The sequence below is a fragment of the Burkholderia sp. ABCPW 11 genome (assembly GCF_001523445.1).
Taxonomy (GTDB): domain Bacteria; phylum Pseudomonadota; class Gammaproteobacteria; order Burkholderiales; family Burkholderiaceae; genus Burkholderia.
Genome location: NZ_LOVM01000074.1, coordinates 56,959 through 113,125 on the forward strand (window position 1 = coordinate 56,959; position 56,167 = coordinate 113,125).

The 56,167-nt window shown below is 68.5% G+C and carries 50 protein-coding genes, 1 pseudogene and 1 riboswitch (2 of these 52 running past the window's edge); of the genes and pseudogenes, 19 read left to right on the forward strand and 32 right to left on the reverse strand.

Annotated elements, in window-relative coordinates; genetic code table 11:
• Positions 1–450, reverse strand: the 5' portion of a protein-coding gene (gene fdhD, locus WS61_RS24975) for a formate dehydrogenase accessory sulfurtransferase FdhD (protein WP_059504603.1). The gene continues 375 nt to the left of window position 1, outside the view; only the first 450 of its 825 coding nucleotides appear in the window; the start codon lies at positions 448–450; the stop codon falls past the left edge of the window.
• 120 nt (positions 451–570) lie between these two features.
• Between fdhD and WS61_RS24980 the strand changes: the two genes are divergently transcribed.
• Positions 571–1,053: a nitrate reductase associated protein gene (locus WS61_RS24980; protein WP_059504464.1), complete on the forward strand. Its 483-nt coding sequence runs from the start codon at positions 571–573 to the stop codon at positions 1,051–1,053.
• A 35-nt stretch (positions 1,054–1,088) separates the two neighbouring features.
• On the opposite strand, the pseudogene WS61_RS24985 reads toward WS61_RS24980, so the two are convergent.
• A pseudogene (locus WS61_RS24985) lies at positions 1,089–1,484 on the reverse strand (acyl-CoA thioesterase).
• A 174-nt stretch (positions 1,485–1,658) separates the two neighbouring features.
• Between WS61_RS24985 and WS61_RS24990 the strand changes: the two are divergent.
• Positions 1,659–3,530: an ABC transporter ATP-binding protein/permease gene (locus WS61_RS24990; protein WP_059504466.1), complete on the forward strand. Its 1,872-nt coding sequence runs from the start codon at positions 1,659–1,661 to the stop codon at positions 3,528–3,530.
• A 250-nt stretch (positions 3,531–3,780) separates the two neighbouring features.
• On the opposite strand, the gene murU is transcribed toward WS61_RS24990, so the two are convergent.
• Together murU and WS61_RS25000 are read right to left on the reverse strand one after the other, a co-directional pair.
• Positions 3,781–4,503, reverse strand: coding sequence for an N-acetylmuramate alpha-1-phosphate uridylyltransferase MurU (gene murU, locus WS61_RS24995; RefSeq protein ID WP_059504468.1), 723 nt, complete (start codon positions 4,501–4,503; stop codon positions 3,781–3,783).
• A gap of 22 nt (positions 4,504–4,525) precedes the next feature.
• Positions 4,526–5,575 (reverse strand): aminoglycoside phosphotransferase family protein, encoded by a 1,050-nt coding sequence (locus tag WS61_RS25000; protein WP_059504470.1) that lies wholly within the window; start codon positions 5,573–5,575, stop codon positions 4,526–4,528.
• Between the two features lie 221 nt (positions 5,576–5,796).
• On the opposite strand from WS61_RS25000, the gene WS61_RS25005 reads away from it, so the two are divergent.
• The 4 genes from WS61_RS25005 to rsmA are packed head-to-tail and all read left to right on the forward strand — an operon-like array spanning position 5,797 to position 11,443.
• Positions 5,797–8,157 carry an LPS-assembly protein LptD gene (locus tag WS61_RS25005; RefSeq protein WP_059504472.1) on the forward strand — a complete coding sequence of 787 codons (2,361 nt, stop codon included), beginning with the start codon at positions 5,797–5,799 and terminating at the stop codon, positions 8,155–8,157.
• 51 nt (positions 8,158–8,208) lie between these two features.
• Positions 8,209–9,567, forward strand: coding sequence for a peptidylprolyl isomerase (locus WS61_RS25010; protein WP_059504474.1), 1,359 nt, complete (start codon positions 8,209–8,211; stop codon positions 9,565–9,567).
• An 11-nt stretch (positions 9,568–9,578) separates the two neighbouring features.
• Positions 9,579–10,568, forward strand: a complete 990-nt coding sequence (pdxA, locus tag WS61_RS25015; protein ID WP_059504476.1) for a 4-hydroxythreonine-4-phosphate dehydrogenase PdxA — start codon at positions 9,579–9,581, stop codon at positions 10,566–10,568.
• A 47-nt stretch (positions 10,569–10,615) separates the two neighbouring features.
• Entirely contained in the window at positions 10,616–11,443 is an 828-nt protein-coding gene (gene rsmA / locus WS61_RS25020; RefSeq protein WP_059504478.1) for a 16S rRNA (adenine(1518)-N(6)/adenine(1519)-N(6))-dimethyltransferase RsmA, read from the forward strand.
• 85 nt (positions 11,444–11,528) lie between these two features.
• Here the strand turns inward: rsmA and WS61_RS25025 are convergent, their stop codons facing one another.
• Positions 11,529–12,464 (reverse strand): DMT family transporter, encoded by a 936-nt coding sequence (locus tag WS61_RS25025; protein WP_059504479.1) that lies wholly within the window; start codon positions 12,462–12,464, stop codon positions 11,529–11,531.
• A 403-nt stretch (positions 12,465–12,867) separates the two neighbouring features.
• Here WS61_RS25025 and gloA point away from each other — a divergent pair, with 403 nt between their 5' ends.
• Positions 12,868–13,251 carry a lactoylglutathione lyase gene (gene gloA / locus WS61_RS25030; protein WP_006477863.1) on the forward strand — a complete coding sequence of 128 codons (384 nt, stop codon included), beginning with the start codon at positions 12,868–12,870 and terminating at the stop codon, positions 13,249–13,251.
• Between the two features lie 108 nt (positions 13,252–13,359).
• Here the strand turns inward: gloA and WS61_RS25035 are convergent, their stop codons facing one another.
• From WS61_RS25035 to glyQ, 5 genes are read right to left on the reverse strand one after another with little or no spacing between them, the layout of a single operon-like run.
• Positions 13,360–14,247, reverse strand: a complete 888-nt coding sequence (locus WS61_RS25035; protein ID WP_059504481.1) for a M48 family metallopeptidase — start codon at positions 14,245–14,247, stop codon at positions 13,360–13,362.
• Between the two features lie 45 nt (positions 14,248–14,292).
• Positions 14,293–15,057 carry a 1-acyl-sn-glycerol-3-phosphate acyltransferase gene (locus WS61_RS25040; RefSeq protein WP_059504483.1) on the reverse strand — a complete coding sequence of 255 codons (765 nt, stop codon included), beginning with the start codon at positions 15,055–15,057 and terminating at the stop codon, positions 14,293–14,295.
• Between the two features lie 43 nt (positions 15,058–15,100).
• Positions 15,101–15,664 carry a D-glycero-beta-D-manno-heptose 1,7-bisphosphate 7-phosphatase gene (gene gmhB, locus WS61_RS25045; protein WP_059504485.1) on the reverse strand — a complete coding sequence of 188 codons (564 nt, stop codon included), beginning with the start codon at positions 15,662–15,664 and terminating at the stop codon, positions 15,101–15,103.
• A 10-nt stretch (positions 15,665–15,674) separates the two neighbouring features.
• The gene (glyS, locus tag WS61_RS25050) at positions 15,675–17,774 is read right to left on the reverse strand and encodes a glycine--tRNA ligase subunit beta (RefSeq protein ID WP_059504487.1); all 2,100 of its coding nucleotides are present in this window, start codon (positions 17,772–17,774) and stop codon (positions 15,675–15,677) included.
• A 22-nt stretch (positions 17,775–17,796) separates the two neighbouring features.
• On the reverse strand, positions 17,797–18,801 hold the full coding sequence (glyQ, locus tag WS61_RS25055; RefSeq protein WP_006477868.1) for a glycine--tRNA ligase subunit alpha: 1,005 nt from the start codon (positions 18,799–18,801) through the stop codon (positions 17,797–17,799).
• 284 nt (positions 18,802–19,085) lie between these two features.
• Here glyQ and WS61_RS25060 point away from each other — a divergent pair, with 284 nt between their 5' ends.
• A complete protein-coding gene (locus tag WS61_RS25060) occupies positions 19,086–20,741 on the forward strand; it encodes a tetratricopeptide repeat protein (protein WP_059504605.1) in 1,656 nt (551 codons plus the stop codon).
• 54 nt (positions 20,742–20,795) lie between these two features.
• On the opposite strand, the gene lnt is transcribed toward WS61_RS25060, so the two are convergent.
• The 8 genes from lnt to WS61_RS25095 all read right to left on the reverse strand — a co-directional run bounded on the left by lnt (position 20,796) and on the right by WS61_RS25095 (position 29,102).
• A complete protein-coding gene (gene lnt / locus WS61_RS25065; protein ID WP_059504488.1) occupies positions 20,796–22,496 on the reverse strand; it encodes an apolipoprotein N-acyltransferase in 1,701 nt (566 codons plus the stop codon).
• Between the two features lie 52 nt (positions 22,497–22,548).
• Complete coding sequence (locus WS61_RS25070; protein WP_059504489.1) at positions 22,549–23,436, reverse strand: HlyC/CorC family transporter; 888 nt, start codon at positions 23,434–23,436, stop codon at positions 22,549–22,551.
• A gap of 292 nt (positions 23,437–23,728) precedes the next feature.
• Positions 23,729–23,878: a hypothetical protein gene (locus tag WS61_RS35310; protein ID WP_164728356.1), complete on the reverse strand. Its 150-nt coding sequence runs from the start codon at positions 23,876–23,878 to the stop codon at positions 23,729–23,731.
• Between the two features lie 70 nt (positions 23,879–23,948).
• A complete protein-coding gene (locus WS61_RS25075) occupies positions 23,949–24,581 on the reverse strand; it encodes a gamma-glutamylcyclotransferase (protein WP_059504490.1) in 633 nt (210 codons plus the stop codon).
• Positions 24,582–24,593: 12 nt separating this feature from the next.
• Positions 24,594–25,361 carry an rRNA maturation RNase YbeY gene (gene ybeY, locus WS61_RS25080; RefSeq protein ID WP_059504491.1) on the reverse strand — a complete coding sequence of 256 codons (768 nt, stop codon included), beginning with the start codon at positions 25,359–25,361 and terminating at the stop codon, positions 24,594–24,596.
• 128 nt (positions 25,362–25,489) lie between these two features.
• Positions 25,490–26,536, reverse strand: coding sequence for a PhoH family protein (locus tag WS61_RS25085; protein ID WP_059504492.1), 1,047 nt, complete (start codon positions 26,534–26,536; stop codon positions 25,490–25,492).
• A 33-nt stretch (positions 26,537–26,569) separates the two neighbouring features.
• Positions 26,570–27,955 (reverse strand): tRNA (N6-isopentenyl adenosine(37)-C2)-methylthiotransferase MiaB, encoded by a 1,386-nt coding sequence (gene miaB / locus WS61_RS25090; RefSeq protein WP_059504494.1) that lies wholly within the window; start codon positions 27,953–27,955, stop codon positions 26,570–26,572.
• 214 nt (positions 27,956–28,169) lie between these two features.
• Complete coding sequence (locus WS61_RS25095) at positions 28,170–29,102, reverse strand: LysR family transcriptional regulator (RefSeq protein WP_059504496.1); 933 nt, start codon at positions 29,100–29,102, stop codon at positions 28,170–28,172.
• A 147-nt stretch (positions 29,103–29,249) separates the two neighbouring features.
• On the opposite strand from WS61_RS25095, the gene WS61_RS25100 reads away from it, so the two are divergent.
• The 3 genes from WS61_RS25100 (at position 29,250) to ribB (ending at position 32,481) form a co-directional block, all read left to right on the forward strand.
• On the forward strand, positions 29,250–30,425 hold the full coding sequence (locus WS61_RS25100) for an MFS transporter (protein WP_059504607.1): 1,176 nt from the start codon (positions 29,250–29,252) through the stop codon (positions 30,423–30,425).
• A gap of 204 nt (positions 30,426–30,629) precedes the next feature.
• Positions 30,630–31,316, forward strand: a complete 687-nt coding sequence (locus tag WS61_RS25105; protein ID WP_034208332.1) for a helix-turn-helix domain-containing protein — start codon at positions 30,630–30,632, stop codon at positions 31,314–31,316.
• A gap of 187 nt (positions 31,317–31,503) precedes the next feature.
• Positions 31,504–31,652: riboswitch (FMN riboswitch) on the forward strand.
• Positions 31,653–31,770: 118 nt separating this feature from the next.
• Positions 31,771–32,481 carry a 3,4-dihydroxy-2-butanone-4-phosphate synthase gene (gene ribB, locus WS61_RS25110; protein ID WP_059504498.1) on the forward strand — a complete coding sequence of 237 codons (711 nt, stop codon included), beginning with the start codon at positions 31,771–31,773 and terminating at the stop codon, positions 32,479–32,481.
• A gap of 71 nt (positions 32,482–32,552) precedes the next feature.
• Here ribB and WS61_RS25115 read toward each other — a convergent pair whose 3' ends face one another.
• The 5 genes from WS61_RS25115 to WS61_RS25135 form a co-directional block, all read right to left on the reverse strand.
• Complete coding sequence (locus WS61_RS25115; RefSeq protein WP_059504500.1) at positions 32,553–33,239, reverse strand: HAD-IA family hydrolase; 687 nt, start codon at positions 33,237–33,239, stop codon at positions 32,553–32,555.
• 180 nt (positions 33,240–33,419) lie between these two features.
• A complete protein-coding gene (gene iolG / locus WS61_RS25120; protein WP_059504502.1) occupies positions 33,420–34,406 on the reverse strand; it encodes an inositol 2-dehydrogenase in 987 nt (328 codons plus the stop codon).
• A 73-nt stretch (positions 34,407–34,479) separates the two neighbouring features.
• On the reverse strand, positions 34,480–35,307 hold the full coding sequence (locus tag WS61_RS25125; RefSeq protein WP_059504504.1) for a TIM barrel protein: 828 nt from the start codon (positions 35,305–35,307) through the stop codon (positions 34,480–34,482).
• Positions 35,304–36,359, reverse strand: coding sequence for a hypothetical protein (locus WS61_RS25130; protein WP_059504506.1), 1,056 nt, complete (start codon positions 36,357–36,359; stop codon positions 35,304–35,306). Before WS61_RS25130 ends, WS61_RS25125 begins: the two co-directional genes overlap by 4 nt.
• A 140-nt stretch (positions 36,360–36,499) precedes the next feature.
• Entirely contained in the window at positions 36,500–37,564 is a 1,065-nt protein-coding gene (locus tag WS61_RS25135; RefSeq protein WP_059504610.1) for a LacI family DNA-binding transcriptional regulator, read from the reverse strand.
• 165 nt (positions 37,565–37,729) lie between these two features.
• On the opposite strand from WS61_RS25135, the gene WS61_RS25140 reads away from it, so the two are divergent.
• The 3 genes from WS61_RS25140 to WS61_RS25150 are packed head-to-tail and all read left to right on the forward strand — an operon-like array spanning position 37,730 to position 40,415.
• The gene (locus tag WS61_RS25140) at positions 37,730–38,812 is read left to right on the forward strand and encodes a fatty acid desaturase family protein (RefSeq protein WP_059504508.1); all 1,083 of its coding nucleotides are present in this window, start codon (positions 37,730–37,732) and stop codon (positions 38,810–38,812) included.
• A gap of 36 nt (positions 38,813–38,848) precedes the next feature.
• Entirely contained in the window at positions 38,849–39,157 is a 309-nt protein-coding gene (locus WS61_RS25145; RefSeq protein WP_059504510.1) for a non-heme iron oxygenase ferredoxin subunit, read from the forward strand.
• Between the two features lie 4 nt (positions 39,158–39,161).
• The gene (locus WS61_RS25150; protein ID WP_059504512.1) at positions 39,162–40,415 is read left to right on the forward strand and encodes an NAD(P)/FAD-dependent oxidoreductase; all 1,254 of its coding nucleotides are present in this window, start codon (positions 39,162–39,164) and stop codon (positions 40,413–40,415) included.
• 209 nt (positions 40,416–40,624) lie between these two features.
• Here the strand turns inward: WS61_RS25150 and WS61_RS25155 are convergent, their stop codons facing one another.
• The 3 genes from WS61_RS25155 to glpD form a co-directional block, all read right to left on the reverse strand.
• Positions 40,625–41,341, reverse strand: a complete 717-nt coding sequence (locus tag WS61_RS25155; protein WP_027785355.1) for an MIP/aquaporin family protein — start codon at positions 41,339–41,341, stop codon at positions 40,625–40,627.
• Between the two features lie 80 nt (positions 41,342–41,421).
• Positions 41,422–42,924 (reverse strand): glycerol kinase GlpK, encoded by a 1,503-nt coding sequence (gene glpK / locus WS61_RS25160; protein WP_059504514.1) that lies wholly within the window; start codon positions 42,922–42,924, stop codon positions 41,422–41,424.
• 104 nt (positions 42,925–43,028) lie between these two features.
• Positions 43,029–44,552: a glycerol-3-phosphate dehydrogenase gene (gene glpD, locus WS61_RS25165; protein ID WP_059504515.1), complete on the reverse strand. Its 1,524-nt coding sequence runs from the start codon at positions 44,550–44,552 to the stop codon at positions 43,029–43,031.
• A 162-nt stretch (positions 44,553–44,714) separates the two neighbouring features.
• Here glpD and WS61_RS25170 point away from each other — a divergent pair, with 162 nt between their 5' ends.
• Positions 44,715–45,083: a hypothetical protein gene (locus WS61_RS25170; RefSeq protein WP_041489246.1), complete on the forward strand. Its 369-nt coding sequence runs from the start codon at positions 44,715–44,717 to the stop codon at positions 45,081–45,083.
• Between the two features lie 90 nt (positions 45,084–45,173).
• Here the strand turns inward: WS61_RS25170 and WS61_RS25175 are convergent, their stop codons facing one another.
• Entirely contained in the window at positions 45,174–45,371 is a 198-nt protein-coding gene (locus WS61_RS25175) for a hypothetical protein (RefSeq protein ID WP_006477892.1), read from the reverse strand.
• Between the two features lie 301 nt (positions 45,372–45,672).
• Positions 45,673–46,452, reverse strand: a complete 780-nt coding sequence (locus WS61_RS25180) for a DeoR/GlpR family DNA-binding transcription regulator (protein WP_034208319.1) — start codon at positions 46,450–46,452, stop codon at positions 45,673–45,675.
• Between the two features lie 211 nt (positions 46,453–46,663).
• Here WS61_RS25180 and WS61_RS25185 point away from each other — a divergent pair, with 211 nt between their 5' ends.
• From WS61_RS25185 to WS61_RS25195, 3 genes are all read left to right on the forward strand, one after another.
• Positions 46,664–48,304, forward strand: coding sequence for a gamma-glutamyltransferase family protein (locus tag WS61_RS25185; protein ID WP_059504517.1), 1,641 nt, complete (start codon positions 46,664–46,666; stop codon positions 48,302–48,304).
• 326 nt (positions 48,305–48,630) lie between these two features.
• The gene (locus WS61_RS25190; protein WP_034208317.1) at positions 48,631–49,458 is read left to right on the forward strand and encodes a ferritin-like domain-containing protein; all 828 of its coding nucleotides are present in this window, start codon (positions 48,631–48,633) and stop codon (positions 49,456–49,458) included.
• 69 nt (positions 49,459–49,527) lie between these two features.
• Positions 49,528–50,034: a hypothetical protein gene (locus tag WS61_RS25195; RefSeq protein WP_059504519.1), complete on the forward strand. Its 507-nt coding sequence runs from the start codon at positions 49,528–49,530 to the stop codon at positions 50,032–50,034.
• Here WS61_RS25195 and WS61_RS25200 read toward each other — a convergent pair.
• From WS61_RS25200 to WS61_RS25210, 3 genes are all read right to left on the reverse strand, one after another.
• Positions 50,028–51,479, reverse strand: a complete 1,452-nt coding sequence (locus WS61_RS25200; protein WP_059504521.1) for a DEAD/DEAH box helicase — start codon at positions 51,477–51,479, stop codon at positions 50,028–50,030. The genes WS61_RS25195 and WS61_RS25200 overlap by 7 nt on opposite strands.
• A gap of 137 nt (positions 51,480–51,616) precedes the next feature.
• Positions 51,617–52,915 (reverse strand): cytochrome c, encoded by a 1,299-nt coding sequence (locus WS61_RS25205; RefSeq protein ID WP_059504523.1) that lies wholly within the window; start codon positions 52,913–52,915, stop codon positions 51,617–51,619.
• Between the two features lie 19 nt (positions 52,916–52,934).
• Positions 52,935–53,699 (reverse strand): c-type cytochrome, encoded by a 765-nt coding sequence (locus WS61_RS25210; RefSeq protein WP_034208313.1) that lies wholly within the window; start codon positions 53,697–53,699, stop codon positions 52,935–52,937.
• 378 nt (positions 53,700–54,077) lie between these two features.
• Here WS61_RS25210 and WS61_RS25215 point away from each other — a divergent pair, with 378 nt between their 5' ends.
• A complete protein-coding gene (locus WS61_RS25215; protein ID WP_059504525.1) occupies positions 54,078–55,010 on the forward strand; it encodes a CopD family protein in 933 nt (310 codons plus the stop codon).
• Between the two features lie 151 nt (positions 55,011–55,161).
• On the opposite strand, the gene dgoD is transcribed toward WS61_RS25215, so the two are convergent.
• Positions 55,162–56,167: the 3' portion of a galactonate dehydratase gene (gene dgoD, locus WS61_RS25220; protein ID WP_059504527.1), read on the reverse strand. Its footprint extends 143 nt past the window's final position; the window shows 1,006 of its 1,149 coding nt (coding positions 144–1,149); its start codon lies beyond the right edge, outside the window; the stop codon is at positions 55,162–55,164.

Genomic DNA, 56,167 nt, shown 5'->3' on the forward strand with positions numbered 1-56,167 from the left:
GTCGGGCGCGAGACGCGCGAGAAAGCCGGTATCGGGCACGCGTTCGGGCGCAAGGTCGAGCAGGTCGATGCTTTCTATTCCGCAGACGCCGCAGCCCGTGCGCCCCGCGAGCGCGCGGCGCCGGTCCTTCAGCGCGGCGAACGCCTGCTGGACGACTTCCAGGTGGACTTCCGCATGCGGCAGCGGCGCGTCGGCGTGCAGGATCACCTCGATGTCCTTGATGTCGCTGCCGCGCGCAACGATCCCTTCCGAGATCGCGAAGCCGACCGCGAACGCTTCGAGATCGCATGGCGTACACATCATCACCGCGTGCGAGATGCCGTTGAAGACGAGGGCGACCGGCCATTCCTGGCCGACGAAGTCGTGCGCGGTCTCGACCGCGCCGCCGCGCGTGCGGCTCACGGGCAGCTCGATCGCGCCGCGCGGTTCGTCTGATTGGGTCGGATTCACGAGCACTCCCGTTGATTCGAAGCACGGCCGGCGACGATCATGCCGCCGCCCGCGCGCAGAGGTTCTAAAATACCCCAGGCAAGCCGGCCGCGCCGGCATCCGCCACGTCAGGTAACGACCATGGGACTCAGCGACGCTCCGTTGCTCTTCAACTTCGAACACGATTCGTCGGAAAACTTCACGTACATCCCGATGATCGTGCGTTTCAATCTCGACCGCTTCGGGCTGCGGATATCGCTCGAGCAGTGGCAACTGCTGCCGCTCGAGGACCGCAAGCTGCTCGCGCGCTTTCCGGCCGACGACGACACCGCGATCGAGCCCAACTTCGATCACGCGCTGTTCGAAATGCTGCGCACGCACGCCGATCTGGAGCCGTCATGGTTCCAGCCGGACGAGCAGCCGGCCTGGCGCGCCGTCGACGCGGTGCCGGAGTCGCTCGTGCAGCAAAGCGCGCTGGCCGGGCTGCCGGCGCCCGCGCTCGCGCAGTGGCAGCGGCTCGCGCCGTTCCAGCGCTACGTGCTCGTCAAGCTGTCGCGCAAGCCGGCGCTGAATCACGATTTCGTGCCCGCGATGCGCGAGTTCGGGCTGACGGCCGCGCACTGACGGCCGCCTGCCGCGCTGCGGTGCGCCGCCTGCCGTCAGAGCGGCGGCAGTTGCCGCGGCTTGCGGTCGGGGCCGGTCGCGACGTACGTGAGCGTCGCTTCGGTGACCTTCACGACTTCGCCCATCAGGCGCATGCGCTGCGCATACACCTCGACGTCGACCGTGATCGACGTGTTGCCGGTGCGCATGATGGTCGCGTAGAAGCTCAGCAGATCGCCGACGAACACCGGCTACTTGAACACGAACGAGTTGACCGCGACCGTCGCGACGCGGCCGTTCGCGCGCTGGCTCGCGGGGATCGAACCGGCGATGTCGACCTGCGACATGATCCAGCCGCCGAACACGTCGCCGTGAACGTTCGCGTCGTGCGGTTGCGGGACGACGCGCAGCGCGGGCTGCTTCTGCGGGAGTTCGAGGGTCGAATCGGTCATGGCGGGGCTTTCATCCTGTAATAAATGGGCCGCCGCGCGCAGCGTGGCCGGCGAGGGCGCCGGCAGCGGCGCGAAGCGGCTTCTGCGACAATACAACGTTCGCAAATTGTACGAGAAAGCGCGCGAGCCGGCCGCCGATACGCGCGTCCCGTACCGCCGCACAACCCTTCCCCCATGCGCCGATTTCCCGCTTCCGGCGAGCCCGCGCCGGCTTCGACCGGGCCTCGCAACGACTGGCAGACCATCCGGTCGCTGCTGCCGTACCTGGCCACCTACAAATGGCGCGTCGCGCTCGCGCTCGGCTGCCTGATCGGTGCGAAGGTCGCGAACCTCGGCGTGCCGGTCGTGATGAAGCGCATCGTCGATCATCTGTCCGCCGTGCAGCAGCTCACCGCGCTCGGGCGTGCCGAGCAGTCGGCCGGCATCGTGCTCGCGGGCGGCGTCGGGCTGCTGGTCGTCGCGTATGCGCTCGTGCGGCTGTCGACGTCGCTCTTTACCGAGCTGCGCGAAATCCTGTTCTCGAAGGTAACCGAGAGCGCGGTGCGTCAGCTCGCGCTGCAGGTGTTCCGGCATCTGCACGGGCTGTCGCTGCGGTTTCACCTCGAACGCCAGACGGGCGGCATGTCGCGTGACATCGAGCGCGGCACGCGCGGCATCCAGCAGCTGATTTCGTATTCGCTGTACAGCATCCTGCCGACGCTCGTCGAGGTCGGGCTCGTGCTCGGCTTCTTCGTGGTCAAGTACGAGGCCTACTACGCGTACGTGACGTTCGCGGCGCTCATCACGTACATCGTGTTCACCGTGAAGGTCACCAACTGGCGCACGCATTTCCGCCGCACGATGAACGAACTCGATTCGCGCGCGAACTCGCGGGCGATCGACTCGCTGATCAACTACGAGACGGTGAAGTACTTCGGCAACGAGGAGTGGGAGGCGCAACGCTACGACGAGAACCTGAAGCGCTACCGCAAGGCCGCGATCCGCTCGCAGAACTCGCTGTCGGTGCTGAACTTCGGCCAGCAGGCGATCATCGGCACCGGGCTCGTGTTCATCCTGTGGCGCGCGACCCAGGGCGTGCTCGCGGGCAAGCTGACGCTCGGCGATCTCGTGCTGATCAACACGTTCATGCTGCAGCTGTACATTCCGCTGAACTTCCTCGGCGTCGTCTATCGCGAGCTGAAGCAGAGCCTGACCGACATGGACCGGATGTTCGGGCTGCTGACGGCGCCGAAGGAAGTGGCCGACCGGCCCGATGCGCCGCCGCTCGCGGTGGCCGGCGCGCAGGTGCGCTTCGAGCACGTGAACTTCGCGTACGAGCCGTCGCGGCAGATCCTGCACGACGTGACGTTTACGATCGAGGCCGGCACGACGACCGCGGTGGTCGGCCACAGCGGTTCGGGGAAATCGACGTTGTCGCGGCTGCTGTTCCGCTTCTACGATCTCGACCGGCAGGCGGGCGGCGCGATCCGGATCGACGGCCAGGACATCCGCGACGTTACGCAGGAATCGCTGCGCGCATCGATCGGGATCGTGCCGCAGGACACCGTGCTGTTCAACGACTCGATCTACTACAACATCGCGTACGGCCGGCCGACCGCGAGCCGCGACGAAGTGATCGCGGCCGCGCGCGCCGCGCACATCCACGACTTCATCGAGAGCTTGCCGAAGGGCTATGACACGCCGGTCGGCGAGCGCGGGCTGAAGCTGTCGGGCGGCGAAAAGCAGCGCGTCGCGATCGCGCGGACGCTGCTGAAGGATCCGCCGGTGCTGCTGTTCGACGAAGCGACGTCGGCGCTCGATTCGCGCTCGGAACGCGCGATCCAGCACGAACTCGACCAGATCGCGCGGCATCGCACGACGCTCGTGATCGCGCACCGGCTGTCGACGGTCGTGCACGCGCAGCAGATTCTCGTGATGGACCACGGGCGGATCGTCGAGCGCGGCACGCACGACGAACTCGTGCGCGCCGACGGGCTGTATGCGCAGATGTGGGCGTTGCAGCAGCAACGCGCGGCGGCCGGCGGGGAAGAGGCCGAGGCCGCGTGAGCGCGGGTGTCGCGACGCGGCGTGCGGCGGGAGCGGGCGGTGTGCCGGCTGTCGGGCAGCGTGGGGTCGTCACCGCCGGGTGAGCCGGCGGGGCGTTCCCGACATTCGATCGCGGATCGGTTCGCGGCCGGTCGACCGGGCGCCACATCGGCCCGTCACTCCATCGGCCCGTCACCTCATCGAGCCGTCACCGTCACCCCATCGGCCGCCGCGCCGGCGAACCGGTAGTCGGCAGGCGGCCGCGAAACGATCAGCCCGCGGCGGTGCGCAGCCGCGCGTCGAGTTCGCCGAGCTGCGCGGGCGTGCCGACGTTCTCCCAGATCCCTTCGTACAGTTCGCCGCTCGCGCGGCCGGCTTCGATCGCCGCGCGATAGTACGGCGTCAGCGCGCGCCGCGTGCCGGGCGCGAGGTCGCGGAACATCCGCGTGTCGTACAGGCCGATGTTGCCGAACGTGAAGCGCGCGGCGCCGTCGAGCGCGAGACGGCCATCGTCGCCGAGCGCGAAGTCGCCGGCCGGATGGAACGGCGGGTTCGGCACCATCACGAGGTGCATCGCCGGCGTGTCGAGCGCGGCCATCCGGGCGGCGCGCGGCGCGAGCGTCCGGTAGTCGAACGCGCAGTACACGTCGCCGCTGACGGCCGCGAACACGGCCGGCTGCCCGTCGCGCTCGAGCAGCGGCAGCGCCTGCGCGATGCCGCCGGCGGTTTCCAGCGCGTCGCCCTCGGCCGAATACGCGAGCCGCACGCCCCAGCGCGAACCGTCGCCGAGCGCGGCCTCGATCTGCTCGCCGAGCCATGCGTGGTTGATCACGATGGTCTCGATGCCCGCACGCGCGAGCGCCTCGATCTGCCACACGATCAGCGGCTTGCCGCCGGCTTCGAGCAGCGGCTTCGGGCAGGTGTCGGTGAGCGGGCGCATCCGCTCGCCGCGTCCGGCGGCGAAGATCATCGCCGTGGTCAGGGTAGTGCTCATGTTCGACGGGGTGTGAGGACGGTCAGAACGTATAGCCGACGTCGGCCGGCGCGTTGCCCTCGAGCTCGTCGAGCAGCTTCGCGAACGGCACGAGCGGGCGGTAGCGCAGCGCGACCTTGCGCGCGTACGCGAGGAAGCGCGGCAGGTCGGCGAGGTAATGCGACTTGCCGTCGCGGTAGTTGATGCGCGCGAACAGGCCGAGGATCTTGATATGGCGCTGCAGCCCCATCCATTCGAGCTGGCGGTAGAACTCGCCGAAGTCGGGATCGACCGGCAGGCCGGCCTTTTTGGCCTTTTCCCAGTAGTACGCGAAGCAATCGAGCTCGAACTCCTCGTCCCAGCTGATGAATGCGTCGCGCAGCAGCGACACGACGTCGTACGTCAGCGGCCCGTACACGGCGTCCTGGAAGTCGAGCACGCCCGGGTTCGGTTCGCACACCATCAGGTTGCGCGGCATGAAGTCGCGCAGCATGAAGCCTTGCGGCTGCGCATGCGCGCTCGCGACCAGCAGCGCGAACGTGCGGTCGAGCGTGCCGCGCATCGCGTCGGTGACGGGTTTGCCGAGGTGGCGGCCGATGAACCATTCGGGCAGCAGCTCCATTTCGCGGCGCAGGAACGCTTCGTCGAACGGCGGCAGCACGTCGGGCTTCGACGTGAGCTGGAAGCGGATCAGCGCATCGAGCGCGGCGCGCATCAGTGTTCGCGCGGCGGCCGGATCGGCCGGATCGAGCACCGAGATGTACGACGTGCGGCCGAGGTCGGTCACGAGCATGAAGCCCGCGTCGAAATCGTGGGCCAGCACGTCCGGCACGTGGTCGCCGGCCGCGGCGAGCAACTGCGCGACCTGGACGAACTCGCGGCACTTCTCGGGCGGCGGCGCATCGACCGCGATCAGCGTGCCGCCGGCGCTGGTGGCCGATGCGACGCGGAAATAGCGGCGGAAACTGGCGTCCGACGACGCGGGCGCGAGGGTCGACAGATCGAGCGCGTAGCGCTCGGCGAGCGGGCGCAGCCATGCGGTGAGCGCTTCGAGGCGGGCGTCGGGCTGGGATGCGGCGGATGGGGGCGTCATGAAACTCGGCGGAGGGGGGAACGTCTTGCCATATAATACCCCACGACTTTTTTGACGCGCCCCGCGTCAGCTTCCGCCGTGCAGGCTCGCCGCCTGTCGCGCCGTCCGCCCGATCGCCTCCCCGGTTTGCGAAGAGCCGCAGTCGCGGCTCGACGGCGCGGGCCGCCGCGCGACGGTGCCGTGCAGGCGCGGTTGACAAGGGGCGATTCGCCAAACGATAGATGCCGCCCAAACCGCTATTCCCGAATGTTTTCCCCGGTGACGGGGCGCCGCGCAAACGGCGGCTCGCGCTCGCGCTCCTGGCCGTGCCCGGCCTCGTGCCGGCCGTGTCGTACGCGCAGCTGACGGGTGCGGCTGCGCAGCCGCAGCCGCTCGACTCGCCGTGGGATCTGCGTCTCGCGCCCCAGCTCGAGGATCATCCGCTGAAGGACGGCGCGAAGCCGGCCGCTTTCGTGATCGCCGACCATACGAGCGGCACCGCCGAGCAGGACCTCGCCGCGAAGGGCTCGGCCGAGCTGCGGCGCGGCGACGCCGTCGTGAAGGCCGATGCGATCCACTACGATCAGGATACCGACATGGCCGATGCGTACGGCCAGGTCAAGGTGATCAACGGCGGCACGTCGTTCGCGGGCCCCGAGGCGCACCTGAAGATCGAGGCGAACCAGGGCTTCATGACCGCGCCGAAGTATCACTTCAACGTGACGGGCGGGTCGGGCAGCGCGGAGCGCGTCGACATGGTCGACAACGAGCGCTCGGTGTTCGTCAACGGCACGTATACGGCGTGCCAGTGCTCGACGAACCCCGCGTGGTACATCAAGGGCAGCCGCTTCGATTTCGATACGGGCGCCGACGAGGGCACCGCGCGCAACGGCGTGCTGTTCTTCCAGGGCGTGCCGATCTTCGCGAGCCCGTGGATGACGTTCCCGCTGTCGGGCGAGCGGCGCAGCGGCCTGCTGCCGCCGACGTTCTCGATGAACTCGAGCAACGGCTTCGAGCTGACGCTGCCGTACTACTTCAACATCGCGCCGAACCGCGATCTCACGCTCACGCCGCGCATCATCTCGCGGCGCGGCGTGATGACCGAAGCGACGTTCCGCTACCTGTCGCCGTCGTATTCGGGCACGTTTACGGCCAATTACCTGCCGGACGACCGGCTCGCGCACCGCAACCGCTACGCGATCTACTGGCAGCACCAGCAGAACTTCGGCGGCGGCTTCGGCGGCTACGTCTACTTCAACAAGGTCTCGGACAACACGTATCCCGAAGACCTCGGGTCGTCGAACCAGTTCATCAACGGCACGCAGACGCTGTACCAGCAGGAAGCGGGCCTCACGTACAACAATGGCCCGTGGTCGGTGCTCGCGCGCTACCAGCACTGGCAGACGCTGCCGCCGTCGATCGCGCCGTACAGCCGCGAGCCGCAGTTGAACGTGAAGTACACGAAGTACAACGTCGGCGGCTTCGACTTCGGCGCGGAAGCCGACTATTCGCGGTTCCGCATCACGACCGCCGATGCGACCCAGGGCGACCGGATCGTCTTCAACCCGTACATCTCGTACGGCGTGTACGGCCCCGGCTACTTCGTCGTGCCGAAGGTCCAGTACCACTTCGCGTCGTACGACCTGAACTACCTGTCGTCGACCACGCCGAACAACCCGAAGCGCTTCACCGAGTCGATCCCGACCGTGAGCTTCGATTCGGGGCTGATCTTCGATCGTTCGGTGCACCTGTTCGGCCAGGACTTCATTCAAACCCTCGAGCCGCGCCTGTACTACGTGTACACGCCGTATCGCGATCAGTCGAACGCGCCGCTGTTCGACACCGCGGAATCGGACTTCGGCCTCGCGGAGATCTACCAGCCGAACACGTTCGTCGGCAACGACCGGATCGCCGATGCGAACCGGATCACGGCCGGCCTCACGTCGCGCTTCATCGATCCGCGCACCGGCGACGAGCGCGCGCGCTTCGTGATCGCGCAGCAGTACTACTTCGCCGATCAGCGCGTCACGCTGAACCCCGGGCAGAGCGCCGTGCTGGCGCGCCACTCGGACCTGATCGTCGGCGCCGCGCTGAAGCTCGGTTCGGGCTTCATGTCGGAAACGGCGTTCCAGTACAACCAGAACAACAATCAGCTCGTGAAGTCGAGCGTCGGTTTCGGCTACAGCCCGGGCGAGCGCCGCGTGATCAACGTCGGCTACCGCTATACGCGCGCGAACACCACGCTCGACAATCAGCCGATCAACCAGTTCCTGGTGTCCGCGCAATGGCCGCTCACGCGCCGCCTGTATGCGATCGGCCGTTTCAACTACGACCTCGCCGGAGATCGCGTGGTCGACGGTCTGGTCGGCTTACAATACGACGCGGATTGCTGGGCGCTCGGGGTCGGGGTGCAGCGGGCCGCGAACGGCATCAATTCGTCGGGACAGCAGAACTCGTCGACGCGATTCATGATGCAGCTGACGCTCAAGGGCTTGTCGACCATCGACAACGGCCTCGTGTCCGCATTCCGCGCCGGGGTGCCGGGCTACACGCCGTTGCCGCCGCCGCCGCCGCCGATGTCCCGCTTCAGCAACTACGAGTAACGCCGGCATGTCTGCACCGGTCAGCACGATTTCAATGGAGTTTCAGTGGCAATGAAGAAAACCCTTCGTTTCGCGGCAGTCGTGTCCAGCCTCGCCGCGTCCGCCGCGCTGCTCGCCGCCGCGCCGGCCGCGGCGCAGGCGCTCGGTTCGCAAGGTGCGCAGCTCGCCGACGAAGTCGTCGCCGTCGTCAACAACGACGTGATCACGGGCCGCGAACTCGACCAGCGCGTGGGCCTGATCGCCCGCCGGCTGCAGCAGCAGAACGCGCCGGTGCCGCCGGCCGACCAGTTGCGCGCGCAGGTGCTGAACCAGATGGTGCTCGAACGTATCCAGGTGCAGAAGGCCAAGGACGACGGAATCCGCATCGACGACGCGACCGTGCAGTCCACGCTGCAGCGGCTCGCGCAGGCGAACGGGATGACGCTCGACCAGTACCGCGCGCGTCTCGAGGCGCAGGGCGTGCCCTGGAGCATCTTCACGAACGACGCACGCACCGAGCTGATGCTGTCGAAGCTGCGCGAGCGCGAGGTCGACGGCAAGATCACGGTGTCGGACGCCGAGGTCGCGAACTACATCGCGAGCCAGCGCGGGCCGAACGCGTCGCAGCAGCAGGACCTGCGTTTCCAGCACATCTTCATCAAGGCGCCCACCAACGCGCCGCAGGCCGACATCGAAGCCGCGCAGAAGAAGGCCGAAGCGCTGCTGCAGCAGGCGAAGTCGGGCGCCGATTTCGAGCGGCTCGCGAAGAACAACTCCGAAGCGAACGACGCGAAGAAGGGCGGCGATCTCGGCTTCAAGTCGCCGAGCGCGCTGCCGGCCGACGTCGTCGACGCCGCGTCGAAGCTGCGCCCCGGCCAGGTCAATCCGACGCTGATCCGCGTGCCGGACGGCTTCGAGATCGTGCGCCTGGTCGATCGCCGCCAGAGCCAGGGCGCGAGCGCCGCCGCGCCGAAGATCGTGCAGACCCACGTGCGCCACATCCTGCTGCGTGTCGGCGAAGGCAAGTCGGAAGGCCAGGCGCGTCAGCAACTGATCGACATCCGCAACCAGGTCGAGGCCGGCGGCGATTTCGCGAAGTTCGCGCGCACCTACTCGCAGGACGGTTCCGCATCGCAGGGCGGCGATCTCGGCTGGATCAGCCCGGGCGAGACCGTGCCGGAATTCGAGCGCGCGATGAACAACCTGCAGGACGGCCAGATCAGCCAGCCGATTCGTACCGAGTACGGCTACCACCTGATCCAGGTGCTGAACCGCCGCGAGGCCGAAGGGTCGGTGCAGCAGCAGATGGACATCGCCCGTCAGGCGATCGGCCAGCGCAAGGCGGAACAGGCATATGCCGACTGGCTGCGCGAGCTGCGCGATTCGTCGTACGTGCAGTACAAGATCGGCGGCGTCGGCCCGGCGAACTGAGCGAGCATCGGATGACCACGCCCGCGCTGCAGATCGCGATCACGACCGGCGAACCCGCGGGGGTCGGCCCGGAACTGACCGTGCAGGCGTTGCGTGACGCCGCGCAGCGCTGGCCCGACGCGCATTTCACCGTGCTCGGCGATGCAGCGCTGCTCGACGCGCGGGCCGCGGCGGTCGGCGCCGACCGGGCCGCGTGGGCCGGCGGCACGCAGGTGTCGGTCGCGCATCATGCGCTGGCGGTGCCGGCGCAGGCGGGCAAGCTGGACGCGGCGAACGGCCGCTACGTGCTCGGGCTGCTCGACGCGGCGATCGACGGCGCGCTGGCGGGCCGGTACGACGCGATCGTCACCGCGCCGCTGCAGAAGAGCACGATTAACGACGCGGGCGTGCCGTTCACCGGCCATACCGAATACCTGGCCGAGCGCACGCATACGCCGCGCGTCGTGATGATGCTGGCGGGCACCGGCGACCGGCCGTTGCGCGTCGCGCTCGCGACCACGCACCTGCCGCTGAAGGACGTATCGGCCGCGCTGACGATCGACGGGCTCGTCGAGACGCTCGCGATCATCGATCGCGACCTGCGGCGCGACTTCGGTCTCGCCGCGCCGCGCATCCTCGTGACGGGCCTGAACCCGCATGCGGGCGAGAACGGTTATCTCGGCCGCGAGGAGATCGACGTGATCTCGCCGGCGCTGGCCCGCGCGAACGCGCAACGCATCGACGCGCGCGGCCCGTATCCGGCCGACACGCTGTTCCAGCCGCGCCATCTGGCCGATGCCGACTGCGTGCTCGCGATGTTCCATGACCAGGGCCTGCCCGTGCTGAAGTACGCGACGTTCGGCGAGGGTATCAACGTGACGCTCGGGCTGCCGATCATCCGCACGTCGGTCGATCACGGCACCGCGCTCGATCTGGCCGGCACGGGCCGTGCGGATCCGGGCAGCATGATCGCCGCGCTCGATACGGCCGTCACGATGGCGCGCCATCGTCGCGCAGCCTGACGCTGCCGGCTTACCCCATTCGTCGTATTTTTCGTTTTACTCAGTCGATGTCGAACAGCAGACAGCACCAAGGCCATTTCGCGCGCAAGCGCTTCGGGCAGAACTTCCTCGTCGATCACGGGGTGATCGACTCGATCGTCGCGACGATCGGCCCCGCGCGCGGCCAGCGGATGGTCGAGATCGGCCCCGGGCTCGGCGCGCTGACCGAGCCGCTGATCGCGCGCCTCGCGACGCCCGAGTCGCCGCTGCACGCGGTGGAGCTCGATCGCGACCTGATCGGGCGCCTGCAGCAGCGCTTCGGCGCGCTGCTGGAGCTGCACGCGGGCGACGCGCTCGCATTCGACTTCCGGTCGCTCGCCGCGCCCGGCGACAAGCCGTCGCTGCGGATCGTCGGCAACCTGCCGTACAACATCTCCAGCCCGCTGCTGTTTCACCTGATGACGTTCGCCGATGCGGTCATCGACCAGCATTTCATGCTGCAGAACGAAGTCGTCGAGCGGATGGTCGCGGAGCCGGGCACGAAGGCGTTCTCGCGGTTGTCGGTGATGCTGCAGTACCGCTACGTGATGGAAAAGATGCTCGACGTGCCGCCGGAATCGTTCCAGCCGCCGCCGAAGGTCGATTCGGCGATCGTCCGGATGATTCCGTACGAGCCGCACGAACTGCCGGACGTCGATCCGGTGCTGCTCGGCGAAATCGTCACGGCCGCGTTCTCGCAGCGCCGCAAGATGCTGCGCAATACGCTCGGCGATTACCGCGAGACCGTCGATTTCGATGCGCTCGGCTTCGATCTCGCGCGCCGTGCGGAGGACGTGAGCGTGGCCGAATACGTCGGCGTCGCACAGGCGCTCGCGGCGCGGCGCAAGGCCGGATGACGCGCGTGGCGCAAGCCCGTCGGCTGTATCGAAGAGGCTGCCTGACCGGCAGCTTTTTTATTGCCCGCGCGTCTTGCGCCGGTCGTCACGACCGCCGGCGCGGCGGCGCGTTGACGAGCGCGATGCCGGTCAGCACGAGCGCGGCCGCGGACATGAAGCGCCAGCCGACCGTTTCGCCGAGCAGCAGCACGCCGAACGCGACGCCGAACAGCGGCGACAGGAACGTGAAGACGGACAGCCGGGACGCGCTGTAGCGCGTCAGCAGCCAGAACCACGACAGGTAGCTGACGAACGCGACGATCACCGACTGGTACGCGAGGCTCGCGATCGCGAGCGGCGTGACCTGCGCGAGCGACATCTGCCCGAGCAGCGCGGCGAGCGCGACCAGGACGACCGCCGATACCGCAAGCTGGTAGAACAGCGTCTTGCTCGCGCTCACCCGCGCGAGCGTCGTCGAACGTACGACGACCGTCGTCGCGGCCCACATCGCGCCGCCGAGAATCCCGAGCGCGTCGCCGGCGAGCCCGGCCAGCACGGACGCGCCGGGCGCGCGCGGCTTCAGGAAGCCGTCGGCGAACGCGAGCGCGATGCCGGCGAATGCGAGGCAGACGCCGGCCCATTGCGTGCGCTGCAGCCGCTCGCCCGGTGCGAACAGGTGCAGGCCGAGCGCGGTGAAGCACGGTGCCGTGTACAGGAAGATCGCCATGTGCGACGCGCTCGTCAGCGTCAGCCCGAAGAACACGCAGACGAATTCGCCGGCGAACAGCGCGCCGGCCGCGAGCCCCGCGCCGAACGTGCCGTCCGCCTGAAACAGCGGCGTGCCGCGCGTGCGGGCCCAGCCCCATAGCAGCAGCGCGGCGATCACCGAACGCAGCCCGGCCTGGAACATCGGCGCGATCGCGGCGTTCGTGCTCTTGATCGCGACCTGCTGGAAGCCCCAGATCGCGCACAGCAGCAGCATCAGGCCGACGGCGCGCGTATCGAGTGCGCGGCGCACGGGGGCGGCGGCGAGCGCGGTCATCGGCGCACCTCGCGGATGCGGTACGGCAACGGCGCGCTCAGGTGGGCGGCGCGCCCGGCGCGCTCGAATCGATGGTTTCGCACGGCAGTGGGGCGTACGGAAGAGTGGGTGGTCGCGGTCGGGCGGCAGCATGCATGCCCGATTTTGGTGCGAAGTGGAAGGATGTTACCCGATCGGCGCGGTGGCCGGGGGAGGCGGATCGTGCCGTTTTCCGCCGCCGCGCTCGTGCTCGCGACAGGCAACCGATGCACCGCATCGGGCCGCGCCCCGACCCGGTGCATCTGGCCAGGCGCTCCCGGCTAGGTGCCCTCGGCCAGGCGCCCCCGACTAGGCGTCCCCGGCGAAATTCACCCGACTCCGGTAGAATTTCCGGCTCTGGAAAGTCCCCACAGGAGTACAACACATGCGTTTGCTGCATACGATGCTGCGAGTCGGCGATCTCGACCGCTCGATCAAGTTCTACACCGAATTGCTCGGCATGAAGCTGCTGCGTCGCGAGGATTATCCGGAAGGCAAGTTCACGCTCGCGTTCGTCGGCTACGAAGACGAGAGCACGGGCACCGTGATCGAGCTGACCCACAACTGGGAGACGCCGTCCTACGATCTGGGCAACGGCTTCGGCCATCTGGCGGTGGCGGTCGACGATGCGTACGCGGCCTGCGAGAAGATCAAGGCGCAAGGCGGCAAGGTCACGCGCGAGGCGGGCCCGATGAAGCACGGCACGACCGTGATCGCGTTCGTCGAGGACCCGGACGGCTACAAGATCGAGTTCATCCAGAAGAAGTAAGCGCGCGATGAACGGGGCTGCGGCATGCGATGCCCGCCGCAGCAACGAAACAGGGCGGTGCGGGGTAACCCGTACCGCCCTGTTTCGTTGGCGGCGAAGCCGTGCGCGTCAAAGCGACGGCAGCAGCTCGGGCGGGTGATGCTTGAGCGTGTGCCGCGCTTCGCGGAACTCGGGGAAGATCGATTCGACGGTCTGCCAGAAGGCCGGGCTGTGGTTCATCTCGCGCAGGTGCGACAGCTCGTGCGCGACGACGTAGTCGATGATCGACATCGGAAAATGGATCAGCCGCCAGTTCAGGCGGATCTTGCCGTCGCTCGAGCAACTGCCCCAACGCGTCGCGGCCGACGACAGCGCGTACATCGAATACGTGACGCCGAGCCTTTCCGCGTAGACCGCGAGGCGCTCACCGAAGATGCGTTTCGCTTCGCCTTGCAGCCAGCCCTGCACGCGATCCTTGATCTGCTGCATGTCGGCCTGCACGGGCAGCGGCAGCGACAGCCGCAGCGCATCGGCATCGAAGCCGACGGCGCCCGCGCCGAGCGCGATCGTCACCGTCTTGCCGAGATACGGCAGTTGCGCGCCGTCGCGCCAGTCGATCTGCGGCAGCGCGCGCTGCTCGGTGCGCGTCTTCCACTCCGCGAGCTTCGCGAAGATCCAGCGTTGCTTCTCGGCGATCGCCGCTTCGATGTCGGCGAGCGTGACCCAGCGCGGCGCGGTGATCGACAGCCCGCTGCCGTCGATCGTGAAGCCGATCGTGCGGCGCGCCGAGCGCTTCAGCCGGTATTCGAGCACACGGCTGTCGAGCGCCAACGTGCGCACGCGTGAACGATCGGGCGCCGGGCCCGGGTCGAGCGGCGCGGCCGGGGCGGCTTCGGGCGGTGCCGGCGGCGCGGCAGGCGCCGACGGGGCCGCGGCCGGCCCGTCGAAGAGCGGCAGATCCATCTGGCGATGATCGAGGGCCACGACGGCAGGCCGTGGCCGCGGACGCTGTTTCATCAGTTCGCTTCTTTTTGTCGTACGCAACGGCTGCAATCCGGGGCTTCAGGCGCGCGCGGCATCGCGGGTGCCGGCGTTGCCCGCCTGACGATACGCATCGGGATCGATGCGGCGCATTTCCGCTTCGATCCATGCTTCGACCTGCGAGTTCAATGCATCGGGCGTCAGCCCTTCGCTCGCGATCGGCTTGCCGATCGACACGGTAACGACGCCCGGGAATTTCGTGAACGAGTTGCGCGGCCACACATGACCTGCATTGTGCGCGATCGGCACGACCGGCGTGCCGGTTTCGATCGCGAAACGCGCGCCGCCCGTCTTGTACTTGCCCTGCTTGCCGACCGGCGTGCGCGTGCCTTCGGGGAACATGATCATCCATGCGCCTTCCGACAGGCGCTTCTTGCCCTGGCGGATCACCGACGCGAACGCGTTCTTGCCTTCCTTGCGGTTGATGTTGACCATGTGCAGCATCCCGAGCGCCCAGCCGAAGAACGGCACGTACAGCAGCTCGCGCTTGAACACGTAGCAGAGCGGCTTGGGCATCAGCGCCGGAAACGCGAGCGTTTCCCACGCGGACTGGTGCTTCGACAACAGCACGGCCGGGCCGTCGGGCAGGTTCTCCATCCCTTCGATCCGGTAGCGGATGCCGTTCAGCCAGCGCACGACCCACAGCGTCGACTTGCACCAGCCGGCCGCCATCCAGTAGCGCGCGTCGGGGCGCATGAACGGAAACGCGATGAAGCACGCGGTGGCGTACGGCACCGTGTACAGGATGAAGTAGATCAGCAGCAGCAGGGAGCGGACGAAGCGCATCGGTGTGAGTCTGGCGTTGGGGAGGATGCGCGCGGCAGCCGCATCACTCGTATTCGTGTGAAAGAAAATCGAGCGCGAAGGCGCGCAGGTCGTCGTGGACTTTCGTGCCGTCCGGCAGATTGCCGGCGGCGAGTGTCTTTTTGCCCTTGCCGGTCAGCACGAGGTGCGGCTGGAAGCCGACCGCGACGCCGGCCTGCAGGTCGCGCAGCGAATCGCCGACGACCGGCGTGTTGGCGGGATCGATCTCGAAGCGCTCGGCGATCATCTGCATCATGCCGGGTTTCGGCTTGCGGCAGTCGCAGCGATCCTCGGCCGTGTGCGGGCAGAAGAACACCGCGTCGATGCGCGCGCCAACCGCGGCCGCCGCGCGATGCATTTTCAGGTGCATCTCGTTGAGCGCGGCCATGTCGAACAGCCCTCGACCGATGCCGGACTGGTTGGTCGCGACGACCACGCGGTAGCCCGCGTGGTTGAGCCGCGCAATCGCCTCGAAGCTGCCGGGCAGCGCGATCCATTCGTCGGGCGTCTTGATGAACGCGTCCGAATCGACGTTGATCACGCCGTCCCGGTCGAGGACGACGAGCTTTCGGTTGGGGCTGATCGGCATCGTTCGGCCCTTATGCGGCGAGCTTCGAGATGTCGGCGACGCAGTTCATCTGCTGGTGCAGCGCGGACAGCAGCGCGAGACGGTTCGCGCGCAGTGCCGGATCTTCCGCGTTGACCATCACGTCGTTGAAGAACGTGTCGACCGGCGCACGCAGCGCGGCGAGCGCCGAGAGCGCGCCCGTGTACGCACGCGCCTCGAGCTGCGACTGCACGCGCGGCGTGACGGCCGCGAGCTGTTCGTGCAGCGCCTTCTCGGCGGCCTCGACGAGCAGCGTCGACTGCACCGCGCCGTTCGCGACGCCTTCCGACTTCTTCAGAATGTTCGAGATCCGCTTGTTCGCGGCCGCGAGCGCTTCGGCTTCCGCGAGGCGCGTGAATTCGCGCACCGCGTCGAGGCGCGCGACGAGATCGTCGATGCGCGTCGGGTTCAGGCTCAGCACCGCGTCGATTTCGCCAGCCGAATAGCCGCGCTCGCGCAGCAGGCCGCGCAGGCGATCCATGAAGAACGCGAAGATCGCGTCGGTCGATTCGGCGACGCCCGGCACGCCGTCAAAGCGTGCGTGGGCCGTGCGCAGCAGCGCCACGAGATCGAGCGGCAACTGCTTTTCGAGCAGCAGGCGCAGCACGCCGAGCGCGTGGCGGCGCAGCGCGAACGGATCCTTTTCGCCGGTCGGCGCGAGGCCGATGCCCCAGATGCCGACGATCGTCTCGAGCTTGTCGGCGAGCGCGACGGCGGTCGACACGGGTGTGGTCGGCAGCGCATCGCCGGAGAAGCGCGGCTGGTAGTGCTCGGCGCAGGCGAGCGCGACGTCGTCGGCTTCGCCGTCGTGGCGCGCGTAGTACGTGCCCATCGTGCCCTGCAGTTCCGGGAACTCGCCGACCATGTCGGTCAGCAGGTCGGCCTTCGCGAGACGTGCGGCGCGCTTCGCGTGCGCGGTGTCCGCGCCGATCGCCGGGGCGATCTCGCCGGCCAGCGCCTCGAGGCGCTCGACGCGTGCGAGCGCCGAACCGAGCTTGTTGTGATAGACGACGTTCGCGAGTTGCGGCACGCGTTCGGCGAGCGGCTTCTTCTTGTCCTGTTCGAAGAAGAACTTCGCATCGGCGAGGCGCGGGCGCACGACGCGCTCGTTGCCTTCGATGATCTCGCCCGGCGTCTTCGTCTCGATGTTCGACACGATCAGGAAGCGCGAGCGCAGCTTGCCGCCGACGTCGGTCAGCGCGAAATACTTCTGGTTCGTCTGCATCGTGAGGATCAGGCATTCCTGCGGCACCTGCAGGAATTCGTCCTCGAAACGGCACGGGTAGACCACCGGCCATTCGACCAGCGACGTCACTTCGTCGAGCAGCGATTCGGGCATCACGACCGTGTCGCCGTTCGCATGTTCGTTCAGCTGCGTGCGGATCGTTTCGCGGCGATCGGCGAAGTGCGCGATCACACGGCCCTTGTCGCGCAGCGTGTCGGCGTACGCGCGCGCATGCTGGATCGCGACGAGGCCGTCGGACAGGAAGCGGTGGCCGAGCGTGGTGTCGCCGGCATCGACGCCGAACGCGGTGACGGGCACGACGCGGTCGTCGTGCAGCACCGTCAGGCGATGCACCGGGCGCACGAACTTCACGTCCGAGCCGTCCGGGCGCTGGTACGTCATGAATTTCGGGATCGGCAGCTTCGCGAGCGCTTCGTCGAGCGCGGCCTGCAGGCCGTCGGCGAGCGTGACGCCGGCCGCCGAATAGTTGATGAAGAACGCTTCGGCCTTGCCGTCCTGCGCGCGCTCGAGATCGGCGATCGACAGGTTCGGGTGGCCGAGCGCCGCGAGCTTCTTCGCGAGCGGGGCCGTCGGCTTGCCTTCGGCGTCGAGCGCGACCGACACGGGCAGAACCTTTTCGCGGACCTGCCGGTCGGGCGCGACGGCGCGCACGTTCTGCACGACGACCGCGAGGCGGCGCGGCGTGGCGTAGCGTTCGAACACGAGTTCGCCTTCGACGAGGTCGCGCGCCGCGAGGCGTTGCGCGAGACCTTCGGCGAATGCGTCGCCGAGGCGCGCGAGGGCCTTCGGCGGCAGCTCTTCGGTCAGCAGTTCGACGAGCAGGGGGGCGGGATGATTATGCGTCATGGTTGGAATGAATCTCGTCTCGTCAGTCCTGATCGATCTTGCGTTCGACCTTGAGCGGCGGCGCCCATGCCGGCTGCGCGGCGTCCTGGGCGTCGGTGGTGAGGCCCGGCACGCCCGGCGGGTTGCCGAGCATCGGGAAGCCGAGCTTCTCGCGCGAGTCGTAGTAAGCCTGCGCGACGAGACGCGACAGCGCGCGGATGCGGCCGATGTACGCCGCCCGCTCGGTGACCGAGATCGCGCCGCGCGCGTCGAGCAGGTTGAACGTGTGGCCGGCCTTCAGCACGAGCTCGTACGCGGGCAGCGCGAGCTGCGCGTCGATCATCTTCTTCGCTTCGGCTTCGTAGCTGTTGAAGAACGTGAACAGCAGGTCGACGTTCGCGTGCTCGAAGTTGTAGGTCGACTGCTCGACCTCGTTCTGGTGGTACACGTCGCCGTACGACAGGCGGCGCAGCTCGGGGCCGTTCGGGCCTTGCTCCTCCCACTCGGTCCACACGAGGTCGTACACGTTCTCGACCTTCTGCAGGTACATCGCGAGGCGCTCGAGGCCGTACGTGATCTCGCCCAGCACCGGCTTGCATTCGAGGCCGCCGACTTCCTGGAAATACGTGAACTGCGTGACTTCCATCCCGTTCAGCCACACTTCCCAGCCGAGCCCCCACGCGCCGAGCGTCGGGTTCTCCCAGTCGTCCTCGACGAAGCGCACGTCGTTCTGCTTCAGGTCGAAGCCGAGCGCTTCGAGCGAGCCGAGGTACAGGTCGAGGATGTTTTCGGGCGCCGGCTTGAGCACGACCTGGTACTGGTAGTAGTGCTGCAGGCGGTTCGGGTTTTCGCCGTAGCGGCCGTCCTTCGGGCGGCGCGACGGCTGCACGTACGCGGCGCGCCACGGCTCGGGGCCGACCGCGCGCAGGAACGTGTGGACGTGCGACGTGCCCGCGCCGACTTCCATGTCGATGGGCTGGAGCAGGGCGCAACCCTGCTTGTCCCAGTAGGACTGCAGCGTCAGGATGATTTGCTGAAACGTAAGCATGAAGAGCCTTCGTGGCGCTGGCGCTCCGTTGCGGACGGCGCTCCGGGCGGGCCCGGAGGGTCGGCTCGCGCGGCGGCGCGGCTTGTTAGTGTGCTGAAACGCGTAATTTTACCGGATCGGCGACCGGATGCGGCCGGAAGGCGGATGCGGGCGTTGCCGCACCGGTCCGGCGGCCCGCGCACACGGGCGCCGGCGCCCATGCCGCGGCGCTTCGCGCGGGCGTTATGATGCGCGTATTGCGGTGCGCGCTGCGCGCCGCGTCACCGCTTGCCGATGCCGATTGCATGGACGAACCGACCGACATTCTGATTCCGCTGCTTCCGCCGTTCCTCGCCCTGCTCGGGCACGCCGCCGACGCTCAGGCGCGCGGCGAGCGCTCCGCGCACGATCTTTGGCTCGCCGCCGCCGCCCATCTGCACGCGGTCGATGCGGCGGCGATCGCGCAGCTCACGGCCACGCTCGTCGCGCGGCAGCGCACGGGCGATGCGGTTGCGCTCGCCGAATGCGCGGCGCGTGCGCAGCCGGGTGTTGACGCGTACTTCAATCACGGCTACGCGCTGCAGATGGCCGGCCGTCACGCGGATGCGGTCGCGCCGTACCGCGCGGCGCTGGCGCTCGATGCCGGTTGGCCGTCGCTGCGCAACAACCTCGCGATCGCGCTGCGCTTGTCGGGCGGCGACCGCGCGGAAGAGATCGCGCTGCTCGACGCGGCCGTGAAGCACGATCCGCACGACGTGCAGGCGTGGATCAATCTCGTCGTCGCGCGGATCGCGACGCACGATCTGGACGGTGCGCTCGCGTGCGCCGAGCGGCTCGCCGAGCTCGCGCCCGACAACGCGCTCGCGATGAACAACGTCGCGATGGCGATGAAGGAGGCGCAGCGCTGGGACGATGCCGAGCGCCATGCGGCGCGGGCGTGCGAACTGGCGCCCGACGATGCGTCGTTCCGCTTCAATCTCGCGATCATCCAGCTCGTGCGCGGCAACCACGCAGCCGGCTGGCGCGGCCACGAGGCACGCTGGGACGGCGCGGGCGAGTTGCGCGGCCGCCGGCCGGCGCTGCCGGGCCCGCGCTGGCAGGGCGAGCCGCTCGCCGGCAAGACGCTGCTGGTGTGGGGCGAGCAGGGGCTCGGCGACGTGCTGCAGTTCTGCCGCTTCGTCGCGCCGCTCGCCGAACGCGTGCATCGCGAGGGCGGCCGGCTCGCGTGGAATACGTTTCCGGCGCTCGGCACGCTGATGCAGCGCAGCCTCGGCGCGCACGCGGACACATTCGGCGCGGGCGGCGGCGTCGACGCGCTGCCGGCATTCGATTACGAAGTACCGCTGATCGGCCTGCCGCTGATGCTCGGCATGGAGGCATCGACGCTCGCCGCGTCGGTGCCGTACCTGCGGGCCGAGCCGGGCGCATGCGACGCATGGCGCGCGCGGCTCGCGGGCGACGGCCGGCCGAAGGTGGGGCTCGTGTGGACGGGCAGCGCGGGCCATCAGCGCAATCCGTTCCGGCGCGTCGGGCTCGAGCGCTATGCCGACGCGTTTCGCGGCATCGACGGCGTCGCGTTCTATTCGCTGCAGCCGGGCGCGGACGCGGATGTCGCCGCCGCGCGCGCGGCGGGTTTCGCGATCGAAGACTATACGGCCGAATTGAAGAGCTTCGACGATACGGCGGCGTTCATCGGCGCGCTGGATCTCGTGATCACCGTGTGCACGTCGGTCGCGCACCTGGCCGGCGCGCTCGGCGCGCGTACCTGGGTGCTGCTCGACGTGAATCCGCACTGGCCATGGCTGCTCGATCGCCGGGACAGCCCGTGGTATCCGACCGCGACGTTGTACCGGCAGCCGACGTTCGGCGCGTGGGCGCCGGTGATGGAGGAAGTGAGCCGCGACCTGCGGCGCGTCGCCGCGCAGTGGGAACCATCGGATCGATCGGCCCGGCAGGCCTGAACCGCCGGCCCGCTCGCGGTCACGGGCCGCCGCGCTCGACGGCGGCCCGTTGCGTCATTGCGCTTCGTCGTCGCCGTGGCGTCGGCCGTTGCGTCGGCGCAAGCCCGGCCCGAACGTGAAGCCGAACGCGAGCAGCACGAACGACACCGCGAGTACGATGTTGTTGCCGCTCGTCACGTACGGCGTGAAGCCGCTGGTGCCTTCGATCCGCACGTCGAGCGAGCCGATCGTGAACGGCTTCAATTGGCCGAGCACGCGGCCGTGCGCATCGATCGCGGCCGTCATCCCCGTGTTGGTCGAGCGCAGCATCGGCCGGCCCGTTTCGAGCGAGCGCATCCGCGCGATCTGCAGATGCTGGTCGAGCGCGATCGTGTCGCCGAACCACGCGAGATTCGTCACGTTGACGAGCACGCCGGGCGGCTGCGGATTGTCGCGGATCGTCGCGGCGATTTCCTCGCCGAACAAATCCTCGTAGCAGATGTCGGCCATCACCGGCTGGTTGTGCACGAGGAACGGCTTCTGCACGGGCGCGCCGCGCGCGAAGTCGCCGAGCGGCATCTTCATCAGGTTGACGAACCACCGGAAGCCCCACGGAATGAATTCGCCGAAGGGCACGAGGTGATGCTTGTCGTAGTGATAGATGTCGCGCGAGTTCGGCGTCACGCCATACAGGCTGTTCGTGTAATCGACGTACCGGCCGTCCTCGGTCACCGACGCGCCGACCGCGCCGAACAGCACGGCCGAACCGGTCGTGTCGCTGAACTTGCGGATCGCGACGGCGAACGGCTCCGGCAGCTCCTGGATCATCACCGCGATCGCGGTCTCGGGCGTGACGATCAGGTCGGCCGGCTTCTCGACGATCATCTGCTGGTACATCTTGATCGCCGCGTCGATGCCTTCCTGCTCGAACTTGATGTCCTGCTTCACGTTGCCCTGCAGCAGCCGCACGGTGAGCGGCGCGTTCGCGGGCACGGTCCACGTGACCTGCGACAGTGCGAGGCCGGCCGCGACGAGCGCGACGGCGATGCCGGCCGGCGCGGCGATGCGTACGCGCGCGTTGCCGCTCGATGCGCCGTCGCCGCCGACCCGCAGCGGCGACGGGCGCGCGGCGGCGAGCGCCTGCACGACCAGTGCGGCGAACAGCGCGAGCACCCACGCGATCCCGTACACGCCGACCACCGGCGCAAAGCCCGCGAACGGGCCGTCGACCTGCGGGTAGCCGCTGCCGAGCCAGGGAAAGCCGGTGAACACGGTGCCGCGCAGCCATTCGCCGAGCGCCCACGCGCTCGCGAACGCGAATGCGCCGTGCCAGGTCGGCGAGAACGGCCGCGGGTCGGGCTCGCGGCGATGCCACGCATGGCCCGCGCAGAACGACCACAGCCCGGCCGCGAACGCCGGGTACAGCGACAGATACAGCGAGAACAGCACGAGCGCGCCGCCCGCGAGCGGCGCGGCCATCTCGCCGTACACGTGCATGCTGATGTAGAGCCACCAGACGCCGCTGATGAAGTTGCCGAAGCCGAACGCGCCGCCGGTGAGCGCGGCGCCGCGCCAGCTCGACGTGCGCGTCAGCTGCGCGAAAAACCAGACGAATACGACGAGCTGCAGCCAGCCGCCATGCGGCGTGGGTGCGAAGGCGAGCGTATTGGCCGCGCCGGCGAGCAGCGCGGCCGGATAGTGCCAGCGCGGCAGCGCGCGGCCGGGCGCCGGCGCGAGAAGGCCGCCAGCCGGGCGGGACGGGATCGGATCGTCCATGTGAAGCGGAAGAGGGCGAGCGGTTGAAGGAAGCGCGGCCGGCGCGGGGCGGTCAGTCTTCGTGCGAGGTTTCGGCGCGACGGCTGGCGAGCGGGTTGCGGCGCACCAGCAGCACATGAACCTGGCGCGCATCGCCGCGCTGGATTTCGAACACGAGGTTGCCGAGCTGCAGCTTCTCGCCGCGGTGCGGCACGCGTCCGAAATGATGGGTGATCAGCCCGCCGATCGTGTCGACTTCGTCGTCGGGGAAATCGGTGCCGAACACCTCGTTGAACTGCTCGATCTCGGTGAGCGCGCGCACGCGGTAGCGGCCGTCCGGCCCCGAGATGATGTTGCCGGCTTCCTCGTCGAAGTCGTATTCGTCCTCGATGTCGCCGACGATCTGTTCGAGCACGTCCTCGATCGTGATCAGGCCAGCGACGCCGCCGTATTCGTCGACGACGATCGCCAGGTGGTTGCGGTTCACGCGGAAGTCGTGCAGCAGCACGTTCAGGCGCTTCGATTCCGGAATGAACACGGCCGGGCGCAGCATCCCGCGCACGTCGAACTCTTCCTCGGCGTAGAAGCGCAGCAGATCCTTCGCGAGCAGCACCCCGATCACGTTGTCGCGGTTCTCCTCGTACACGGGATAGCGCGAGTGCGCCTTTTCGAGGACGAACGGGATGAAATCCTCGGGCTTGTCGGCGATGTTGATCGCGTCCATTTGCGCGCGCGGCACCATGATGTCGCGCGCGCACAGATCGGATACCTGGAACACGCCTTCGATCATCGACAGCGAATCGGCGTCGATCAGGTTGCGTTCGTGAGCGTCCTGGAGGATTTCCAGCAACTCGCCGCGGGATTCGGGCTCGGGCGAGATGAAGTCGGTCAGGCGCTCGAGCAGCGAGCGCTTTTCTTGCGGTTTGTCGGTTGGCTTACGACTGGGATACGAATCGTTCATGGTGGTGCGCCCGGGTCATGCCGGGGCGCGCGGTCACGGAGTAGGCAAGGATACACCAAGGGCACGACGCGGCCGTGTCACCCGGCCGCACGGCCAGGGCGGGCGGCTCGCGCTGCCCCGCTCGCGGACGGCCGCGCCGGGCGCGGCGGCGTCCTCGGGCTCATCCTATCGCAGAAAGAGCCGGCGGGGCGCGGCGGCCAAAAATCGGCGGCGGGAAGGGCGACGCGGCCCGACGCGGGAAACGGCCGTGACGGCGGTATTCCGCCGCAGGCGGGCGCCGCCGGCGCGCGGTTCAGAACCGCATGCCGGCCGAGCAGCCGCCGGCTGCCGCGCCGTTGGTCGCGGCGCCGCCGCAACCGAGTATCCCGCAGCCGGACAGCGCGACGCTCGCGGCGACGAGCAGCGCGGCGATCCTGCAACGTGACCGGCGTGACGGTTTCATCGGCAGTGTCCTCGGGAAGGTGGGCGGCGCAGTGTCGCATGCATGGCGGCAGGCCGGGTGTCGTGTCGGATCATCGGCATCGTGCCAGCAACCCTTCCAGCGCGCGGTCGGGGATGCCGCTCGCGCGCAGCGCGTCGACCGTGCGGCTCACGTAGTCGAGCGTCGTGCCGTAGCGGCCGGCCGCGCAGCCGAACACTTCCTTCACGACGGGGTCGGTCAGCTTGCCCGTATAGGTCGGTGCGTCGCGACGCATCACGAACGCGAGCGCGGTCACGCGTTCGCCGGTCTCGAGCGAGCACGGCAGCCACGCGGGCCGGTACGAGCCCATCGGCATCTCGCGCTTCCACAATGTCTCGAGGTGCGGCTGCGCGGTCGGCCCGGAGAGCCGGAAGGCGATGCCCGTGCACGAGCCGCCGCGATCGAGCGCGAGCACGAGGCCCGGCCGTTCGGGGGTGCCGCGGTTCACGCGCGACCACAGGTAGAGCCCGCGGTGATAGCCGTGCACCTTGCCACGCACGGCAGCGACGGTCGGCAGCCCGGGGTTCCAGATCAGCGAGCCATAGCCGAACAGCCAGAGATCCTGCCGGCCGTCCCAGTCGCGCATCGTATGCGCGAGGGACGCGGCGAGTTCGTCTTCCGTCAGCAGACGGCCTTCGCCGATCGACGGCGGGTAGGCGGGCGGCAGCATCGCGGCGTGACGCATCGGACGGATGGCTTACTGGTACGGGTTCGGAAAACCCAGTTTCGCGAGGATGTCGACTTCGAGCGCTTCCATTTCGGCCGCGTCCTCGTCGCTCGTCTCGTGGTCGTAGCCCTGCGCGTGCAGCGCGCCGTGCACCAGCAGGTGCGCGTAATGGGCCATGAGCGGCTTGCCCTGGTCGTGCGCTTCCTTCTCGACCACCGGGCAGCACAGCACGAGGTCGCCGATCACGGTGCCGTCGGGCGCCGGGTCGTACGCGAAGGTCAGCACGTTGGTCGGATAGTCCTTGTGGCGGTAGCCGGCGTTCAGCGTACGGCCTTCGTTTTCGCCGACGAAGCGCACGGTGAACTGCGCGCTCGCGAACAGCGCCGGCTCGATCCATTCGGCGATCAGCTTGCGCTTGGGCAGCGTCTTGCGCAGCTCGCTCGTGATCTCGTCGCCGTACTGCACGGACAGGTCGAATTCCAGCGCGCGCGGCTCGTCTTCCGGGTCGTCCTCGCGCGGGGCGAATTCGGCGCCGACGTGCAGCGTCACGCTGTCGTAGTGCTCAGGCTGCAGCGCGAGCTTCGCGCGCATCGCCGGATCGTTGTGCTGCGCGACGATCGCGACAGCCGCGTCGCCCGAGCTGCCCGACAGGTCGAACATCAGGCTGCGGCCGTCCGGGAAGTCGATTCGCAGCCCTTGTGCGTTGACGGTCCGGGCCTTGCCCTTTGCGTCGAACAGCGAAAGGCGGGGGGAGTCGGACGCGGCGCGGCCGGATTTGCGGGAACGGGAGGATTTCATGACGCGTGCGGCGATTGGGACGCGTTGAGGATACACCAAACGGCCGATCGCGCCCGAATTCGCCCGGGCGAAAAAAAGCCCGGCGCGCCGTGTGGCGGGCCGGGCCGGCCGGGGCAGCGCGCCGCCGCTCAGCCGTCCTGGTGCTGCGCGTGGAATTCGTCGTACGCCTCGACGATGCGCGCGACGAGCGGATGGCGCACCACGTCCGCGCTCGTGAAGCGCGTGAGCGCGATGCCGCGCACGCCGCCGAGCACCTGCTGCGCCTCGACGAGGCCGCTCTTGTGGCCGCGCGGCAGGTCGACCTGGCTCGTGTCGCCGGTCACGACCGCCTTCGAGCCGAAGCCGATCCGCGTGAGGAACATCTTCATCTGCTCGGGCGTCGTGTTCTGCGCCTCGTCGAGGATGATGAACGCGTGGTTCAGCGTGCGGCCGCGCATGTACGCGAGCGGTGCGATCTCGATCATCTGGCGCTCGAACATCTTGGCCGTCTTGTCGAAGCCGAGCAGGTCGTACAGCGCGTCGTACAGCGGCCGCAGGTACGGGTCGACCTTCTGCGCGAGGTCGCCCGGCAGGAAGCCGAGCCGCTCGCCGGCCTCGACGGCCGGGCGCGTCAGCACGATCCGCTTGACCTGGTCGCGCTCGAGCGCGTCGACCGCGCACGCGACCGCGAGGTAGGTCTTGCCGGTGCCGGCCGGCCCGATGCCGAACGTCACGTCGTGCGACAGGATCTGCTTCAGGTATTCGCGCTGCGCGGGCGTGCGGCCGCGCAGGTCGGCGCGCCGCGTGTAGAGCTTCGGCGCCGGTTCTTCGTCCGGCTCGTCCGCGTCGAGCTGCACGACGGGTTCGTCGAACGGATGGTCGGGGTCGCCGCGAAAGCGCACGTCGAGCGGCTCCTGGCGGCCGTTGCCGGCCGTGTGGCGCACCTCGACCAGCGCGAGCTGGATGTCGTCGACCGACAGCGGATCGCGCGCGCGGTTGTAGAAGTTTTCGAGCGCGGCGAGGGCGAGCTTGGCGCCGCGCCCGCGGATCGTGATCCGGTGGCCGCGCCGCGCGAGTGTGACGTCGAGCGCCTGTTCGATCTGCCGCAGGTTTTCGTCGAGCGGGCCGCAGAGGTTGGCGAGGCGCGCGTTGTCGTCGCGTGGGGCGGTGAATTCCAGTGCTTGGACGGTCTTCAAAGTAGCGTCGGGCTCCTGTCGGGCGTCGGTCGGTCAGTGGGTGGCCGCGCTCGCGTCGTCGCTGACGAGCACGAGCTCGCCGCGCAGCGAGTGCGGGTACGCATGGTTGATCCTCACGTCGATCATCTGGCCGATCAGGCGCGGGTGCGACGCGAGCGGCGCCGGGAAATTCACGACCCGGTTGTTCTCGGTGCGGCCCGCGAGTTCGTTCGGGTCCTTGCGCGACGGGCCCTCGACGAGGATCCGCTCGACCTTCCCGACCATCGACTGGCTGATGCGCGCGACGTTCTCCTCGATCGTCGCCTGCAGATGTTGCAGGCGTTTGAGCTTCACTTCGCGCGGCGTGTCGTCGGCGAGGTTCGCGGCCGGCGTGCCCGGGCGCGGACTGTAGATGAACGAGAAGCTGGTGTCGTAGCTCATCTCGTGCACGAGCGCCATCATCTTGTCGAAATCCTCCTCGGTCTCGCCGGGGAAGCCGACGATCATGTCGGTCGACAGCGACAGATCGGGGCGGATCGCGCGCAGCTTGCGGATCACCGACTTGTATTCGAGCACCGTGTAGCCGCGCTTCATCGCCATCAGGATGCGGTCGGAGCCGTGCTGGACCGGCAGATGCAGGTGGCTCACGAGCTTCGGCACCTTCGCGTAGGTGTCGATCAGGCGCTGCGTGAATTCCTTCGGGTGCGACGTCGTGTAGCGGATCCGCTCGATGCCGGGGATGTCGGCGACGTATTCGATCAGCGTCGCGAAATCGGCGATGTCGGTCGAGCCGGCCGTCAGCGCGCCGCCGAATTTTCCACGATAAGCGTTCACGTTCTGGCCGAGCAGCGTGACTTCGCGCACGCCCTGATCGGCGAGGCCGGCGATTTCGGTCAGCACGTCGTCGAGCGGGCGCGACACTTCATCGCCGCGCGTGTACGGCACCACGCAGTAGCTGCAGTACTTCGAGCAGCCTTCCATGATCGACACGAACGCGCTCGGCCCCTCGACGCGCGCGGGCGGCAGGTGGTCGAACTTCTCGATTTCGGGGAACGTGATGTCGACCTGCGCGCGGCCGCTCGCGCGGCGCGCGTCGATCATCTGCGGCAGGCGGTGCAGGGTTTGCGGGCCGAACACGAGGTCGACGTACGGCGCGCGCGACACGATCGACGCGCCTTCCTGGCTCGCGACGCAGCCGCCGACGCCGATCAGGAGGCCCGGCTTCGCTTCCTTCAGCTCGCGCACGCGGCCGAGATCGGAGAACACCTTCTCCTGCGCCTTCTCGCGCACCGAGCACGTGTTGAACAGGATGATGTCCGCGTCTTCGGGCGTGTCGGTCTTTTCGAGGCCTTCGGCCGCATTGAGCACGTCCACCATCTTGTCCGAGTCGTACTCGTTCATCTGGCAGCCGAAGGTCTTTACGTAAACTTTCTTGGTCATGGGGATTCGCCGTTCGCAGTGGTTGACCTGGGGGCGTCGTCAAGGGTGAGTCGGGACGGCCGTGCGCGGCACGCGAATCGCGCGCAGCTGGCAGGAAAGGCCGTCGGGAAAGCCTTCCATTATAGCTTTTCGCGCCACGACGGACGGGCGGCCGGTTGCAGACGCGCGACGCAGGATCGCGGGTTCCGACCCCTCGATGAAGGCGGGCCGGCCGTCAGCGGCACGCGTTCAGCAAGTCGTCGAGCGCCGCTTCCTCGCGCGCGAAGCGTTCGGCGAGAAAATCGAGCAGCACGCGCACGCGCGGCGCCATGTAGCGCTTGCTGTGATAGATCGCGTGCAGCGGCGCATCCTGGTGCCGCCAGTCGGGCAGCAGCACGCGCAGCCGGCCCGCGCGGACGTCGTCGGCGATGTCCCACAGCGACTTCAGCGCGATGCCGTGGCCGCGCAGCGTCCATTCGCGCGTGAGGCCGCCGTCGTTGGTCTCGAACGCGGTCGACACGGGCACCGTGTGGATCTGCACTTCGTCGCCGCGCGTGAAGTGCCAAGTGTTCATCGGGCCGGACGCGATCGTGATCACGTTGCACGGAAAGCGGGCCAGATCGTGCGGATCGGCCGGCACGCCATGGCGTTCGACGAACGACGGCGCCGCGCACAGCACGCGCCGGTTGGTCGCGAGCCGGCGGGCGATCAGCGCGCCGTCGGGCGGGGCGGCGAAGCGGATCGCCAGATCGATCTCGTCCTGCCAAAGGTTCGACGACGAATCGGACGCCGTGAGCGAAAACGTGACGCCCGGATGCAGCGTCGTGAATTCGTGAAGCCAGTCGAGCAGCTGGTGGCGGCCGAAATCGGACGTCGACGACAGCCGCACCTTGCCGCTCACGACGTTGCGGCCTTCCTGCAGCATCGCATCCGCGTCGTCGAGCGCCTGCAGCGCCTGGCGGCAGCAGTTCAGGTACAGCTTGCCTTCGTCGGTGAGCCGCAATTGCCGCGTCGAGCGCTCGAACAGCCGTGTCGCGATCTTCGCCTCCAGCTTCGCGAGCCGCGCGCTCGCGGCGGCCGGCGTGAGGTTCAGCTTGCGTCCGGCGGCGGACAGGCTGCCCAGTTCCGCCGCCTCGACGAACAGCCGGATGTCGCCCAGTCGGTCCATGCGATTTTCCAGAGATATTTGAAAATGGTTCAAATGCCACGCCAATTATCAAATATAGGCGTCTTCGGGACAATGCGCGCACATCCCGCTTTCTTGTGCGGTGCGGCACCGACCCGGCGCCGCGGCCGCCGCCTTCCGGAGAACGTCATGCCCCTTCCGTTACTGGCGCTCGCGATCAGCGCCTTCGCCATCGGCACCACCGAATTCATCATCATGGGCCTCCTGCCCGAAGTCGCGCACGACCTGGCCGTGTCGCTGCCGTCGGCCGGCCTGCTCGTCACCGGCTACGCACTCGGCGTCGCGGTCGGCGCGCCGCTGCTCGCGGTGCTGACGAGCCGCATGCCGCGCAAGGCCGCGCTGCAGTTGCTGATGACGATCTTCGTCGTCGGCAACGTGCTGTGCGCGATCGCGTCCGGTTACGCGATGCTGATGGTCGCGCGCGTCGTCACGTCGTTCGCGCACGGCTCGTTCTTCGGCATCGGCGCGGTGGTCGCCGCGTCGCTCGTGCCGGCCGACAAGCGCGCGAGCGCGATCGCGCTGATGTTTACCGGGCTCACGCTGTCGAACGTGCTCGGCGTGCCGTTCGGCACGTTCGTCGGCCAGTTGCTCGGCTGGCGCGCGTCGTTCTGGATCGTCGCCGCGCTCGGCGTGCTCGCCTTTGGCGGCGTGGCCGCGCTCGTGCCGAACCGCCACGACAGCGGGCCGGTCGGCCTCGGCCACGAAGTGCGCGTGCTGAAGGAGCCGCAGGTATGGCTCGCGCTGCTGATGACCGTGCTCGGCTTCGGCGGCGTGTTCGTCGTGTTCACCTACATCGCGCCGATTCTCGAGACCGTATCGGGCTATTCGCCGCGCGCGGTCGCGCTGATCCTCGTGCTGTTCGGCGCGGGGCTGACGATCGGCAATACGATCGGCGGCAAGCTCGCCGACCGCGCGCTGATGCCGTCGCTGATCGCGATCCTCGTCGCGCTGATGGCCGTGATGGCCGCGTTCGCGAAGACGAGCCACCTGCCGGTCGCGGCTGCCGTCACCGTATTCGTCTGGGGGATCGCCGCGTTCGCGACGGTGCCGCCGCTGCAGGCGCGCGTGGTCGAGAAGGCCGCGAGCGCGCCGCATCTCGCGTCGACGCTGAACATCGGCGCGTTCAACGTCGGCAATGCGGGTGGTGCGTGGCTCGGCGGCCTCGCGCTCGAACACGGCTTCGCGCTCGATGCGCTGCCGTGGGTCGCGGTCGCGGTGACGTTCGCGGCGCTCGTCGTCACGTGGCTCGCGATGCGGCTCGATGCGCGCGGCCCGGCGCGCGGCGCGGCGCAGGCGGCGCAGTGAGCGGCGCCTTGCGCGGCGACGCCATGGCGGCAGGAAAAGGTTCGCGAGAAACGCATTCCTCCGCAATGCTGATAACGGTGTGAAGATAACTTCGTTTGCCCGTGCAAGGGCGGGTGATAGCGTCTCGATACGCGCCATGACCGGCGCAACCCGATTCCGGCTTACCCCCTACGCAGGGCCGCGCGGCGGCCCGGAGGCCATGCTATGTCTTCATCCCTGGCGCTCGTGCGCGACGTGTCTTCCTTCGAGTCCGGCAATGCCGCCGACCTGCGCGCGTCCGCGTCGCTCGACGCGCTCGAGCAGGTCGTCGGCGTGAACCTGGCGCGCTTGCGCGCCGAGCGGCAACTGTCGCTCGATGCGCTCGCGCGGCTGTCCGGCGTGTCGCGCGCGATGCTCGCGCAGATCGAATCGGCGCGCAGCGTGCCATCGATCAAGGTGCTCTGCAAGATCGCGGCGGCGCTGAAGGTATCGGTCGCCGCGTTCCTGCGGCGCCATGCGGTGAACGGTTTCGAGCATCTGGCGGCCGAGCGCGCGTCGCGCGTCGTCAGCTCGAACGGCCGCTTCTCGGCACGTGCGCTGTACCCGGAAGGCGAGCCGGCCGCGGCCGAATTCCACGAGCTGCGGATCGCGCCGCTGCATACGGAGCCCGGCACGCGCCGCGCACCCGGCACGACGGTCAACCTCGTCGTCAGCGAAGGCACGCTCGAAGTCAGCGTGCACGACCGCCGCCAGTTGCTCGCGACCGGCGATGCGATCGTGTTCGATGCCGACCAGCCGTACAGCCTGCGCAACCCGGGCGACAGCGAAGCGCGTGCGTTCCGCGTGACGGTGAGCCCCGAGGTGCCGCCGCGCTGGCTCGTGCCCGACGCGGCGCACGCCGCCGCCAACTGATCGTGCGCGCCGCGCGGCGCGACTGCGTTTCCCGGCCGTCGCGGCGTCGCGGGTCGGTCCGCCGGCCGTTCGGACGACGCCGTTAGACGGAGTCGTCAGTAAGGTTTTACCGGTAGTTCGCTGCGCGTCGCGCGCGGCTGTTGTATGCTTGGCCCGCCGATGACGGGGCGTTCCCGTCCGGCAATCAGTGCGTCTTCAGGGCGGGGCGAAATTCCCCACCGGCGGTAGGCCGGCGTAAGCCGGCGAGCCCGCGAGCGCCCGCGCATCCGCGCGGGGTCAGCAGATCTGGTCGAATGCCAGAGCCGACGGTCACAGTCCGGATGAGAGAAGATGTGCAGATAGTCATGTCCGTCAGGGCCGCTTCGCGCTGCATGCGAAGCGGGTTGTCGTTCTGTCTGTTTGCAATGCCCTGAAACGTTTTTCGCCCAAATCGTATTTGCGAGGAGCGTTTCACATGTCCTTGATGTCCGTTTCGTCGGCGCCTGCCGACGCCTTTGCCGATCTCCCGCTGCTGGATTCCGAACCGGTGCCGCCGCGCATCGCCGCTGCGCTCGACGCGATGCGCGCCGGCCGCGCGGTCGTGCTGCAGGACGACCACGACCGCGAGAACGAAGCCGACCTGATCGTCGCCGCCGAGCGCATCACGCCCGAGACGATGGCGCTGCTGATTCGCGAGTGCAGCGGCATCGTGTGCCTGTGTCTGACCGACGACACGGTGCGCGCGCTCGAACTGCCGCCGATGGTGCAGACCAACGAAAGCCGCAACGGCACCGCGTTCACCGTGTCGATCGAGGCGCGCGAAGGCGTGCATACCGGCGTGTCGGCGGCCGATCGCGTGACGACGATCCGCGCGGCGATCGCCGACGATGCGAAGCCGTACGACATCGTGCGCCCCGGCCACGTGTTTCCGTTGCGTGCGCAACCGGGCGGTGTGCTGGCGAGACGCGGCCACACCGAAGGCACCCTCGACCTGTCGATCCTCGCGGGCCTGAAGCCGGCCGGCGTGCTGTGCGAGCTGATGAATCCGGACGGCACGATGACGCGCGGCGACGACGTCGAGCGCTTCGCGCAACGGCACGGGCTGCCGATGCTGACGATCGCGGAACTCGTCGAGTTCCGCGAGGCGCTGGCGGCGGCGCGCGAACGCTGCTGCGAGCCGGCCTGAGCGAAGGCAAGGCGGGCACGTTCGCGCGCCCGTGGCGCGGCCGGATCGACCGGATCCGGCCCGAATGACGATCAGGACTGCACGTCGCCGAATTCGCCGCGCATGCCGGCTTCGACGAGCGCCGGCAGTTCGTCCATCCTGCGCATGATCCGCGTGATGCCCATCGCGCGCAGCGCGTCCGCGTAGTTGTCGGGGATGTGGCTCGCGCCGACGAACGCGATCGTCTTCATCCCGGCCGCCCGCGCGGCATTCAACCCCGAGATGCTGTCCTCGACGACGACGCAGCGCGCCGGCGCGACGCCGAGCGTGTGCGCCGCATGCAGGTAGACGTCGGGGTAGGGCTTCGGCCGCGCGACCTGTTCGGAGCTGAACACGCGCTCGCCGAAGATCTCGGTGAGCGATGCGCGCTTCAGCGAGTTGCGCACGCGCACGAGCCGGCTGTTCGACACGACGGCGGCCGGCAGCGTGACCTTCAGCAGCGCGTCGCGCACGCCGCCGATCGGCGCGAGCGATTGCGCGAGCGCGACTTCGATGTTGTGCTCGATGGTCTCGATGAAGTTGGCGGGCATCTCGACCCCGAAGCGGGATTCGATGCCGGCGAGGAAGCGCGACGTCTGCTGGCCGAATGCCGACTTCGCGGCGGCTTCGAAATCGAGGTTCGGGAACGTGGCGGACAGCGTGTCGAGCAGCACGCGGTCGGCGATGACTTCGCTGTCGACGAGCACGCCGTCGCAGTCGCAGATGAGGTGATCGAGCATGGTGATGAAAATGCGGGATATCGGCGACGCCGATCGATTCGCCATCATACGTGCTTTCGCGCGCAGGCCGCGCGACGTGGCGGCAAATTCGCCCGATGCGGCCGTGCCGGTGCGGCATGCCGTGCCGCCGATCGCGCGACGGCGGCCGGCTTGCCCGGATCGCCGCCGTCCTGTGCTGTGTCACAGCTCGATCGCGTGCCCCGTTTTCCACGACGTCGTCGCGGCTTCGGCCAGTTCGAGCGCGGCGAGCCCGTCGTCGATCGTCGTCCGGACCGGCGTGCCGTCGCGCAGCGCGTCGACGAAATGCGCGATCTCGGCCGCGTATGCGTGCCGGTAGCGTTCGAGAAAGAACGGCTCCGGCACGTCCGTCGCGATGCCGCCCGCGAGCCATGCGCTCACCTCGGTCGGCCGCACGTTGCCGGCCTGGAGCATCCCGTGGCTGCCGAGCAGCTCGAAGCGCTGGTCGTAGCCGTAGGCCGCGCGCCGCGACGTGTTGATCTGGCACAGCAAGCCGCGCCGCGTGCGGATCGTCACGGCGGTCGAATCGATGTCGCCGGCGTCGCGCACGGCCGGATCGGTCAGGCAACTGCCCGTCGCGTGCAGCGTCTGCGCTTCGTCGCCGAGGATCCAGCGGAACACGTCGAAGTCGTGGATCAGCATGTCCTTGAAAATGCCGCCCGAGCTGCGGATGTAGTCGGCCGGCGGCGCGCCCGGATCGCGGCTCGTGACGACCAGCATTTCCGGCGCGCCGATTTCGCCACGCTCGACGCGGGCCTTCAGCGCCGCGAAGGTCGGGTCGAAGCGGCGCTGGAAGCCGATCATGCACGTCACGCCGGTGCGCCGCACGACGTCCGCGCACGCACGCGCGCGTTCGACGGCGAGGTCGACCGGCTTCTCGCAGAACACCGCCTTGCCCGCGTTCGCGGCCGCGACGATCAGGTCCGCGTGCGTGTCGGTGCTCGACGCGATCACGACGGCCCGCACCGACGCATCGCCGAGCGCGCGCTCGATATCGGCGGCTTGCGCGCCATGCGTGCGGGCGAGGGCTTCCGCCGACGGCGTGTGCCGGTCGATCACGTACTTCAGTGTCGCGCCCGGATGGCGCGCGAGATTCGCCGCGTGGATCTTGCCGATTCTGCCCGCGCCGAACAAAGCGAATTCGATCATTTCGTGCTCCTTGGGATGATGTTTTTTCACGATGCGCGCCCGGCGTGGGCCGCGCACCGTCGCGACCGTCCGCTCAGCGATCCGTCAGCGCGTCGCGCACGTAGTCGATGCTCGCCCGCAGCCGGTCCTCGATGTCGCCGGCTTCGGCGATCTCGCTCGCGAACGGCTCGAACGACAACGCGCCGCGGTAGCCTCGCGCGAGCAGCGCGCGCAGTTGCCGGATGTTGCCGAGCCGGTCGGCGCCGCCGACCAGCACGCGGTGGCCGTCGCGCATGCGGTCGACCGGCAGGTCGATTTCCTCGACGCCCGAGAGGTGCACGAGGCCCGTCAGGTTCGGGAAGAAAATGTCTTCGCCGGCGAGGTGATGATGGAACGTGTCGTGCACGAGCCGGAACACCGGTTCGCCTGCCGCCGCGTAGATGCCCTTCACCGCGTCCGACTTGCGGCGCAGCGCGCATTCCTCGAAACCGAGCGGCTCGATGAAGCCGAGCAGGCCGCGGGCCGCGAGGATCGGCTTCAACGCCTGCAGCGCCGTCACGAGATCCGCATGGCGCGCGTCCGCGCCGCGCGTGTCGCTGCGGCTGTTGGTCGGGCACAGCACCAGCGCACGCGCGCCGCATTGCGCGGCGTAGTCGGCCAGCGCGGTCGCCTCGTCCGCGCGCTCGGCGTTCCATTGCTCGAAGCGCTGCAGCGCGTTGATCGTCAGGATCGTCACACCGCCGGCTTCGGCCGTCGCGCGTACGGCGGCCGCCGGCGTGCCGTCGGCGAGCTCGACGCCATCGAGATCGTTGCGGATCTCGATCGCGTCGACGCCGAGGCGCCGGCACAGCGCGACGTAGCGGTCGAACGGCAAGCGCGGCGCGCTCATCCGGTTCAGCGAAAAATGGAAGGCTTGCGTCATCGTTCTGTCCTCGGGGCTTGAGTGGGGCGGGGTCCGGATCGGGTGTCGGCGTGCGCGGCAAGCGCTTGCCAGGCGTCGCGCAGCCATTGCGCGCATGCGACGTTGTTGTCGAAGATCGAATAGCGGGCGCCGCCGCCGTAGTCGGGAAACGGAATGAACTCGCAACTGATCTGTTCGAGTCGTGCCGGCCGCGCGCCAGCGGGCGCCTGCGCTTGCGCGTGCAGCAACTGGCGCAGCGCGGTTTTCCACGGATCGAGCGACGCTGCATGCCATTCGCCGTGATAGGCGCCCGGCGCGGGTGCGACGAACGGATACTGGATGCCGCGGCCGGGCCTGCCGTCCGCGCGGCGCATCCAGCGATTGTCGGGGTTGTTCGGCGTCACGCTGCGCGCATGCGCATGCCGGACCCAGCCGCGCGCGATCCAGTCGGCGTAGATCGGGGCGGGCGATGCCGGGTCGAGCATCGCGCGGCCGCCGTCGGCCGACCCGCGCAGGCCCGCCGCGTCGAGTTCGGCGCGATTGCCGATCTTGAACAGCAGGTGCGAATGATCGAGCGTGATCCGGAACGGTGCGCCGGCTTGCTCGACGTGCCGTGCGACGCGCGCCACGCGCGCGAAATGCTCGCTCCACATGTCGACATGCACTTCGAGGCTCGGCAGGCAGCCGACCGGCTCGCCCCATGCGTAGGCGCGCAGGTAGAAATCGGCGACTTCGCGATCCGACAGCGGATGGCCGTCCGCGTGGTGCGCGAACAACTGGCAGTTGAGCACGGTGCTGCCGAAGCGGGCGCCCGCCGCGACGATCTCGGCGACATGCGCTTCGTCGGAGCCCGCACGCCAGATGCCGCCGATCACGCGAATCGGCAGCGCGTGGCGGTCGACCAGCGCGAAATACGGCGACAGGTCCTCGCCGCGCACCGGGTTCTTTTCGACGTAATCGAACACGCCGGCGGCGGCGACCATCCGGAAGCGCTCGGCGGGCGCGGGCGGCGGCAGCCCGTCGTGCTCGAGCACGCCGTCGAGGTTCACGCCGATGAGGATCGGTTCAGCCATCGTCTCCTGTCCGTCGTCTATCGATGGCTGACCACTGTACGGATGCGCGGCGCGGGCCGCATGACAAACGTTGACGAAAAATCGCCAATGCGACGATCGATTTTTTCGCCGCGAGGCTGCGGCAGGCCGTGCGGCGCGATTCACGCCTGCAGGTACGCGCTCGTTCTCACGTTCGCCGGACAGAACACGCGGAATTCGACCGGGTCGTCCGGCGGCGGCTGTTCGACGATGCCGCATGCATGCAGCACGTGCTGCAGCGCGGAAATCGCCTGCCCGTCGGGATCCTGATCGATCGCGAGATCCATCGCGCCGGCTTCGATGAAGGTGCGGTGCAGGTCGATCATCTCGTGGCCGATCCACACGACGCGCCCGATCGCACCGGCCTTGCGCAGCGCCGCTTCGATCCCGGCCGACCCGGCGCCGCTGTTGTAGATCGCGACCACGTCGTCGTGCGCCTGCAGGGCCTTCGACACCGCGCGGTAGCAACGGTCGTCCTGGTCGAGCGTCTCGACCGGCGCGTCGTCGCAGCGCAAGGCGGCGAACGCGGCGGCGAGCTGGTCGCGGCAGCCGGCCATCCGGTCGGCGTGCGCGCGGTAGCCCATCCGGCCGCCGAGCAGCAGCACGCGGCCGGGGCGCGCCGCGAGGCGGCCGATGTAGTAGCCGGCCGTGCGTCCGGCGCGGTAGTTGTCGATGCCGGCAAAGTGCACGCGGTCGATGCCGCCGATGTCGGTGACCATCGTGACGACGGTCTCGCCGCGCGCGATCGCGCCGGCGAGCGCGTCGCGCATGCGGGCCGTGTCGTGTGCGGTGACGATCAGCGCCGCGCGCCGGTACGCGGGCCGTTCGATCAGCGCGGCGGCGCGCTCGTCGTCGGCGGCGGGCAGGATCGTCCGGTGCACGACCACGCGCCGGTCGAGCATCTGCAGCGAGCGCTGCAGCGCCTGCTGCAACCGCCGGAAGAACGGCGCGTCGGTGTCCGGCAGCAGCACGTCGACGTGGATCAGCCCGTGCCGCGTGTCGGGCAGCTGCCGCGGCACGCCGAGCTGCCGAGCGGCTGCGACCACGCGTTCGCGCGCCTGCGCGGAGACGCTGCCGCGTTCGTTCAATACGCGGTCGACGGTCGTCGTGCTGACGCCGGCGAGCGCCGCGATCTCGTCGAAGCGCGCGGTGCGCTTGCGCCAGCGCGGCCCGGATTCACCTGCCATGGTCGTCTCCATCGTGAGGGTCGCCATCGATCGCGTGGCGTTGTCGGGAACGCTAAAGCGATGGCGAAATTTCGTCAACGTTTCGATTGAGGCGGGGCGGCCGGTCGCCTAATTTCGGTCTTGTTGCGAAGCGCTTGCCGCGCACAGAAACCCGAGGAGACAGAAGTGGCCCATACCGACGACCCGGCACGCGTGCGCACGGCGGCGCGCCGTCAGGAATACAGAATGATCGGCGGCGCCGGCGAGCGCGCGCACGCGGCCGGGCTCGTCAACGCCGCGTGGTACCGGTGCGCGGTGCCGCGGCCGTTGATGAAGCAGTTGATGCAGCGCGGCGATGCGCGTGCGATTCGCGACACGCTGATCTGGTACGCGGCGATCGCGATCAGCGGCGCGCTCGCGTGGCTGGCGTGGCGTGCGCATTCGGCGTGGGCGATCCCGGCGTTCTTCGTGTACGGCACGCTTTACTGCAGCCCCGCCGATTCGCGCTGGCACGAATGCGGGCACGGCACCGCGTTCCGCACGCGCTGGATGAACGACGTGCTGTACCAGGTCGCGTCGTTCCAGGTGTTCCGCCGCGCGACCGCATGGCGCTGGAGTCATGCGCGCCATCACACCGACACGCTGGTCGTCGGGCGCGATCCGGAAATCGCCGCGCCGAAGCCGACCGACTGGCTTGCGCTCGCGCTGAACGTCGTCGCGCTGAAGCACGTGGCCGGCGAGCTGCGCAAGATGATCGCGGTGTCGGTCACCGGCCGGCTCGACGACGAGGAGCGCACCTACGTGCCCGAATCGGAATGGCCGAAGGTCGTACGCGAGTCGCGCATGCATCTCGCGATCTACGTGCTCGTGACGGGCGCCGCCGTGTACTGGCGCACGATCCTGCCGCTGCTCTACATCGGGCTGCCGAGCCTCTACGGCGCGTGGCTGTATCTGTATTTCGGCCTCACGCAGCACGCGGGCATGCCGGAGAACGTGCTCGATCACCGGCGCAACTGCCGGACCGTGATGATGAATCCGGTGTTCCGCTTCCTGTACTGGAACATGAACTATCACGTCGAGCACCACATGTTCCCGATGGTGCCGTTCCATGCACTGCCGAAGCTGCACGAAGCCGTGAAGGCCGACATGCCGCCGCCGTACCGCAGCACGCTGGCGGCGTATGCGGAGATCGTGCCGGCGCTGGTCCGGCAGACGCGCGACCCGTCCGATTACGTCGTGCGGCCGGTGCCCGGTGCCGCGCGCGCCTAGCAGTTATCGACTATCCCGACGAAGGAGACACACACCATGACGCAATGGATCGACACCGGCGCGCTCGACGACATCGACGACGAAGACGTCGCGCGCTTCGATCATGCCGGCCGCACGTACGCGATCTACCGGATCGACGGCGAGGTTTATGCGAGCGACGGCCTGTGCACGCACGAGCACGTGCATCTCGCGGACGGGCTCGTGATCGATCACGTGATCGAATGCCCGAAGCACAACGGCCGCTTCGACGTGCGCGACGGCCGGCCGCTGTCGGCGCCCGCGTGCGAGAAGCTGCGCACCTACCGGGCGAAGGTCGAGGACGGCCGCATCCTGATCGAGGTATGACGCGATGACCGGCGACCGGGTGATGGCGATCGTCGGCGCGGGCCATGCGGGCGGCCGCGCGGCGCAGGTGCTGCGCGCGTCCGGCTGGCGCGGGCGCATCGTGCTGATCGGCGCGGAGCCGCATTTGCCGTACGAGCGGCCGCCGCTGTCGAAGGGCGTGCTGACCGGCGAGCGCAGCGCGGCGCAATGCCGATTGCGCGATGCCGACGCATGGGCGGCCGATCGTATCGAGCGGATCGTCGCGACCGTCGAGCGCATCGATCCGCCCGCACGCGAAGTGCGCATGTCGGGCGGGCACGTGCTCCGCTACGACGCGCTGCTGCTCGCCACCGGCGGCCGCGCGCGCCGTCTGGGCGTGCCGGGCGCGGCGCTCGACGGCGTAGTCGCGTTGCGCACGCTCGACGATGCGGCCGCGCTCGGCGCGCGGCTCGTGCCCGATGCGCGGATCGTGCTGATCGGCGGCGGCTTCATCGGTCTCGAAGTCGCGGCGTCGGCGCGGCAGCGTGGCTGCCGCGTGACCGTGCTCGATGCGGCGCCGCGGCTGCTCGGCCGCGCGGTGCCCGAGCCGATCGCGGCCCGCGTGCATGCGTTGCATGTGCAGCGGGGCGTCGCGATCGGCCTGAACCGCCGGCCCGTCGCGATCGCACGCAGGCCGGACGGCGCACTGGCCGTCGGGCTCGACGACGGCGATACGCTGATCGCCGATACCGTGGTCGCCGGCATCGGGATCGAACCCGCGGACGAGCTGGCGCGTGCGGCGGGCCTCGCCGTCGATCGCGGGATCGTCGTGAATGCGCGGCTCGAGACGTCGGCGCCCGGTATTTATGCGGCCGGCGATGTCGCGGTGTTCCCGAGCGGGTCGTCTGGGCGGCTCGTGCGTCAGGAAACCTGGCACGGCGCCGAAACGCAGGCACGCGCCGCCGCACTCAACATGCTGGGTGCCGACGAACCGTATCGCGACACGCCGTGGTTCTGGTCCGATCAATACGATGCGCAGCTGCAGGTGGCCGGCGAACCGGCGCTCGGCGAGCACACGGTCGCGCGTGTGCTCGGCGAGGACGCCGAGATTCATTTCCACTTCGATGCGAGCGAGCGGCTCGTCGCGGCGAGCGGCTTCGGCCGTGCAGCGGGATTCGCGAAGGAAATGCGCGTCGCGCGCATGCTGGTCGAGCGCGGGATCGACGTGACGCCGGGCGCGGTCGCGGATGCGACGGTGAAGCTGAAGTCGCTGGTATCGGCCGCGAGCGATCGGCGGTGACGCGCTGCGGTGCCGGCCCGAGCGCGGCCTCACGCGAGTCGACAGCGACGAAGACGGCGACGGCCGACGACAGGCATCCGACGACGACCGACGAGCGGCGACAGTCGACGACAGTCGACGACGACGTGAGAATGAAGCGGGGGGAAGGTGCGGGGAGAGCGGCAGCGCGCGGCAACCGCTGCCGCGCGCAAGCTCGAGCGAAACCGCGATCAGATCGTCGCGTGCAGGTGCAGATACAGGCCGGCTGCCGCGGCGCCGCCGAGCAGCGGGCCGACGACCGGCACCCATGCATAGCGCCAGTCGCTGTCGCGCTTGCCGGGAATCGGCAGCAGCGCATGCATGATGCGCGGCGACAGGTCGCGCGCGGGGCTCATCGCATAGCCGGTCGGGCCGCCGAGCGAGATGCCGATGCCGAGCACCAGCAGGCCGACAGGCAGCGCGTCGAGTGCGCCGAGGCCGACCTGCGGCGACGCGAGGTACAGCACGCCGAGGATCAGCACGAACGTGCAGATCGCTTCGGTCAGCACGTTGTGCGTGACGCTGCGGATCGCCGGCGCCGTGCAGAACACCGCGAGCTTCAGGTCCGCATCCGCTTCCTTCGCGAAGTGCTGGCGATACGCGAGCCACACGAGCAACGCGCCGGCCATCCCGCCGAGCATCTGCGCGAGCACGTAGCCGCCGACTTTCGACCACGCGAACTTGCCCGCGAGCGCGAGGCTGATCGTGACGATCGGGTTCAGATGCGCGCCGCTGAACGACGCGGTCACGTAGACGGCGACGAATACCGCCATCGCCCAGCCCATCACGATCACGATCAGATCCGCGCCTTTGCCCTTGGTCTTCGCAAGCAGCACGTTCGCGACCGCGCCGTTGCCGAGCAGCACGAGGATCGCCGTGCCGATGAATTCCGCAATATAAGGTGACATGTTGTCTCTCGTAGAGTGCGGCGGACTCGCGCGCTGCGCGGTCCGCCGGTGTTGTTGTATTTCGTTCGAGGGTGTTGCGGTTACTGCGTGTCGTCGGCCCATGCCTTCGCGGCGCGCACCGCACGCTGCCAGCCGGCCATGCGCTGCTCGACCTGCTCCTTCGGCATCGACGGCGCGAAGCGGCGATCGAGCTGCCACTGGTCGCGCACTTCGTCGAGATTCTTCCAGTAGCCGATCGCGAGGCCCGCGAGGTAGGCCGCGCCGAGCGCGGTCGTCTCGGTGATCTGCGGACGCACCGCATCCACGCCGAGCAGGTCGGCCTGGAACTGCATCAGCAAGTCGTTCGCGCTTGCGCCGCCGTCCACCCGCAGCTCGCCGATGCTGATGCCCGAATCGGCTTCCATCGCGGCCAGCACGTCGAGCGACTGGTACGCGATTGCATCGAGCGCCGCGCGGGCAAGATGCGCGGCGCTCGTGCCGCGCGTGACGCCGAACACCGAGCCGCGCGCCCGCGCGTTCCAGTGCGGCGCGCCGAGGCCGGCGAAGGCGGGCACGAGGTAGACGCCGTCGGTATGCGGCACGCTGGCTGCGAGCGCCTCGATTTCCGCGGCCGTCTTGATGAGGCCGACGCCGTCGCGCAGCCACTGCACGACCGCGCCCGCGATGAAGATGCTGCCTTCGAGCGCGTACTGCACGTCGTCGCCGATCTGCCACGCGATCGTCGTGACGAGGTTGTTCTTCGACTCGATCGGCTTGTCGCCGGTGTTCATCATCAGGAAGCAGCCGGTGCCGTAGGTGTTCTTCACCATGCCCGACGTCGTGCACATCTGGCCGAACAGCGCGGCGTGCTGATCGCCGGCGATCCCGGCGAGCGGGATCTTCGACGCGAACACGGTGGTCTTCGTGTGGCCGTAGATCTCCGACGACGCCTTCACTTCCGGCAGCATGCTGCGCGGGATGTCGAGCAGTTCGAGCAGCTCGCTGTCCCACTCGCGCGTGTGGATGTTGAACAGCATCGTGCGCGACGCGTTGGTCACGTCGGTCACGTGCAGCTCGTGCTTCGTGAAGTTCCACACGAGCCAGCTGTCGACGGTGCCGAACGCGAGCTTGCCCTGGCGGGCCTTGTCGCGCGCGCCCGGCACGTTGTCGAGGATCCAGCGGATCTTGGTCGCGGAGAAGTACGAGTCGATCGGCAGGCCGGTCTTCGCGCGCACCTTCGCTTCGAGGCCCTGCTGCTTCAGCGAATCGCAGAAGTCGGCCGTGCGCCGATCCTGCCAGACGATCGCGTTGTAGACGGGCTGGCCCGTCTCGCGATCCCAGACGATCGTCGTTTCGCGCTGGTTCGTGATGCCGATCGCGGCGATCGACGTGCCGTTCAGGCCCGTGCGCGTGACGGCTTCCGCGGCGACGCCGGCTTGCGTCGACCAGATTTCCTGCGGGTCGTGCTCGACCCAGCCGGGTTGCGGGTAGATCTGTTCGAATTCCTTCTGGGCAATCGATACGATATTGCCCTGGCGATCGAACAGCATCGCGCGGGAACTCGTGGTGCCCTGGTCAAGCGCGAGGATGTACTGGTCCTGCATGTCTCTCATCTCCATCCGTGGATTGGCTTAGTTGTGATGCGCGCCGCATGTGGGCGGCGCGTCGGTGAATCAACGTCGGTCAGGCAACTGCAACTGCATTCGAATCAGGCGTGCGGCGCATGCGCGGCGGCGAACCATGCGTCGACCGCGGCGGTCACGGCATCGAGCGTGCCGGGCGCGACGTGCAGCCCGAGCTTCGAGCGCCGCCACAGCACGTCCTGCGCGCAGGTCGCCCATTCGGCGTCGCGCAGGTAGCGCAGTTCCGCGTCGTGGATGCCCGGCGCGATTTCGGCGCCGAGATCGGCAAGCGACTTCGCGCCGTCGATCACGCGCTCCGCACGGGTGCCGTACGCACGCGCATAGCGGCGCGCGAGTGCGGCGGGCAGCCACGGATGGCGTTTCGCGAACGCGCCGGCGAACCCGTCGAACTTCGCGTTCGCGATGTCGCCGCCCGGCAGCGCGACGCCGGCCGTCCAGGGCTTCGCGTCGCGGCCGAGCGCGCGGCACAGCATGTCGCCGGCTTCTTCCGCGAGCTTGCGGAACGTCGTGATCTTGCCGCCGAACACCGACAGCAGCGGGGCGCCCGCGCCGTCGTCGAGCTCGAGGCGATAGTCGCGCGTGACGGCCGATGCGTTCGCCGCGTTCTCGTCTTCCAGCAGCGGGCGCACGCCCGAATAGGTCCAGTGCACGTCGGCCGGCGAGATCTTGCGCTTGAAGTAGCGGTTGATCGAATCGCACAGGTACTGCGTCTCGTCGCGATCGATCGCGACCTTCGCGGGATCGTTCGTGTATTCGACGTCGGTCGTGCCGATCAGCGTGAAATCGTGCTCGTACGGAATCGCGAAGATGATCCGCTTGTCCGGGTTCTGGAAGATGTAGGCGTGATCGTGATCGAACAGGCGGCGCGTGATGATGTGGCTGCCCTTCACGAGCCGCACGCTGTGATGCGCGCCGCGGCCGAGCGCGCCGTGCAGCACTTCGCCGACCCACGGGCCGGCCGCGTTCGCGATCGCGCTCGCGTGTACGACGCGGATCGAACCGTCGGCCTGCTGCAGCCGCGCTTCCCATGCGTCGCCGCGGCGCTCGGCGGAAACGAGCTTCGTGCGCGTCAGGATCTCGGCGCCGCGCTCCTTCGCATCCATCGCGTTCAGCACGACGAGGCGGGCGTCGTCGACCCAGCCGTCGGAATACACGAAGCCGCGCTTGATCGAGTCGATCAGCGGCGCGCCGGCCGCATGGCGGCGCATGTCGATGCCGCGCGAGCCGGGCAGCAGCTCGCGTTTCGCGAGGTGATCGTAGAGGAACAGGCCGATGCGGATCAGCCAGGCCGGGCGCAGGTTCGGCATGTGCGGCATCACGAAGCGCAGCGGCCACATGATGTGCGGCGCCGCGCGCAGCAGCGTTTCGCGTTCCTGCAGCGCCTTGCGCACCAGCCCGAACTCGTTGTACTCGAGGTAACGCAGGCCGCCGTGAATCAGCTTCGTGCTGGACGACGACGTGTGCGACGCGAGGTCGTCCTGCTCGCAGAGCATGACCGACAGGCCGCGGCCGGCCGCATCGCGCGCGATCCCCGCGCCGTTGATGCCGCCGCCGACGACGAGCAGATCGTAGCGATTCGGTTGGGTCACCTGCTGTCCTTATCGTCTGTTGAAATAGGGCGAACATGAAATGTTCGAATTCGAAATTTAACGAACGAAATCGAAAAAGTAAAGTTCGAAAAAGCGGGGCCAGTAGCGCGCCAGCCGATCCCGGACGATACTGGCGGAATCGACCGTTTCGCGAGGTGAATCATGCGTATTGGGATGTGGGCCGGCGTGTGCGCCGTCCTTCTGGCGGGGTGCAGCGCGGGTATGCCGCCGCTCGCCGGCAACTGGCGGGCGCCGTCGTTCGTCGACCTGCAGACGTCGTGCGGCGGCGCGGCGCGCGACTGGGGCGCGGACGCGCAGCCGGTCTACTCGACGCTGTACGACGCGTACGTCGCGAAACGGTATCGCGGGCTGACCGAGGCGAACTATTGTGCGTTCGTAAACGAACTTTCGACCCACTATGTGGCGCCCGACGCGGCGGCGCGCGCCGGCTGGATCGCCTATTTCAACGGGGCGCGTGCGCAGGCCATCAGCTGGCGGGCGGCGGTCGATCCGACGCTGCGCGGCGGCTGATGCCGGGGGCGGCGAACGGCGGGCAGGCGGGAGGCCGAAACGAACGCGCGGCCGGAGTCCGGCCGCGCGTTCGGGTCAAAGCGGCGGGGCTTACGAATAGCGGTACTTGATGGATCGCAGCGCGGCGTCGCCGGTCTCGGTCACGCAGTATTTGCGTCCCGAGCCGAGCCCTTCCAGGCGGACGAGCTGTTGTTCGAGCAGGATGTCCAGTTCATCCCGATCCATGTCGCGCTGATCAGGCGCGTCCTTCACAAGCAAGAGCGTGGCGAATTCATGCGGACTCAGCATCGTTCTCTCCATGGCAATCGGACTGCCCGCGCGGCCGGCGCATACGCCGCCGCGCGATACCCCGCGAGGGTATGGCTTGGGGGGAAAAGCTGCATTCGCCGGCCTGCGATTCGCACCGCCCTGGCACAGGCGGATCGGCGAACGGGCCGGGGAACTGGAGTCTAGTCGAGCGCGCAGGCAACGACAAATCGTGCCCCGTTAATTTTCCGTTTGACAGAAGGGCCCGCCGCGAGCGGTTCGCGCGCGGCGTCAACTTCTTGATTTCACTTGAAGTTTCAGGTGCGCTGCAACATCGCGAGCGTCATTCCGCGACGTACACCTGGGTGCCGGCCGCGGCCACCGTGTCGGCCATGTCGGGCGGCAGCGGCTTGTCGGTGAAAAGCGCGTGCACCTGGCTCAGATGGCCCTGGCGCACCAGCGCCGGGCGGCCGACCTTCGAATGGTCGGTCACGAGGTAGACCGTGCGCGCATGCTGCATGATCGCCTCGGCGACGCGCACCTCGCGCGTGTCGAAATCGCGCAGCGTGCCGTCGGCCTCGATCGCCGACGTGCCGATGATCGCGTAGTCGACCTTGAACTGGCGGATGAAGTCGATCGCGAGCTCGCCGACGATACCCTTGTCCCACGGCCGCACGATGCCGCCCGTGATCAGCACCTCGCAGTCGGGGTAGCCGCTCATCATCGACGCGACGTTCAGGTTGTTCGTGATCACGTGCAGCCCGTGATGGCGGTTCAGCGCGCGCGCGACTTCCTCGGTCGTCGTGCCGAGGTTGATGAACAGCGATGCCTGGTCGGGGATGTGCGATGCCGCGAGCGCCGCGATGCGCCGTTTCTCGTCATGGAACATCCGCTGGCGCGCCGTATACGACACGTTCTCCGAGCTGGTCGGCAGGCTCGCGCCGCCGTGGTAGCGGCGCAGCAGGTTCAGGTCGGCGAGCCAGTTCACGTCGCGGCGGATCGTCTGCGGCGTCACCGCGAAATGCGCGGCGAGATCGTCGACGGTCACGAAGCCGTCGCGCTGCACCCATTCGAGCAATTCCTGCTGGCGCGCGTTGAGGGTGAGGCGGGGATCTCGGGTCATGGCTCGATGGTCGGGTCGTGAGACGGAGCGGGTATTGTAAGGGCGGCAACGGCGTTCGGCCGGCCAGCCGGCCGTCGGCGCACAGGATTCATGTAGAAATTGCATGGATTCATGTGACAAATGAATTTGTGCGATTGCGCCGATCGCGCTGGAATGGCGGATTGCCCGCTCGTGCGGGCGCGTTCATTCGGCTTTCGACGAGGTGGTATCGATGACTGATTTCAACTGGCACAACCCGTATCCGTCGACCCGCATCCCGGTGTTCGCGCGCAACGTCGTGTCGACGTCGCACCCGCTCGCCGCGCAGGCCGGGCTGCGGATGCTGTGGAAGGGCGGCAACGCGGTGGACGCGGCGCTGGCCGCGGCCGCCGCGATCACGGTCGTCGAGCCCGTGTCGTGCGGGCTCGGCGGCGATGCATTCGCGCTCGTGTGGGACGGCGAGCGGCTGTCCGGGCTGAATGCATCGGGCGTCGCGCCGGCCGCGTGGAACGTCGACTACTTCCGCAAGCGCCACGGCGCCAACGCGCGCGGCATCGCGAACAAGCCGACGCGCGGCTGGGACACCGTCACGGTGCCGGGCGTGATCGCGGGCTGGGAAGCGCTGCACGCGAAGTTCGGTTCGCTGCCGTTCGCGGACCTGCTCGAGCCGGCGATCGAGATCGCGGAGCGCGGCTATTCGGTGTCGCCGATCGTCGCGCACAAGTGGGCGGCGGCCGTTCCCGAACTGCAGGGCCTGCCCGGCTTCGCGGACACCTTCATGCCGCGCGGCCGCGCGCCGCTCGTCGGTGAACGCATGTGCCTGCCCGGGCATGCGCAAACGCTGCGCACGCTCGCGAAGGACGGTGCCCGTGCGTTCTACGAAGGCGCGCTCGCCGAGCGTATCGCCGTGTTCGCGCGCGAAGGCGGCGGCGCGCTGACCGAAGCCGACTTGCGCGCGTACCGGCCGGAATGGGTCGAGCCGATCGGCAAGCGCTTCGGCCGCCACACGATTCACGAGATCCCGCCGAACGGGCAGGGCATCGCCGCGCTGATCGCGCTCGGCATCGCCGAGCATGCGGGCGCGACCGAATGGCCGGTCGACTCGGTCGATTCGCAGCATCTGCAGATCGAGGCGATGAAGCTCGCGTTCGCGGATGTCTATCGCTACGTCGCCGATCCGCGCGCGATGGACGTCACGCCCGAACAGATGCTCGACGATGCCTATCTCGCCGAACGCGCGAAGCTGATCGATCCTGCCCGCGCGACGCACTTCGCCGCCGGCCGCCCGCATTCGGGCGGCACGATCTACCTCGCGGCGGCCGACGAACGCGGAATGATGGTGAGCTTCATCCAGTCGAACTACATGGGCTTCGGTTCGGGGCTCGTCGTGCCCGGCACGGGCATTGCGCTGCAGAACCGCGGGCACGGCTTCTCGATGGACCCGGCTTCGCCGAACGTCGTCGCGGGCGGCAAGCGGCCGTTCCACACGATCATCCCGGCGTTCGTCACCGAAGAAGCCAACGGCCGCACCGAGGCCGTGATGAGCTTCGGCGTGATGGGCGGCGACATGCAGCCGCAGGGCCATCTGCAGACCGTCGTGCGGATGCTCGGCTATGGCCAGCAGCCGCAGGCCGCATGTTGCGCGCCGCGCTGGAAGGTCAACCGCGACTTCACGCTCGACGTCGAGGCGACGATGAACCGCGCGACGGTCGACGCGCTGGCCGCCCGCGGCCACACGATCCAGTCGATCGACGATCCTTACATGGATTTCGGTTCGGGGCAGTTCGTCTGGCGCCTCGATCCCGACGATCCGGAGCGCGGCTACGTGGCCGCGAGCGACAGCCGGCGCGACGGGCTGGCGGCCGGTTTCTGACGGATCGCTTCCAGCGTTACCGGCAATTTTCACGCATCACGGGCGGCCCGGCGGCCGCCCGTTTCGTTTCGCGCGGCGGATACCGTCGCACGCGCGCAAGCGGTTCGAAGGCCTCGTCTAACGAACGGCAACGAACGCCGTGGAACTGCGCCTGCCGGGTATGGTCAGTGCTTTGGAGCACGAACGTCAAAGTCCGGCTAAGATGCCAGGATGGTTCGGCCGGACCGATTCACTATAAACGCATGTAAAACGCCGCCTGCGGATCGGCTGGCGCCTGTGCCCCAGGCATGGGCCGGCCTCCGCGCGACGACTGGGAGCGCACCACCATGGACACCAAAACGACGCATGTGATGCCGTGGCGTATCGAGGACATCGACCTGAACCGGATCGATCGTCAGCGTGCCGCCGCGAACGAGGATCTGTTGTTGCTGCTGTGCGCATCGTCGTTCATCGAAAGCGGCTCGGATCTCTATACGAGCAATCTGAGCGAATTCTTCAACGATGATCCGGAAGTTTCCGCATGGCTCAACAATGCGTGGGAGCACGAAGAATTGCAGCACGGCCGCGCGCTGAAGGCGTACATCGCGCACGTGTGGCCCGAGTTCGACTGGGATACCGCCTTCGCGAATTTCTTTGCCGAGTATTCGAAGACCTGCTCGGTCGAGGCGTTCGAAAAGACCCGCGCGCTTGAAATGGTCGCACGCTGCGTCGTCGAGACGGGCACGGCCACGCTCTATCGCGCGATCAACGAATGCTCGGACGAGCCGGTGCTGAAGGAAATCACCGACAACATCCGCACGGACGAAGTGCGCCACTACAAGCACTTCTTCAAGTTCTTCAAGAAGTACAACCAGGTCGAAGGCAACGGCCGGCTCGCGGTGCTCGGGGCGCTCGCGCGCCGCGTGATGGAAATCAAGAACGAGGATTCCGAGATCGCGCTGCGCCACGTATTCGCGATCCGCTATCCGGACCGCGTCGGCGACAGCCAATACAACCGCGAGCGCGCCGCGCGCATCAGCAGGCTCGTGCGGCGCAACCTGTCGGCCGACATGTGCGTGAAGATGCTGCTCAAGCCGCTCGATCTGCCCGCGAAGATCCAGCCGGGCGTCCACTATCCGCTCACGAAGATCACGCGGCACGTTTTCCTGCGCTGATCGCCGCGGCGCGGCCCGTCGCGCTATGCTGGCGCATCCTCGTCCGATCCGTACCCGGGCCACGCCATCATGACCGATACCCATCGCCACGCGCTCGAACAATGGACCTTCGACGCGTGGCCGTCCGCCGTCGTGTCGTTGTTCGACGGCACCGCACTCGAACGTCATGCCGATATCGCCGCGTCGCTGATCGTCGCGACCGACGACGGCCAGTTGCGCACGACGCTGCTTGGCGTCGGCGAGATCTATGCGCACGATGCGCGCACGCTGCTGATCGCGCTCTGGCCGCAGTCGCGGGCGGCCAGAGCGATCGCGCAACGGCGCACGGCCGCGTTGACGCTCGTCGCGGACGGTGCGTTCTTTCAGGCGCAACTGGAGATGGCGCCGCTCGAAGGAGACTTCGGGGGACTGGCCGGATTCGCTGCGACGATCGCGCACGGCGATGCGCAGCGGGTCGGCTATGCGCGTCTCGCGACGGGCGTCACGTTTACGCTGGAAGGGGAGCGCGCCGCGGTGCTCGCACGCTGGCAGCGCCAGATCGAGCACCTGCGGCGCGCGGCCGCGCGGCTTCAGTGACCGCGCTGGCCGCTGCGCGACGAACGGTTGCGGTTCGCGTGCGCGGCGTTGCCGCTCGCCGGCCGGGCGCCGTTGCCGCCGCCCGCCGGACGGCCGCCGCCGTTACCACCGGCGCCGCCCTGCGTGCGCGGCTTCGCTGCCTTTTGCGGTGCCGCCTTCGGTTGCCCGGCCTTCGGTTGCGCGTTGCCGTCGCGTTTCGCGGCCGGCTGGCCTGAGCCGCCGCCACGCGGCGGGCGATTGCCGCCGCCGCCGCGCGGTTGCTGTTGCCCGCGGCGCTGCTGGATCGGCTCCGGCTTCGCGTTCGGATCGGGTTCGAAGCCCGCGATCACTTCCTGCGGGATCTCGCGCTTGATCAGCCGCTCGATGTCGCGCAGCAACTGCTTCTCGTCGACGCACACGAGCGACACGGCTTCGCCGGTCGCGCCCGCGCGGCCCGTGCGGCCGATCCGGTGCACGTAATCCTCGGGCACGTTCGGCAGGTCGAAGTTGACGACGTGCGGCAACTGGTCGATGTCGATCCCGCGCGCGGCGATATCGGTCGCGACGAGCACCTGGAGCGTGCTGTTCTTGAACTCGGCCAGCGCGCGCGTACGGGCCGACTGGCTCTTGTTGCCGTGGATCGCCATCGCGCTGATGCCGTCCTTCGTCAGTTGCTCCGCAAGCCGGTTCGCACCGTGCTTGGTGCGCGTGAACACGAGCACCTGGAACCAGTTGTGCTCGCGGATCAGGTGCGTGAGCAGCTCGCGCTTGCGGTCGCGGTCGACCGGATGGATCTTCTGCGCGACGCTCTCGGCGGTCGTGTTGCGGCGGGCGACCTCGATCAGCGCGGGCGAGTCGAGCAGGCTGTCGGCAAGCGCCTTGATCTCGTCGGAGAAGGTGGCCGAGAACAGCAGGTTCTGGCGCTGCGGCGGCAGCTTCGCGAGCACGCGCTTGATGTCGTGGATGAAGCCCATGTCGAGCATCCGGTCGGCTTCGTCGAGCACGAGGATGTCGAGATCCGACAGGTCGATGGTCTTCTGCTGCATGTGGTCGAGCAGGCGTCCCGGCGTCGCGACGACGATGTCGACGCCGCGCTTGAGCGCATCGATCTGCGGATTGATGCTGACGCCGCCGAACATCACGGTCGAGCGCAGCTTCAGGTACTTGCTGTACGCGCGCACGCTTTCCTCGACCTGGGCGGCGAGTTCGCGCGTCGGCGTGAGGATCAGCGCGCGCACCGCGCGCTTCGCGCCACGGTGCTCGGCATAGAACGTGTGCAGGCGTTGCAGGATCGGCAGCGTGAAGCCGGCGGTCTTGCCGGTGCCGGTTTGTGCGCCGGCGAGTAGGTCGCCGCCGCCGAGGACGGCCGGGATCGCCTGCTGCTGGATCGGGGTCGGCGACGTGTAGCCGAGCTCGTTGACCGCCTTGACCAGCGGTTCGGCCAGGCCGAGAGATTCGAAAGACATAGATACCACTCTTGAGTTTTATGATCGGCGATGCATCGCGCGGCCCGCGCGGCAAACCTGCATCGCAAAACAGCCAAAAAGCAAAAGGGCGCGGCCGCGGTTTCCCGCAGCCGCGCCCCGTGTGTGTGAGCCGCTTCTTAGTCGAGCGGCGCGGAACGCAGATCGCTCACCTGTTGCGGCGAGATCGGCGTACCGTTGTTACCCCAAGACATCCGGATATACGTGACGACCGCCGCGACTTCCTGGTTCGACAGCGACTGTGCGAACGGCGGCATCCCGTACGGACGCGGATTCTTGAACGTGCTCGGCGGGTAGCCGCCATTCAGCACCATGCGGATCGGGTTGACGGCCGATTCCATCATGATCGAGTGGTTGCCTGCGAGCGGCGGATAGGCCGGCGGCTTGCCGGCGCCGTTTTCGGCGTGGCAGGTCGCGCAGTTGTCCGCGTAGATCTTCTTGCCCTGCTCGAACAGCGCGTTGCCGAACTGCTTCGACGGCTCATACTGCATGTTCTTCGGCGCTTCGGCCTTCTGCGGGATCGACTTCAGGTACGTCGACATCGCGCGCGTATCTTCGTCGGTCATGTACTGCAGGCTGTTGTGGACCACGTCCGCCATCGGGCCGAACACGGCGCCCTTCTGCGACACGCCGGCTTGCAGCAGGTCGGACAGCTCCTGCACGTGCCAGTCGCCGAGGCCGAGTTCCTTGTCGTTCGTCAGCGACGGCGCATACCAGTTCTGCAGCGGGATCAGGCCGCCGGCGAACGCCGACGAGTTCACCGGGCCGCCCATCATGTTGATCGACGTGTGGCACATCGAGCAGTGGCCGAGGCCTTCGACGAGATACGCGCCGCGGTTCCATTCGACCGACTTCGTCGGATCCGGCTTGTACTCGCCTTCCTTGAAGAACAGCGTGCGCCAGCCGATCAGCAGGTTGCGGTTGTTGAACGGGAACTTCAGTTCGTGCGGGCGGCTCGGCACCGACACCGGCGCCACCGAGCGCAGGTACGCGTAGATCGCGTCCGAATCGGCGCGCGTGACCTTCGTGTAGCTCGCGAACGGGAAGCCCGGATAGAGCAGGCTGCCGTCCTTCGAACGGCCCGTGTGCATCGCGCGGTAGAAGTCGTCCGACGTCCACTTTCCGATACCGTTCTGGTCGTCCGGCGTGATGTTCGGCGTGTACATCGTGCCGAACGGCGTCGCCATCGGCAGGCCGCCCGCGAACGGCTTGCCGCCGCGCACGGTGTGGCACGCGATACAGTCGCCCACGCGCGCGAGGTATTCGCCCTTCTTGATCAGCGCAGCTTGGTCGGCCGGCGTGGCCGCGACGGCGGCAGCGCCGTGCAGCGTGTCGTTGCCCGGCCACAGAACCGGCACGAGGGCGGCGGCCGCGATGATCGCGACGGCCGAGAATGCAAACAGGGACTTGCGTTTCATTGTGTCTGTCTCCCTTGCCTTATTGCGGTTCGCTGCCGCAGGCGAGCGGAGTCTTCATCGAACGCGCCGGAGCCGGCACGGGGTTGGCGGGCGCCGGTTGCGCGGCGAGCCATGCGGTCACGGCCGTCACGTCTTCGTCGGAAAGCTTCGCGGCGATGTCGTGCATGCAATCGGGCGCCTTCGCGTGGCGGTTGCCCGAGCGCCATGCGCCGAGCTGTGCGCTCAGGTAATCGGCGTGCAGGCCGACGAGGCCCGGGATCGCCGGCTGCATGCCGGTCAGCCCTGCGCCGTGGCAGGCCACGCAGGCCGGCAGCTTGCGGGACGGGTCGCCCTGCGTGACGAGCTGCTTGCCGCGGGCGAGCGTCGCGGCCGGCAGCGTCGGCTTCGCCGGCGTCGGGTACGGCGGACGTTCGGCCGAGAAGTGCTCGGCGATTTCGCGCAGGTAGTCGTCGTTCAGGTACGTCAGCAGGTAATTCATCGGCGGGTACTTGCGCCGGCCGTCACGGAAGTTGACGAGCTGGTTGTACAGGTACTCGGCCGGCTTGCCGGCAAGACGCGGGAAATAGTCGTTGTCCGTGCCCTGGCCGTGAACGCCGTGGCATGCGGTACAGCCGCGCACGCGCTCGGCCATGGTATCGGGTGCCTTGAGCGGCGCCTGCTGGGCGTGCGCTTGCTCCGTGGGCTTGGTCTGCGCTTGGGCAGCGCTCGTAAGGCCCGCGCCGCCGATCATCAGAACGGCGAGCAGCGGACGGAAGAGGCGTCTTGAAGACACACGAGACTCCATGATTATTCGTCGGGGACCTTGTCCGGGCTACGATCGGCTCGGCGCATGGACGGCAGGACAGCCGGGCTGCTGCGACGCGGCATTCTATCATCGATGGGTAATGACGGCTATTTGACGAAAGGACATCGGTTCCTGTCTGTTTGCGACTTGCGACAATTTGACGCGCATTGCGCCACGCGCGAGTGAACCGGCGTGCGCTTTCACCCTCGAAGACCGTACACTCGCGGGTCGCGCGGCGCCGCCTCCGCCGCAGGTCCAGTCATTTCTCCCGTTTCCGGATTCATCGATGACGTTTCTTACCGTGCCGTTGCCTGCCTCACGCCGTCCGTCCCGTTGCCGCCGCACTGCCGGCCTGCCGCTTGCGGGAGGGCATGCGCGATGAAGTTCGACAGCTTGTGGATCGGCCAGGTCGCGCTCGCGGCGCTGATGGACGCGGCGTTCGCGATGGCGGTCGGCTCGGCGCTGCTCAAGGCGTGGCTCGGCAAGGACGGCGCGCGGCCGGTCGTCGCGCCGTCGCACCCCGCATGGCTGCGTGCGCAACATTCGCTGGTCGCGGCGGCGCTGGCACTGGTGCTCGCCGATCTCGGCTGGCTCGTCTACGAGGCCGCGGCGATGAGCGGCGCCGGGCTCGGCGGCGCGTTCGCCGCGATGCCCGTCATGCTGATGCAGACGCACACGGGCTTCGCGTGGAGCGTCGCGTTCGCCGGCGCGGTGGTACTCGCGATCGTCGCGCTCGCGAAGCCGGACGGCCCGCTCGCGCATGCGGTGCTGTGGCTCGCGGTGATCGTGGTCGCGGCCGGCAAGGCGTCGCTCGGCCATGCGGCCGATAGCGGCGTGCTGTCCGCGGCGGTCGGCGTGCAGACGCTGCACCTGCTGGCCACCGCCGTATGGGGCGGCCTCGTGCTCGCGGGTGGGCTCGCGGTGCTGCCGGCGCTGGGCTCGTCGGTCGCGCGCGGCGCGCTGATCCGCATCGGCCAGCACCTGTCGCGTACGTCGATCGTCGCGGTCGTCTTCGTGCTCGGCACCGGCGTGCTCAACGCGATCCGCGGGCTCGGCGGCTCGCTCGCGCCGCTCGACGGCAGCACGTGGGGGCGCGTGTTGCTGCTGAAGCTGCTGCTCGTCGCGCTCGCGCTCGTGCTCGGCGGGCTCAACCGCTTCTCGGCGCTGCCGCGCCTGCGCCGCACCGCGTCGACCGAGGACGCGTACACGTTCCGCAACATCCTGCATCTCGAAGGGATGACGATGATCGGCGTATTCGTCGCGGCGGCCGTGCTGTCGTTCAGCGTGCCGGGGTTCGCGGCGCTCGGCTGACGGCGCGCTCCGTGCGGCGCGACGTCATGGCGCCGCGCATGTAAAACGGCCGCCCTGTCGGGCGGCCGTTCGGAACCGGCCATCCGCAACCGGCCGTCGGCAACCGAATGCGTATCGCGCCGGCCGCAGCCGCGCGCGATGCGCATCGCACTCACCACTCGGCGACGCTGCCATCCGCGTGGCGCCACACCGGGTTGCGCCAGCGATGGCCCGTCTTCGCCATCTCGCGCACCTTTTCCTCGTTCACGTCGATGCCGAGCCCCGGGCCCTGCGGGATCGCGACGAAGCCGTCTTCGTAGCGGAACACTTCGGGGTTGCGCAGGTAGTCGAGCAGGTCGTTGCCCTGGTTGTAGTGGATGCCGAGGCTCTGTTCCTGGATGAATGCGTTGTAGCTGACCGCGTCGAGCTGCAGGCACGCGGCGAGCGCGATGGGCCCGAGCGGGCAGTGCAGCGCGAGCGCGACGTCGTAGCTTTCCGCGAGCGTCGCGATCTTGCGGCATTCGGTGATGCCGCCCGCGTGCGATGCGTCCGGCTGGATGATGTCGACGTAGCCGCCTGCGAGGATGTGCTTGAAATCCCAGCGCGAGTACAGCCGTTCGCCGAGCGCGATCGGCGTATTGGTCTGGTTGACGATGTCGCGCAGCGCCTCGGCGTTCTCCGACAGCACCGGCTCCTCGATGAACATCAGCTTGTACGGGTCGAGCTCCTTCGCGAGCACCTTCGCCATCGGCTTGTGCACGCGGCCGTGGAAGTCGACGCCGATTCCCACGTGCGGGCCGACCGCATCGCGCACCGCCGCGACGTTCGCGATCACCTGCTCGACCTTGTCGTAGGTGTCGACGATCTGCAGCTCTTCGGAGCCGTTCATCTTCAAGGCCTTGAAGCCGCGCTCGACGACCGCGCGCGCATTGTTCGCGACGTCGCTCGGCCGGTCGCCGCCGATCCATGAATACACCTTGATGCGGTCGCGCACCTGGCCGCCCAGCAGCGCGTGCACCGGCACGCCGTGATGCTTGCCCTTGATGTCCCACAGCGCCTGGTCGACGCCCGCGATCGCGCTCATCATGATCGGCCCGCCGCGATAGAAGCCCGCGCGGTACATCACCTGCCAGTGATCCTCGATCAAGCGCGGGTCGCGGCCGACGAGGTAGTCGGCC

Bases quoted from the DNA above. Each gene is read 5' to 3' on its own strand.
- glyS (WP_059504487.1), bottom strand. From the start codon at position 17,774: ATGACGCATAATCATCCCGCCCCCCTGCTCGTCGAACTGCTGACCGAA.
- WS61_RS25125 (WP_059504504.1), bottom strand. From the start codon at position 35,307: ATGACGCAAGCCTTCCATTTTTCGCTGAACCGGATGAGCGCGCCGCGC.
- WS61_RS25150 (WP_059504512.1), top strand. From the start codon at position 39,162: ATGACCGGCGACCGGGTGATGGCGATCGTCGGCGCGGGCCATGCGGGC.
- WS61_RS25135 (WP_059504610.1), bottom strand. From the start codon at position 37,564: ATGGCAGGTGAATCCGGGCCGCGCTGGCGCAAGCGCACCGCGCGCTTC.
- WS61_RS25010 (WP_059504474.1), top strand. From the start codon at position 8,209: ATGAAGAAAACCCTTCGTTTCGCGGCAGTCGTGTCCAGCCTCGCCGCG.
- WS61_RS25095 (WP_059504496.1), bottom strand. From the start codon at position 29,102: ATGGACCGACTGGGCGACATCCGGCTGTTCGTCGAGGCGGCGGAACTG.
- WS61_RS25130 (WP_059504506.1), bottom strand. From the start codon at position 36,359: ATGGCTGAACCGATCCTCATCGGCGTGAACCTCGACGGCGTGCTCGAG.
- WS61_RS25115 (WP_059504500.1), bottom strand. From the start codon at position 33,239: ATGCTCGATCACCTCATCTGCGACTGCGACGGCGTGCTCGTCGACAGC.
- WS61_RS35310 (WP_164728356.1), bottom strand. From the start codon at position 23,878: ATGAAACCGTCACGCCGGTCACGTTGCAGGATCGCCGCGCTGCTCGTC.
- WS61_RS25025 (WP_059504479.1), bottom strand. From the start codon at position 12,464: ATGACCGCGCTCGCCGCCGCCCCCGTGCGCCGCGCACTCGATACGCGC.
- glpK (WP_059504514.1), bottom strand. From the start codon at position 42,924: ATGCAGGACCAGTACATCCTCGCGCTTGACCAGGGCACCACGAGTTCC.
- ybeY (WP_059504491.1), bottom strand. From the start codon at position 25,361: ATGAAATCCTCCCGTTCCCGCAAATCCGGCCGCGCCGCGTCCGACTCC.
- pdxA (WP_059504476.1), top strand. From the start codon at position 9,579: ATGACCACGCCCGCGCTGCAGATCGCGATCACGACCGGCGAACCCGCG.
- WS61_RS24980 (WP_059504464.1), top strand. From the start codon at position 571: ATGGGACTCAGCGACGCTCCGTTGCTCTTCAACTTCGAACACGATTCG.
- WS61_RS25100 (WP_059504607.1), top strand. From the start codon at position 29,250: ATGCCCCTTCCGTTACTGGCGCTCGCGATCAGCGCCTTCGCCATCGGC.
- gloA (WP_006477863.1), top strand. From the start codon at position 12,868: ATGCGTTTGCTGCATACGATGCTGCGAGTCGGCGATCTCGACCGCTCG.
- WS61_RS25005 (WP_059504472.1), top strand. From the start codon at position 5,797: ATGCCGCCCAAACCGCTATTCCCGAATGTTTTCCCCGGTGACGGGGCG.
- WS61_RS25195 (WP_059504519.1), top strand. From the start codon at position 49,528: ATGACCGATACCCATCGCCACGCGCTCGAACAATGGACCTTCGACGCG.
- gmhB (WP_059504485.1), bottom strand. From the start codon at position 15,664: ATGCCGATCAGCCCCAACCGAAAGCTCGTCGTCCTCGACCGGGACGGC.
- WS61_RS25190 (WP_034208317.1), top strand. From the start codon at position 48,631: ATGGACACCAAAACGACGCATGTGATGCCGTGGCGTATCGAGGACATC.
- ribB (WP_059504498.1), top strand. From the start codon at position 31,771: ATGTCCTTGATGTCCGTTTCGTCGGCGCCTGCCGACGCCTTTGCCGAT.
- WS61_RS25180 (WP_034208319.1), bottom strand. From the start codon at position 46,452: ATGACCCGAGATCCCCGCCTCACCCTCAACGCGCGCCAGCAGGAATTG.
- WS61_RS25040 (WP_059504483.1), bottom strand. From the start codon at position 15,057: ATGCGCTTCGTCCGCTCCCTGCTGCTGCTGATCTACTTCATCCTGTAC.
- WS61_RS25145 (WP_059504510.1), top strand. From the start codon at position 38,849: ATGACGCAATGGATCGACACCGGCGCGCTCGACGACATCGACGACGAA.
- rsmA (WP_059504478.1), top strand. From the start codon at position 10,616: ATGTCGAACAGCAGACAGCACCAAGGCCATTTCGCGCGCAAGCGCTTC.
- WS61_RS25070 (WP_059504489.1), bottom strand. From the start codon at position 23,436: ATGAACGATTCGTATCCCAGTCGTAAGCCAACCGACAAACCGCAAGAA.
- WS61_RS25155 (WP_027785355.1), bottom strand. From the start codon at position 41,341: ATGTCACCTTATATTGCGGAATTCATCGGCACGGCGATCCTCGTGCTG.
- WS61_RS25210 (WP_034208313.1), bottom strand. From the start codon at position 53,699: ATGGAGTCTCGTGTGTCTTCAAGACGCCTCTTCCGTCCGCTGCTCGCC.
- iolG (WP_059504502.1), bottom strand. From the start codon at position 34,406: ATGATCGAATTCGCTTTGTTCGGCGCGGGCAGAATCGGCAAGATCCAC.
- WS61_RS25185 (WP_059504517.1), top strand. From the start codon at position 46,664: ATGACTGATTTCAACTGGCACAACCCGTATCCGTCGACCCGCATCCCG.
- lnt (WP_059504488.1), bottom strand. From the start codon at position 22,496: ATGGACGATCCGATCCCGTCCCGCCCGGCTGGCGGCCTTCTCGCGCCG.
- WS61_RS25075 (WP_059504490.1), bottom strand. From the start codon at position 24,581: ATGCGTCACGCCGCGATGCTGCCGCCCGCCTACCCGCCGTCGATCGGC.
- miaB (WP_059504494.1), bottom strand. From the start codon at position 27,955: ATGACCAAGAAAGTTTACGTAAAGACCTTCGGCTGCCAGATGAACGAG.
- WS61_RS25200 (WP_059504521.1), bottom strand. From the start codon at position 51,479: ATGTCTTTCGAATCTCTCGGCCTGGCCGAACCGCTGGTCAAGGCGGTC.
- WS61_RS25105 (WP_034208332.1), top strand. From the start codon at position 30,630: ATGTCTTCATCCCTGGCGCTCGTGCGCGACGTGTCTTCCTTCGAGTCC.
- glyQ (WP_006477868.1), bottom strand. From the start codon at position 18,801: ATGCTTACGTTTCAGCAAATCATCCTGACGCTGCAGTCCTACTGGGAC.
- WS61_RS25175 (WP_006477892.1), bottom strand. From the start codon at position 45,371: ATGCTGAGTCCGCATGAATTCGCCACGCTCTTGCTTGTGAAGGACGCG.
- WS61_RS25170 (WP_041489246.1), top strand. From the start codon at position 44,715: ATGCGTATTGGGATGTGGGCCGGCGTGTGCGCCGTCCTTCTGGCGGGG.
- WS61_RS25035 (WP_059504481.1), bottom strand. From the start codon at position 14,247: ATGAAACAGCGTCCGCGGCCACGGCCTGCCGTCGTGGCCCTCGATCAT.
- WS61_RS25215 (WP_059504525.1), top strand. From the start codon at position 54,078: ATGAAGTTCGACAGCTTGTGGATCGGCCAGGTCGCGCTCGCGGCGCTG.
- murU (WP_059504468.1), bottom strand. From the start codon at position 4,503: ATGAGCACTACCCTGACCACGGCGATGATCTTCGCCGCCGGACGCGGC.
- WS61_RS25000 (WP_059504470.1), bottom strand. From the start codon at position 5,575: ATGACGCCCCCATCCGCCGCATCCCAGCCCGACGCCCGCCTCGAAGCG.
- WS61_RS25205 (WP_059504523.1), bottom strand. From the start codon at position 52,915: ATGAAACGCAAGTCCCTGTTTGCATTCTCGGCCGTCGCGATCATCGCG.
- WS61_RS24990 (WP_059504466.1), top strand. From the start codon at position 1,659: ATGCGCCGATTTCCCGCTTCCGGCGAGCCCGCGCCGGCTTCGACCGGG.
- WS61_RS25060 (WP_059504605.1), top strand. From the start codon at position 19,086: ATGGACGAACCGACCGACATTCTGATTCCGCTGCTTCCGCCGTTCCTC.